Here is a 54,917-nt window from a genome sequence, read left to right on the forward strand (position 1 = left end):
CGGCGCCCTCGGCCAGGCCGCCCGGGCCCCCCCCCGCGCTTGCCGCCGCCCCCCCGCCGTCGCCCGCGGGGGCCGGCCCCGCCCCCCCGGTCCGCGAGCCAGGCCGACGCGCTCGCGGCCACGCTCACCGGACGCCCGCGCAGGTCCGGCAGGGCGGCCCACGGCACGGTGTGCAGCGGCCCGGCGGGCACCACCACCAGCGGCCGATCGCCCACGTCCGTCTCGACCGGCCGAAACAGCAGCCGCCCGACCTCCCGCGCCGCCTCCCACACCGGATCACCCGGACCGTGGGCCGGACGGTCCAGGGCGGGCCGGTTCGCGGGCGGGCCGTCGCCGAGGGTGTGGCGGCGCAGGGCGTAGCGCAGGTGGATGACCGCCTCCGCGACCTCCTCCAGGCCGCCCAGCCGTCGCACCACCGCCTGCTCCTCCGTCACCACCACGGCCACCAGCGACCCCCCGACCGCCACGAACTCCACCAGCGCCATGCCGCGCCGCCCCACCCCACAGGGCGCCGTCCCACCCTCCCCGGCCGCGTCCTGCGCCGCCCCACCAGTCCTGCCTCCACCCGGCGCCGTTCCACACCGCCGGCCGCCGTCCGGCGACGTCCCGCTCAGCGCGGCCCGCACCTCGTCCAGGTCCGCCACGTGCGGCGGGGGCGCGGCCACGGCCCGCCAGCGCTCGGCCCAGGCGAACACCTCGGCCGCGTCCCGGTCGCGGACCGCCAGCCGCAGCCCCAGCCCGGCCAGCCGCTCACCGGCCCGTGCCATGTGCGCCCGCAGCGCCGGGTCGTCGAACGCGCCGGCCTGACTCCCGACCTCGGCCAGCCCGTCACGGGCGGCACGGAGCGCGGCGGCGGTGTCGCCCCGCAGCTCCGCCTCCAGCGCCATGGCATGCCCCAGCACCGGCCCCGGCACCCGCCGCACCACGGGCGCCTCGGGCGCACGGACCAGCTCCTGCAGGGCGGGCGGCAGGGACGCCACCTTGGCAGGCGTCACACCCGGTCCCCGTGCCTGGCCGGGCCCGTGATCGGCAGCCCCCGCCTCCGAGCCCGCGCACGCCGCCGAGTCGCCGGCCGCGCTGCCCCGCACGGCCTGCGATGCGTCGCCGGGCACGGTCGTCAGGTGGGTGAGCTGGGTGAGGGCCGTCGGGCGGTCGTCCAGGGCGAGGGCGACCTCGGCCGCCTCCAGGCGGAGGGCGGCGGCGCCCGCCTGGTGGGCGGGGTCGCGTTCCAGCTCGCCGGCGCAGGCCACCAGGGCGGCCAGCAGCTCGGGCGCCGGACCGTCCAGGGCCAGGCGGGCACGCAGGACCACCTCACGGGCGAGCGGCAGCCAGGAGCGCCTGCCCTGCGCCTCCAGGTCGCGGGCCGCCCGCTCGGCGACCGCCAGGGCCCGCCGTGCGTCACCCGTCAGCAGCTCCGCCCTGGCCAGCTTCAGCCGGGCGTCCGCCAGCGCGACGTGTGCCCCGGACGCCTCCAGGTCGGGTACGGCCCGGCTGAGCAGCTCTCTGGCCTCGCCGGGCTGCTGCGCGGCCAGCAGGGCGCCCGCGAAGTCGGCCCGCATCGTGGCCAGCCGCTCGGGGAAGCCGAACAGGGCGTCCTCGGCCGCCCGGTAGTGGCCGAACGCGCCGGCCACGTCGCCCCGTCGTACGGCCACGAAGGGCAGGTTGGCGGCGGCCAGGCGCGCGAGGTGGTCGAGCCCGGCGTGCCGGGCGAGCTCCAGGCAGGCGGTGACGTCGTCCATGGCGGCGTCCCAGTCGCCGCGGAAGGCGTGGACCAGCCCGCGGTTGAGCAGCCCTCCGGCCAGGAACCTGTGGTCGTCGACGGTGCCCGGCGCCGCCGCCAGGACCTGTACGGCGCGGTCGCAGGCGGCCACGGCCTCCTGGTAGCGGCCGAGATGGGCCAGGGCCACGGCGCGCTGGGTGTCGAGCTTGGCCCGGTCGAGAGGCGACAGGGCCGGCCAGGCCAGGGCCGCGATGCGCAGGGCCTGGAGGGGGTGGCCGCGCTCGGTGCGTACCGTGACCAGCGACAGCCGGGCCTGGGCCGGCCGCTCGGGCGGCGCGCCGGGTGTGGCGACGGCGCGCCGCAGGTGGCGCTCGGCGGCCTCGAGGTCGCCGAGCTCCCGCGCGGCCAGGCCCATCGCCCTGAGCGCCACGGCGGCCGCCTCGGCCACGCCCCGCGCCTCGGCGGCCGACAGGACGGCCCGGGCGGCGAGCATGGCCTGCCGGGGATCGACGACCGAGCGCAGCACCGCCGCCTCGGCCGCCGCCACCAGCCCGCCCGTCACCAGCCCGGCCGCCATCAGGCGGGAGACGCGGGGGATGCCGGGGCGTGCGGACGTCACGGTCGGATGCGCACCCACCTCGTCTGGACGGGGGAATGCCCGGGCCGGTGGCAGACCACGCTGAGCCAGCCCGGAGGCAGGCCCGTGGCCGCGAAGTGGCCGGTGCCGGCCAGGCGTCTGGTCAGCGTCAGATGAGGGGTGCGGACGTCGACATGGCTGCCCTCTCCGGGATGCGGGACGATCTGTCCCGCCACGTCGATGAGTCCGTCGCCCACGGTCACCTCCAAGTCGAAGGTCAGGCCCGCCGCGACGAAGCGGACCAGCTGGCAGCCGTCCGAGCTGCGCACCTCGCGTGAGGCGGAGCACTCGGCCGGGACGGCGGTCACCGCTTGGGGGACCCGGAGCCCGTAGGCGTCGCGGGCGGCAGCGGAGACATGTTCTGGGAGCGGATCGTGCCCGGCGGCCAAACGGAGCGCCGCCAGGAAGTACTCTTCGTTGATCATTGCACCGTCTCCTGTAGGTGGATCAGAGTGCGCAGTCTTTCCAGGCACCGCGTTCTGGTAGGACCCACGCTGCCTATGGGCACGCCCAGTCGCACCGCCACCTGCTGGCTCTTGTGGTTCGTCGCTACCAGCTGGAGGAGGGTGCGGCATGGCTCGTGCAGGCTGGAGACCGCCTTCCAGAGCCGGCGGCTGCTGTCGGCCTCCAGGACGGCCGCCGCCGGATCAGGCTCGCCGGGCACGACCTCGGGGAGGGGAACGCCGGGGCGCTCCTTCCTGAGGATCAGCATCGCCTCACGACGGGTGGTCGTGGCCAGCCATGCGCCTATGCCCGATGGTTCCCTGATGGTGTGCAGATGCTCCAGCAGCCGCAGCCACGCTCCCTGGACCGCGTCCGCCGCATCCGCTTCGCTCAAGCCGCAGGCTCGGGCCACCGCCCACATTCGTGGCCCATACCTGCATTCGAGCGTGTCCCAGGCCGTCTGGTCGTCGTCGGCCGCTGCTTCGAGCAACTCGCCTGCGTGCCGTGGCTCGTGCATGCGGCCTCCTTCGCCCGCCCTACGAGGAGGCCACGCTGCCTCCCCGTAACTGGCCGAGGACTGAGCGTAAACTCTACAGACTCGACGGGACGAGAGACCCTAGATCAGGGATTTGCCTGGCCGTCGCGGGATCGAGCACCCGCTCGGCCGCCCGGCCCACCGGCAGCTCCCGCGCGGCGTCGGCGATGGCGCCCGCCACCAGGGCGGCGGCGAAGGACGTGCCACTCCACGCCGCGTACCCGTCGAACTCCCCGACCTCCAGATAGCTGCTGGTCAGCCACTCGCCGCGGGCGCACGCGTCGACCCAGGTGCCGTGCGCGGAGAACGGCGCCCGCCGCTGCTCGGACGCGTCCACCGCGCCGACCGCCACGACCCCCTGCAGCGCCGCCGGCCAGAACGGCCGGTCGCCGGCCGTGTTGCCCGCGCAGGCCACCTTGACCGTGTCGGGCAGCCCTCTGAGCGCGTCGGCCAGCAGCGGAGGCGGGCGGTCGTCGAAGGTGTGGCAGCCGAAGGACAGGTTGATCACCTGGGGCGCCCGCTCGCGCATCCGGTTCAGCGCCCGGATCACGGTCGCCTCGTCACCGAGGCCGTCGCCGTCGAGGACCCGCCGCACGCACAGCGACACGCCCGGGGCGCGGCGCAGGAGGAGGCCGGCGAGGAACGTGCCATGACCCGCCTGCGGACCGTCGGCGGCGTCCCCGTCGTCGCGGCCGAGGTCGCCGTACCAGCCGCTGGACTCCCACCACGGGTGCTTGGTGACGCCCGTGTCGAGCAGGCCCACCAGCACGGACGAGCGGCCTCTGGCGGGCCGGTGCGGGGCCGGGCGCACCGGGAACGGCCGGGACGCCGGGCCGCCGAAGAACAGCGGCTGGCCGGTGACCACGTGGTTGGGCGAGGCCCGGAAGCCGCGATCTCGCAGGTCCCGGGTGATCTCGCAGGCGTCGACGCCGCGCGACAGGTGGATCACACAGACGCCGTCGCCTTCGGAGACTGCCTGCGTCCAGCGGGCCACGGTGGACAGGGCGGTGCGGTCGGTCATCACCTGACCTGGCCGGATGAGCGCCTCGCCGACATATTCGATGTCCATGAGCGGGTATCTATCCGCGTCGGACCCCGCTGTCACGTGCCACAGCCGCAACAACTTGGTATGGGCCCCCTCTGGTGCCTGATCGCGACCGACGGTAGTCTCTCCCTAGTCACTTGTGATCATCCCAGGACGAGGCCGTTGGGGAAGGCGCACCTCGTACCGAAACGGGAGGTCCGGTGTCTGCTCGTGGCGTGCTCTACGTCCACTCGGCTCAGCCCGCGCTGTGCCCTCATATCGAATGGGCGGTCGCGGGTGTCCTTGGCGTGCCCGTGGACCTGACGTGGACGCCGCAACCAGCCGCGCCCAATGTCGTACGGGCGCAGGCGGAGTGGGAGGGCCGCCCCGGCATCGCGGCCGCCATCACGTCCTCGCTGATGGGCTGGCAGCGCATCAGATTCGAGATCACGGAGGACGCCTCGCAGGGCGTCGACGGGTCCCGCCACGCCTACACGCCCACACTCGGCGCCTTCAGCGCGGTCATCGGGGCGGCCGGCGACATCATGGTGCCCGAGGACCGGCTGCGCGCCGTCATGATGATGGCGGCCCAGGGGAGGTGCGTGCTGGAGGAGGAACTGGACAAGATGCTCGGCAAGCCGTGGGACGAGGAGCTGGAGCCGTTCCGCTACGCGGGTGACGGCGCCCCCGTCCGCTGGCTGCACGCCGCCGTCTGACCCCCCACGGGCCCCTACGGGCCCGCCACGGGCCTCCCGCCACGGTCTCCCACCTTCGGGTCTCCCCACCACGGGCCTCCCGCCCGGCGTCTCCGGACGCGTCTCTGAACGCCGTTGGGCCCCGCACCTTCGACAGGTGCGGGCCCATCCGGGTAGGACCGGGCTTACAACGGGATGTTGCCGTGCGCGCCCCGGGCCGGGGTGGCCTGGGCGAGCACCCTGGCGATCGCGCCGCGCGTCTCCGCGGGCCGGAGGACCTCGTCGATCACGCCGAGGTCCTGTGCGCGGGCCAGGCCGCCGGCGAGCCTCTCGTGCTCCTGCGCCAGGCGCTGCTCCAGCTCCGGCCGCTCCTCGTCGGAGGCCGCGGCCAGCTCGCGCCGCTTGAGGACGCGGACCGCCGCCACCGCGCCCATGACCGCGATCTCGGCCGTCGGCCAGGCGAACACCTTGGTGGCGCCGAGCGCGCGGGAGTTCATCGCGACGTACGCGCCCCCGTACGCCTTGCGGGTGACCAGCGTGACCCGCGGCACCGACGCCTCGGCGAAGGCGTGCAGCAGCTTGGCCCCGCGGCGGACGACGCCGTCGTGCTCCTGGCCGACGCCCGGCAGGTAGCCCGGCACGTCCACGAGGACCACCAGCGGCACCCCGAAGGCGTCGCACATGCGCACGAAGCGGGCGGCCTTCTCCGCGGAGGTGGCGTCGAGGCAGCCGGCGAGCCGCAGCGGGTTGTTGGCGACCACGCCGACGGTCCGCCCGCCGAGCCGGCCGAGGGTGGTGACGATGTTGGGCGCCCACTTCGGGTGCAGCTCCACGCCCGGCTCGTCGAGCAGGCCGTTGACCAGCGGCTTGACGTCGTAGGCGCGGCGGGCCGACTCGGGCAGCAGGCTGGAGAAGTCGACTTCCTCCACCTCGGAGGCGCGTACGCGGCCCTGGTGGCCGAGCAGCACGGCGAGCCGGCGCGCCGTGAGCAGCGCGTCGGTCTCGGTCCTGGTGACGACGTGGACGACGCCGCTGCGCTTGCTGTGGGGCTCGGGGCCGCCGAGCGCCGCGCTGTCGACGTCCTCACCGGTGACGCTGCGCACCACGTCGGGCCCGGTGACGAAGATCCGGCCGGAGTCGGCCAGGATGACCAGGTCGGTGAGCGCCGGGCCGTAGGCGGCGCCGCCGGCGGCGGCCCCGACGACCACGGAGATCTGCGGGACGACGCCGGACGCCTTCGTCATGGCGGCGAAGACCCGGCCGACGGCGTGCAGCGACTCGACGCCTTCGGCGAGTCGCGCACCGCCGGAGTGCCAGATCCCGAGGACCGGCACCCGCTCTCGGACGGCCACGTCGTAGGCGTGCACGATGTGCTCGCAGCCCTCGCTGCCCATCGCGCCGCCCTGGAAACGGGCGTCACTGCAGAAGGCGACGACGGGGACACCCTCGACGCGGCCCATCGCGGCGAGCACGCCGCTCTTGTCCTCAGGAGTGATCAGCCGCAGCGAGCCCTCGTCGAGCAGCGCGGCGAGGCGGACGGCGGGGTCGCGGGGATCAGCGGGCTCCTGGTCGGAGCCCGCGGCCGTCACCCTGTCGTCCGCAACGGTCATCAGGCGCTCTTGAAGACGACGGTCGCGTTGTGGCCGCCGAACCCGAACGAGTTGTTGACCGCGGCGATGTCGCCTTCCGGCAGGGCGCGGTTGGCGCCGTGGACGATGTCCACCTCGATCCCGTCGTCGGGATCGGCCAGGTTGATGGTCGCGGGAACGATCCGCTCCTGCAGCGCCTTGATCGTGAACACGGACTCGATGCCGCCCGCGCCGCCCAGCAGGTGGCCGGTCATGGACTTGGTCGAGGTGACCAGCGGGTGGACGCCGATGGCCTTGGCGACCGCCTGCACCTCGATGACGTCCCCGGCGGGAGTGGAGGTGGCGTGGGCGTTGACGTGCTTGACGTCCAGGCCGGTGATGTCGGCGTCGTTGAGCGCCTGGGTCATCGCCATGATGATGCCCCGGCCCTCCGGCTCCGGCTGGGTGATGTGGTGGGAGTCGGCGGAGTAGCCGACGCCCGCGGCGTAGGCGTACACGCGGGCGCCGCGTGCCCGGGCGTGCTCCTCGGACTCCAGCACCAGGATGCCGGCGCCCTCGCCGAGCACGAACCCGTCCCGCTCGCGGTCCCAGGGCCGCGACGCGCCGGCCGGGTCGTCGTTGCGGGTGGACATGGCACGCGCGGCGCAGAAGGCCGCGATGTTGAGGCCGTGGATCGCGGCCTCGGTGCCGCCCGCGACGACCACGTCGGCGCGGCCGGACCGGATCATGTCCATCGCGTAGCCGATGGCCTCGGCGCCGGAGGCGCAGGCGGACACGGTGGCGTGCACGCCGGCCTGGGCTCCGAGGTCGAGGCCGATCCACGCGGCCGGGCCGTTCGGCATGAGCATCGGCACGGTGAACGGCGAGAGCCGGTTCCAGCCGCGCTCCTTGTAGGTGTCGTAGGCCGACAGCGTGGTGTTGATGCCGCCGATGCCGCTGGACACCACGACGCCGAGCCGCTCGGGAGCGACCGGCGGCGCGCCGGCGTCCTGCCAGGCCTCGCGGGCCGCCACCAGGGCGAACTGCTCGCTCCGGTCGAGACGGCGGGCCTCGGGCCTGGGCAGCACCTCGGTGGGGTCGACCGCCGCCGTCCCCGCGAACTTCACGGGGACGGTGTCGATCCACTCCTCGGTGATGGCCTTGACGCCCGACTGACCGGCGAGGAGCGCCGACCAGGTCGAGGTGACGTCTCCACCGACGGGCGTCGTCGCGCCTAGCCCGGTGACGACGACACGTACCCGGTTCGCACTCACGTTTCTCGCTCCTTGTCGATCAGTAAGGTGACAATCGCTCAACCGGCAGCCCGCGAGCTGCCGATCGTCAGTTCTGGATGAAGGTGAGGACGTCCTTGACCGTCTTCAGGTTCTTGAGCTGGTCGTCGGGAATCTCGACGCCGAACTCGTCCTGGGCGGCCACGGCGATCTCGACCATGGACAGGGAGTCGATGTCGAGGTCGTCCACGAAGCTCTTCTCGGGGGTCACCTCGGAGGCCGGGATACCGGTGATCTCGTTGATGATCTTGCCGAGGCCCTCGAGAATCTCCTGCTCGGTGGCAGCCATGTCGTAGTTCTCCTTTGGTTCTATCTGGTTCTGTACGGCTCACGCCGTACAAGTCGTGTCCGGTGCGGCGGGAGCCGTACCGGATCCTACGGAACCTCGATGACTTGGCCCGCGTAGGTGAGGCCGGCGCCGAAGCCCAGGACGAGCGCGAGGTCGCCGGAGCGCACCTCGCCGCGCTCGATCATGCGCGAGAGCGCCAGCGGGATGGAGGCCGCCGAGGTGTTGCCGGCGGTGACGATGTCACGCGCCACGACGGCCTTGTCGGCGCCGAGCTTGCGCGCGATCGCCTCGATGATGCGCAGGTTGGCCTGGTGCGGGACGAACGCGGCCAGCTCCGAGGGGTCGACCCCGGCGCGGTCGCACGCCTCCTTGGCCACCGGGTGCAGCGCGGTGGTGGCCCAGCGGAACACCGTCTGGCCCTCCTGGTGGAGGTGGTCGTTGCGGTCGGTGATGGAGATCGCGTCGGCCTTGTCGCCCGAGCTGCCCCAGACGACCGGTCCGATCCCGGGCGTGTCGGCCGGGGCCACCACCGCGGCCCCCGCTCCGTCGGCGAAGATCACCGCGGTGGACCTGTCGGTCGGGTCCACCCACTGCGACAGCTTCTCCGAGCCGATGACGAGCACGTTGCGCGCCGAGCCGCCGCGGACGGCGGCGCTGGCGGTGGCCAGCGCGTAGCAGAAGCCGGCGCAGGCGGCGTTGACGTCGAACGCGCCCGGCGCCTGGATGCCCAGCCGGTGCGCCACCACGGCGGCGGCGTTGGGGATCTGCGTCTCCAGCGTGCAGGTGGCCACGATCACCAGGTCGACGTCGGCGGCGGACAGGCCGCTGGCGGCCAGGGCCTTGCCTCCGGCCTGCACGGCCATGTCCTCGACCGACTCGCCCTCGGAGGCGATGCGGCGCTCGCGGATGCCGACGCGCGACTGGATCCACTCGTCGTTGGTGTCCATGATCTTGGCCAGGTCGTCGTTGGTGACGACGGTGGCCGGCTGGTAGTGGCCGAAGGCCAGCACCTTCGCGCCTGGCGCGACGTCGGGGATCCTCACTTGATCAGCTCCTTGGCCGCGTCGAGGTCGTCGGGGGTCTTCAGCGCGACGGTGGGGACGCCCCGCAGCGCGCGCTTGGCCAGGCCGGTCAGGGTGCCGCCGGGGAGCAGCTCGATGATCGCGGTGACGCCCAGCTCGGCCATGGAGGCCATGCAGGAGTCCCACCGGACCGGGCTGCTGACCTGCTTGACCAGCCGGTCCAGGAAGTCGGGGCCGCTCGTCACGACCTGGCCGTCGGCGTTGGACAGCAGCCGGACCGCCGGGTCGGCGGGCGTCACGCCGGCCGCGGCCTCGCGCAGGGCGGCGACGGCCGGGGCCATGTGCACGGTGTGGAAGGCGCCCGCCACGGCGAGCGGGCGGAGCCTGGCGCGCTCGGGCGCGTCGTCCTGGAAGGCGGCGAGCTGCTCCAGCGTGCCGCCGGCGACGATCTGGCCGGCGCCGTTGATGTTGGCGGGGGTCAGGCCGTGCCTGTCGATGGCGGCGAGGACCTCGGCCTCGTCGCCGCCGAGGACCGCGGTCATGCCGGTCTCGGTGACGGCGGCGGCCTTGGCCATGGCCTGGGCGCGCTCGCGGACCAGCTCCAGCGCCTGCTCGGCGGTGAGGGTCCCGGCCAGCGCGGCGGCGGCGAACTCGCCGACGCTGTGCCCGGCCACCAGGTCGGGAGTCACACCGAGTGCCTCGGCGGAGGCGAGCGCGGCGGCCACGAGAAGAGGCTGCGCGACGGCGGTGTCGCGGATCTCGTCGGCGCCCGCGGTGGTGCCGTGGGCGATCAGATCCAGCCCTGCCACCTCGGACCACCCGGCGAGCCGGTCGGCCAGACCGGGCAGCTCAAGCCAGGGTGTCAGGAAACCCGGAGTCTGGGCGCCTTGGCCCGGAGCGACGATTGCAAGCACGAACTCCACCATGCCCTGTAGAACTCCGACACGCGGCTAAGGATCCGTACGAACTTTGTCCAACAGGTTTTGTACGGTTCCTACAATGGGGGTTTCCGGACAATTACGTTAGGGCCCGCCATGTCGCGGCGCTCTCCGTGAGGCGGCCCAGGATGAGGCCCACCTGCAGGGTGAAGGCGGAGCGTCCCTCGGTCGGCTGGTAGCCGGTCAGCTCGGTGATCTTCCGCAGACGGTAGCGGACCGTGTTGGGGTGGACGAACAGCAGCCGCGCCGTCGCCTCCAGCGAGGTGCCCTGCTCCAGGTACGTCGCCAGCGTGTCGAGCAGCGGCGTGCCCGCCAGCGGCAGGTACACGTTCTCCACGAGCTGCTCGCGCGCGTCCTCGTCGCCGTCCAGGGCCCGTTCGGCGAGCAGGTCGTCGGCGTGCACGGGGCGGGGGGCGTCGGGCCAGCCGGACGACGCCTTCAGCCCGGCCAGCGCGGCCCGCGCGGACCTCGCCGCGGCGTGCAGGTCGGGCACCTCCGGGCCGATGACGATCGGCCCCGGCCCGAACCGGGCCACCACCTGCCGGGCCGCCTCGTCCACGCTGCCGGCGCCGCCCACGATCACGATCAGCCGGTCGGCCTGCACCCCGGCCAGCAGGTCCATGCCGATGCGGCGGCCCTTCTCGCGCAGCCCGTCGATCACCGCCCGCGGGTCGTCCTCGGGGGCGTGACCGGCGATCACCACCACGGGGGAGGAGGTCCAGCCGAGCGCGGCGGCCCACGAGTGCAGCCCGTCGTCCACCTCGCCCCGGACCAGCGCGTCGACGATCAGGGCCTCCAGCCGGGCGTCCCAGGCGCCGCGGGCCTCGGCCTCGCGGGCGTAGACCTGGGCGGCGGCGAACGCCACGTCACGGGTGTAGCGCAGCATGGCCTGCTGGAGCTGGTCCTCGCCGCCGGGCGCGGCCAGCTCGTCACCCTGCGCCTCGACGACCTCCACCACCACGCGGACGATGTCGACCGTCTGCTGCAGCGAGATGGAGCGCTTCAGCTCGCGCGGGGCCGTGCCGAAGAACTCGATGCTGGGCTTCGGCCGGTTCTCGCCGGCGTGCTGGAACCACTCCACGAACGCGGCGATGCCGGCCTGCGCCACCAGGCCCACCCAGGAGCGGTCCTCGGCGCTGAGCGCGCGGAACCATGGCAGTTGCTCGTCCATGCGCGCCATGGCGGCCGTGCCGAGCGCGCCCATGGCGCGCTCCAGCCTGCGCGTGGTGTCCTCCCGGGTCCGGTCTGTCACGCCTCCTAGAGTGCCAGGTCCGCACGACCGGCCGCGACGCACGGCGACGGCCGGGCCGGAACGGGGCCGCGGTCAGATCACGGCCACGGCCGTGATGAGCCCGATGGCCACGTGCGTGGCGGCGAGCAGCCGCGCGCCCGGCTGGATCTCCGGCTCCTTGACGAGGTCGCGCACCGAGATGCCGACGACCTTGTCGAAGATCATCATCGCCACGGTCTGCACCACGATGCCGACCAGGCCGAAGACCGCGGTGCCCGCCAGCCCCTCGGCGAGCCGGCCGCCGGAGGACCAGATCGAGGCGGCCACGATGAGCCCAACGGCGATCATGGCGGAGGTGGCGAGCAGGGTGGCGTTGGGGTTGCGCTCGGTGCGGATGATCGCGCTGAGCTTGCCGGGGGTGGCGAGGTCGATCACGTAGAAGCCGACGATCAGCAGCACCACGCCGACGGCGGCGTAGGCGGCGATGGCGCCGGCGCCGCGGGCGAGGGTTTCCAGCAGGGTCATGGTCGCTCGATTCGGTGGGGGACGAAGGAGGAGGTGTCGTCGGTGATCAAACCCGCGGTCTCGCGGATGCCGAGGCCGGCCGCCTCGTCGGCGACCACCCAGGCGCCGAGCACCGGCCGCTGGCCGTCGAACTCGGGCAGGGCCTCGAAGCCCTGGTAAACGAAGCCCTCACGCCCGTACTCGCCCGGGGTCTCGTGCCCGCCCTCCGGGGTGACGACGCGCATCGACGCGCCCTCCCTGCCCAGCAGCGGTTTGACGATGTACGAGGTCAGGTCGCGGGGCCCGTCGAGGTAGGCGGGAAGCAGGTTGGGGTGGCCGGGGTACAGCTCCCACAGGACGGCGAGCAGGGCCTTGTTCGACAGCAGGACCTTCCACAGGGGCTCGATCCAGGTGGCGTGCCGGACGGCGTGCCGCCCGAACGGGTCGGCCAGCATCCACTCCCACGGGTACAGCTTGAAGACCGAGCGCATCCACCGCTCCTCGACGTCGACGAAGCGCCGGTTCAGCTCGTCCCAGCCGAGGTCCTCCATGGCGACCGCCACCGTGGAGCGCCCGGCCTGCTCGGCCGTCTCCTGGAGGTAGGCGAGGGTCATCGCCTCCTCGCCGGTCTCGTCCATGGACGTCCACGAGAAGTGGGTGGGGCCGGGCGGCAGCGCCATGGCGGCCCAGCGGTCGACGAGCCGCTCGTGGACGGAGTTCCACTGGTCGTCGTCCGGATGCGTGTCCTTCAGCCAGAACCACTGCACGACCGCCGACTCCACCAGCGAGGTCGGCGTGTCGGCGTTGTACTCCAGCAGCCTGGCCGGGCCCGTGCCGTCGTAGCGCAGGTCGAAGCGGCCGTACAGGTGGGGGTCGCGGCGCTCCCACGACCGCCTGACGTCCTCCACGGCCCACTCGGGGATGGCGAAGTCCGCGAAGCGGCCGGTCTCCACGACGTGGGCCGCTGCGCGCAGGCACATCTCGTGCAGCTCTTCGACCTGCGCCTCCAGCGCCTCTACCTCGTCCATGGAGAAGACATAGTGGACGGACTCGTCCCAGTACGGGCGGCTGAGCCCCTCGGGGTGGGCCGCGCGGTGGTAGGCCAGCCCCTGGCTCTCTATGATCTTGTCCCAGCCGTTCCTCGGCGTCCCGCGTTCGCGCCGCACGCGTCAGCTCCCGCTGCTGGAGCGGCCGCCGAAGCCGCCCCGCTGGATCGACTTGCCCGTGCGGGAGGAGATGGTCACGTCGGAGGGGCGCAGAGTGGTGCCGCCGCGCACGTGGGTGCCGACCCGCCTGCCGCCGTAGTACCAGTGGTAGGCGGCGCGGGGGCCGCTGCTGTAGTAGTAGCCGCCGCCACCACTGTCGTCGTCGTCGCAGTAGTCGTCGTCGACGACGGGGTACGAGCCGTCGGGGAGCTGCTGGCTCGTGTCGACGCAGTCGGCGGTGACGTCGTCGTCGTCGGACTGGGCGGCGCAGTAGCCGACGACCATCACGGAGACGATGCCGATGACGGACAGCGTGACCACTTTGGATGCCTTGGACCGCCGGGGCGGTTGCTGCGGTTGTTGTGGTCTCGGCTGTCCCATGAGCTCCTGCTTTCGTTGGCCGATCAGCCTAGCGGGGGCCATCCCGCGGCATCAATGTCCCTTAGGGGACGAACTACCTGCGGGTAGGAGTTCCCCATGAAACCGGTCGAGGCTCTGCGTGAGATCGCCTTCCTCCTGGAACGGGCCGGAGAGCCCACCTACCGCGTGCGCGCGTTCCGCCGGGCGGCGGCCGTGGCCGAGTCGCTGCCGGACGACGAGCTCGTACGCCTGGCCGGCGCGGGCGGCCTCGCCGACCTGCCGGGCATCGGCAAGGTCACCGCCCTGACCATCACCGAGGCGCTGGACGGCCAGGTGCCCGCTTACCTGCGCAGGCTGCGCGCGACCGAGGGCGCCGATCTGGACGAGGAGACCGCGGCGCTGCGCTCGGCGCTCAAGGGCGACCTGCACAGCCACTCCGACTGGTCGGACGGCGGCTCGCCGATCGAGGAGATGGCCGGGACCGCCCGGGCGCTCGGCCACGACTACTGGGCCCTGACGGACCACTCGCCCCGCCTGACCGTCGCCAACGGCCTGTCGCCTGCTCGCCTGCGCCGCCAGCTCGACCTCGTGGAGCGGCTCAACGAGCGCCTCGCGCCGTTCCGGGTGCTCACCGGCGCCGAGGTGGACGTCAACCTCGACGGCACCCTCGACCAGGAGCCCGAGCTGCTCGAACGGCTCGACGTGGTCGTGGCCAGCGTCCATTCCAAGCTGCGCATGAACCGCCACGAGATGACCCGCCGGATGGTCGCCGCCGTCGCGAACCCGCATGTCGACGTGCTCGGGCACTGCACCGGGCGGATCGTGCGCGGCGGCGGCCGGCGGGGCGGGGTGCGGCCGGAGTCGGAGTTCGACGCCGAGATCGTCTTCGAGGCGTGCCGCCGCTTCGGGGTGGCCGTGGAGATCAACTCCAGGCCGGACCGGCTGGACCCGCCGAAGCGGCTGATGCTGCTCGCGTACGAGATGGGGTGCGACTTCGCGATCGACTCCGACGCGCACGCGCCGGGGCAGCTCGACTGGCAGAGGTTCGGCTGCGAGCGGGCGGCGCGGTGCGGGATCGAGGCCGGGCGGATCGTGAACACGCGGCCGGTGGAGGACCTGCTGGCGTGGACCCGCCGCCGGTCGTAGACGGGCGTGGGGCCGGTGGCGGGCCGTCGTGCGGGCCGCCGTGGGGGCGTTCGCGGGCGTGGGGGTGAGAGCCCTGTGGCCTGGCGGTGACGGCGAGGTGCCGGGGACGTCGCGGGACGCGCGATTGTCGGTGGCGGCGCGTAGCGTCCTGGCTGTGAACCGTACCGATCGGCTGTACGCGCTCGTCGAGGACCTGCGCGCGATCTCCCCGCGTTGCCGCTCGGCGCGCGAGCTGGCCGGCAGGTTCGAGGTGAGCGTCCGCACGATCGAGCGCGACATCGCCGCCCTCCAGGAGTCCGGGGTGCCGATCTACGCCGAGCCGGGGCGCAGGGGCGGGTACGCGCTCGACAAGAAGATGTCCCTTCCCCCGCTCAACTTCTCGCCGGCCGAGGCCGTGGCCATCGCGCTGGCGCTCAGCAGGGCCGGCGACCAGCCGTTCGGCCGGGAGGCGCGCAGCGCGCTGCGCAAGGTGGTGGCCGCCATGCCCGGCCGGGAGGGCGAGCTGGCGCGCGAGCTGGCCCGCCGGGTGCAGGTCGTCGCCGAGCCCGGTGACCGAGGCGCGGGCGGCCGGCCGCTCGGCGCCGAGGGCGTCTCGCGGGCGATCGAGGAGGCGCTGCTGCGCCGCCGCGTGCTGCGGCTGGAGTACGCCGACGCCAAGGGCGCGCTGACCTCGCGCGACGTGGAGCCCGGGGTGTTCCTGGGCGGCCGGGGCGGGTTCTGGTACCTGGTGGCGTGGTGCCGGTTACGCGACGACGTCCGGGTGTTCCGGCTGGACCGGATCGCCTCCGCCGGCGTCACCGGCGAGCGCTGCCCTGACCGCCCGCTCGAAGGCTTCGCACCCGACCTGCCGGAGATGGTGGTCCACGGCACGATTCTCGATCAGTAGCTCGAAAAGTCATGAGGAAACACCGACATAGGGCTGTCGTCTCACCAGTGGATCGTCATCGTGTTCGACAAATGAGAGGGCGGGGATGGACGACACGGTGACCTGGTTCGAGGTGGCGACGGCCGACCCCGAAGGCACCCCGGGCCACCTTTTCAGGATCTTCCACCCGAGGCCATGAGCCGCGGCGAGCCGCCGCCGGCGCCTTCCCCGCCGGCCGGCGGCCCGCCGCAAGGGCTCGTGGCGGGCCGCCCCGCCTCCCGCCGGGCGGCCCCCTCCCTGGACACGCCGCCGACCGCCGAGCGGCGGCGCGTCCAGGGCTTTTCGCCGTCGCGGCGCCTGCCGTTGTGCGCGCCGTCGGAACGTGGGATCAGGCCGCCGGAACGTGGGATCAGAAGGCGGCCTTGGCGAGCCAGCGGTCCAGGACGGAGCGGTCGCCGACGACGGTCAGCGTGGGGGCGAAGCGCCGGCCGTACAACATGAGCAGCAGGTCGCGGGCGGGGCCGCGGACGGCCGTGTCCGCCTTGGTGTGGCCGCGCGTCCAGGCGACCGTGCCCGCCGCGCCCTGGACGACGGTCCACTCGCCCGCGCCCTCGGGAAGGTCCTTCGCCGCGGGCGGTGTGTCGGTGGCGTGCAGGTGGATCGTGGCGCCTTCCGCGTCCAGCTCGGCCAGGCGGCGGGCGACCCAGACGGCGTGCGGCAGGTTGCCGAGCAACTCCTCGATGCCGTCCAGCGCCGTCGCCGCGGGGATCGCCGGGTCCGCGCCCAGGGCCAGCTCGGCGTCGGCCCGGTGGACGAGCAGCTCGAACGCCATCCGCCGCGCCCAGTACGCCGCCGACTGGTCGCCGCCCCACGACCACACCCGCGTCGCCGGGTCGGTGGCGCGCAGCGTGGCCACCAGCTCGGCGGCCCCCCGCGCCAGCCAGGCCGGGTCGCCGCTCGCCCCCTCGGGCAGGCCGTTGGGCACCTGGCGCGACCAGATGCGCTCCTGCACGCGGTCGCGCAGGATGTGGATCACCCAGCGATGCGTGGTGCCGACGTGGGTGATCAGCTCGGCGAGCGTCCAGCCGGGGCAGGTGGGCACCGGCGTGCCGGGGTCGGCCCCGGACACCAGCTCGACGAGCCTGGCGGCCTCGGCCTCGACGTGCGCGGGATAGTCGGTCACGTGCCCGAGCCTAGACCGGCCCGGGCACGCGTGGCGGACGAGCGGCGGTCCGGCGGTCAGGTGGCCGAGCAGACGGCGCCGCGGGCCGGCAGCTTGCCGGAGAGGAGGTAGGAGTCGACCTTGCGCTGGATGCAGCGGTTGCCCGACGTGTACGCGCCGTGGCCCTCGCCCTCGTACGTCATCAGCCGGGCGGTCTTCAGCTCCGCGGTCAGGCGCGGCGCCCACTGGTACGGCGTGGCCGGGTCGCCCTTGCCGCCCACCACGACGATCGGCGCCGACCCCGTGGCGTTCACGTGCCGGGCCTGGTCGTTGCCCGGGACCGGCCAGAAGCGGCACAGCCCGCCCGAGCCCTCACCGCCGAACAGCGGCGAGATCCTGGTCGACTCCGCCCACGTGCCGCGCAGCTGCTGGTCGTCGGGACGCTCCGCCGAGTCCACGCAGGTGATCGCCGGGAAGCTGGACATCTGCGTCGAGAAGTGGCCGCGCTCGTCACGCCCGGTGTAGGAGTCGGCCAGGAACATCAGCGCCTCGCCCCGGCCCTTGATCCCCGCGGCGATCGCCTTCTCCAGGAACGGCCACGACAGCTCCGAGTACAGGGCCGCGGCGACCCCGGTCGAGGCCAGGCCCTGGGTGAGCTGCCGGCCGTTCACGGTGAGCGGCTTGGTCACGAGGCGGTTCATGAGCCGGTCGACATTGGCGCTCGCCGCCTTGACGGTCTTGCCGAATTCGCAGCCGCTCTTCACGCAGTCCTTCAGGAACGTCTCGTACTCCCGCTGGAAGCCGCTGGTCTGCGCGATCGTGCGCTCGCCGAAGGTGATCGCCGGGTCGAGGGGGGCGTCGAGCACCATCCGGCCGACGTTCTCCGGGTACAGGGTGGCGTAGACGGCGCCGAGTTGCGTGCCGTACGACATGCCGAAGTAGTTGAGCTTGGGCTCCCTGAGAGCGGTGCGCAGCCGGTCCATGTCGCGGGCGGCGTTCACCGTGCCCACGTACGGCAGGACCGAGCCCGAGTCGCGCTGGCAGAGCCGGGCGAACTCCCGGTTGGCGGCCTGGCCGGCCAGGCGGGTCCGCTCGTCGATCGGGAGCGTGTTGACCGCCACCCACCGGTCCAGGTCGGCGTCGCTGCCGCAGCGCACGCCCGCGCTGCGCTCGACGCCGCGCGGGTCGAAGCTGATCAGGTCGTAGCGCGCGCGCAGCGTGTCGAACGACTTGGCGGCCTGGTCCAGCGTGTCGACGCCGGAGCCGCCGGGGCCGCCGAAGTTGAAGACCAGCGAGCCGAGGCGGCGCTTCTGGCCGGTGGCCGCGACCTTGATCAGGGCGAGCTGGATCGTGTCGCCGCCCGGATTCTCGTAGTCGAGGGGGACGGCCAGCTTGGCGCACCTGACGGCGGGGTCCTGCTGAGCGGGGGTCTGCCCGCCGGGCCGTTTGATGTCCGTGCACGGGCCCCAGGAGATGGGCGGGACCACTCCCTTGGGGTCGGTGTCGGGCTTCGCCGTGCCCGCGCAGGCACTGGTGGACAGGGCCAGCGCGGCGGCGACGGCCAGGACATGACGCATGAATCTTCCCCCTCGGCTCTCCGGGGGAAGTAGTGCCCACAATACGTGAGACTCCACCAGGAACGGAGTGAGGCGACGCGCCCCTCGGGACGCGTCGCCTCACTCTCACCTGTGGCCGCCGGGCATGGGACGTGCCGGTCAGACGCCCATCGACTGCGTGTCGTTGCTCTCGGCGCCGCCGGCCTCGGTCACGCCGTTCTTGAGGTGGTAGCGGGCGATCGCCTCGCTCAGCACCTCGTCGTCGAGCTCGCCGCGCTTGACCAGGCTCGTGAGCACGGCCAGCGTGATCGACGCCGCGTCGACGTGGAAGTGGCGGCGCAGCGCCGAGCGGGTGTCGGACAGGCCGAACCCGTCGGTGCCGAGCGACGACCAGTCACCCGGGACCCACTGGGCGATCTGGTCCTGGACCGCCTTCATGTAATCGCTGACGCCCACGAACGGCCCCTGGGCCTGCGACAGCGCCTGCGTCACGTACGGCACGCGCGGCTCGGCCTCCGGGTTGAGCAGGTTGTGCTCCTCGCAGGCGAGCGCGTCGCGGCGCAGCTCGGTCCACGACGTGGCCGACCAGACGGCGGCCGACACACCCCAGTCCTCGGCCAGCAGCCGCTGCGCCTCCACGGCCCACGGGCCCGCCACGCCGGAGACGAGGATGTTGGCCTTCGGGCCCTGCACCTGCGGGCCGTCGGAGAACTTGTACAGGCCCTTGAGCAGGCCGTCCACGTCGAGCCCGGCGGGCTCGGCCGGCTGGAGGTAGGGCTCGTTGTAGACGGTCAGGTAGTAGAAGACGTCCTCGGGCTGGTCGCCGTACATGCGGCGCAGGCCGTCCTTGACGATGTGCGCCACCTCGAACGCCCACGACGGGTCGTAGGAGATCGCGGCCGGGTTGGTCGAGGCGATGAGCGGCGTGTGGCCGTCCTCGTGCTGGAGGCCCTCGCCGTTCAGCGTGGTGCGGCCCGCGGTGGCGCCGAGCAGGAAGCCGCGGCCCATCTGGTCGCCCATCTGCCACATCTGGTCGCCGGTGCGCTGCCACCCGAACATCGAGTAGAAGATGTAGATCGGGATCATGTGCTCGCCGTGCGTGGCGTACGCGGTGCCGGCGGCGATCGCCGAGGCCATCGAGCCCGACTCGCTGATGCCCTCGTGCAGGATCTGGCCCTGCACGGCCTCCTTGTACGACAGCAGCAGCTCCCTGTCGACGGCCTCGTACGTCTGGCCGTGCGGCGAGTAGATCTTCGCCGTGGGGAACATCGCGTCGAGGCCGAACGTGCGCGCCTCGTCCGGGATGATCGGCACGAACCGGTGGCCGATCTCCTTGTCGCGCATGAGGTCCTTCAGCAGGCGCACGAACGCCATGGTGGTGGCCACCTGCTGCTTGCCGGAGCCCTTGCCGAACGTCTTGTAGACGTCGTCGCCGGGCAGCTTGACCGGCTTGGCCCGCAGCACGCGCTTGGGCAGCACGCCGCCCAGCGCCGCGCGGCGCTCCTTCATGTACTCGATCTCGGGGTCGTTCTCGCCCGGGTGGAAGTACGGGGGCAGCTCGCCCTCCAGGGCCGAGTCCGGGATCGGCAGGTAGAGCCGGTCGCGGAACTCCTTCAGCTCGGCCTTGGTGAGCTTCTTCATCTGGTGGGTGGCGTTGCGCGCCTCGAAGTCCTTGCCCAGGGTCCAGCCCTTGATGGTCTGGGCGAGGATGACGGTCGGCTGGCCGACGTGCTCGCGCGCCGCCTTGAACGCCGCGTAGACCTTGCGGTAGTCGTGGCCGCCGCGCGACAGCTTGCGGATGTCGTCGTCGGTCAGGTGCTCGACCATCTTGCGCAGGCGCGGGTCGCCGCCGAAGAAGTTGTCGCGGATGTAGCCGCCCGACTCGACCGAGTAGGTCTGGAACTGGCCGTCGGGGGTGGTGTTCATCTGGTTGACCAGCACGCCGTCGACGTCGGCCGCCAGCAGCGGGTCCCAGTCGCGGCCCCAGACGACCTTGATGACGTTCCAGCCGGCGCCGCGGAAGTAGGACTCCAGCTCCTGGATGATCTTGCCGTTGCCGCGGACGGGGCCGTCGAGGCGCTGCAGGTTGCAGTTGATGACGAACGTGAGGTTGTCGAGCTCCTCGCGGGCCGCCAGGCCGATCGCGCCGAGCGACTCGGGCTCGTCCATCTCGCCGTCGCCGAGGAACGCCCAGACGTGGCTGCGGCTGGTGTCCTTGATCTGGCGGTTCAGCAGGTAGCGGTTGAACCGCGCCTGGTAGATCGCGCCGATCGGGCCCAGACCCATCGACACCGTGGGGAACTCCCAGAAGTCCGGCATCAGGCGCGGGTGCGGGTAGGAGGGCAGGCCGTGGAAGCCGTGCGACAGCTCCTGCCGGAACGCGTCGAGCTGTGCCTCGTTGAGGCGGCCCTCCAGGAAGGCGCGGGCGTAGATGCCGGGGGCGGCGTGGCCCTGGAAGAAGACCTGGTCGCCGGACTCGCCGTGGTCCTTGCCGCGGAAGAAGTGGTTGAAGCCCACCTCGTAGAGGGACGCCGCGGAGGCGTAGGTCGCGATGTGGCCGCCGACGTTGGTGCGGGCGTTGGCCCGGGAGACCATGATCGCGGCGTTCCAGCGGATGTAGGCGCGGATGCGGCGCTCGACGTGCTCGTCACCCGGGAACCAGGGCTCGCGCTCCGGCGGGATCGTGTTGATGTAGTCGGTGCTGCGCAGGCCCGGCACGCCGACCTGGTGCTCGCGGGCCCGCTCCAGCATGCGGAGCATCAGATAACGGGCCCTGGTACGGCCCTCGGTCTTGACGACGTTGTCGAGGGACTCGAGCCACTCGTTGGTCTCGCTGGGGTCGACATCAGGCAACTGGCTGGGTAGGCCGTCGCTGATGATCGAGAAACGCTGGCGTCCGGAAGCCACTGGGTCTCGCCTTCCGAGGATGACGGATGTCTGGTCTGGGTCGCCTTCCATCCTGGTCGCTCGCCGTAGAAAGTGCATCTCTACTGGTCGGTAACCGGGACGTCCCTGCTGGCAGGGCGGCTAGTGGTGGCCTAGACCACCGATGGTAGGACGAATCAAGGGCCAAGGTTACATTGGGCGGCCAATTTAACAAGTCGGGAAAAGCTGTGAAATTTCGCCCTCATGTGTGGAGTATCCCCCGAAGGGTGGACACCGTCACCCGCGGGGGCGCGCACGCCGCGCGAGTCTAGCCGGGGGACCTGTGGACGGCGGCCGGTGGGGGCGGCCCGGGCGCAGGTCGGGGCGTGCCCTCCGGGCTGTCAGGTGAGCCGTTCGGCGGGCCGGGAGCGGGGGCCGGTGGTGTCTCACGGCCGGGGTACGGGCGGGATTCCGGGCGTGTCGCCGTACGTCTCAGGAGCGCGGGGTGGCGGTCGTACGCGGACCACGGCTGGGGTCCGGGCGGGCGGTCGTACGCCGCGGTCCGGAAGGGTCTCGGTGCGGGAAATATCACGTGGACGGTGAGGGCCGGGAGGGGACTCGGGGCGGGGTTCGTACGCGGACGGTTGGCGTCGGACGGCGCCGTCCCGGCGTCGGTGCAGCGTAACGGTTCGGTCATGATTTTTCCTGACCCGGTGGCATGAGACGGACATCCCCCTTCCCGTTTGGACCGCACCGTACGAACCTGGAGATATGAACGCGACGACAGGCGACCGGCTCCTTGTGCACGGGAACACCGTCGGTGAAAGGGATCGCGCCGGAATCATCATCGAGGTTCAGGGGCCGAACGGCGGGCCCCCGTACATCGTGCGGTTCGACGACGGACACACCGGCCTGGTTTTTCCGGGCCCGGATGCGGTCGTCGTGCCTCAGTAGAATTCTCGTGTGAGATCCCAGATCATCTCCGTGGCCACGGGTTCGCGAGAGACGGTGCACGACATCACCTCCGTCTGCGCGGGCTTCGTACGGGAGCAGGGCCAGGACGGTCTGCTGCACGTCTTCGTCCCGCACGCGACCGCGGGCGTGGTCCTGATGGAGCTGGGTTCGGGCAGCGACGACGACCTGATCGCCGCGCTGCGCGACCTGCTGCCGGCCGACGACCGGTGGCGCCACGCCCACGGCTCACGCGGGCACGGCAGGTCTCACGTGATGCCGGCGCTCATCCCGCCGTACGCGACCGTTCCGGTGGTCGGCGGACGGCTGGCGCTCGGCACCTGGCAGTCGATCGCACTCGTCGACCTCAATGTCGACAACCCGCAACGCCAGGTTCGGCTGTCATTTTTGTCCGATTAATTCTGGCCGCCTACGGCCGTACCCGTGGCGACCGTTGACGACTGAGGGTCACAGCGTGTGGACTGTCCCGAAGCGATAACCGCACAAGCGGGGCCACTCAAGCAGGAGGGATAAACGTGAGCGCGACCGCGGGTCAGGCGCAGGGCGAACGCGGCCTGGCCGAACGGCTCGGTCTCAAGCCGGGTCAGGTGGTGCAGGAGATCGGTTGGGACGAGGACGTCGACGAGCAGCTTCGCGAGTCCATCGAGAACCTGACCGGCAACGAGCTGCTGGACGAGGACACCGACGACGTCGTCGACGTGGTGCTGCTGTGGTGGCGTGACGGCGACGGAGACCTCTTCGACGTCCTGAGCGACGCCATGCGAGGCCTCGCCGAAGGCGGCCAGATCTGGCTGCTGACTCCCAAGGCCGGACGCGACGGCCACGTGGAGCCGAGCGACATCGGTGAGGATGCCACGACCGCGGGTCTCTCGCAGACCAGCAGCATCTCCGCGGCCTCCGACTGGTCGGGGACCAGGCTCGTCTCACCCAAGGGCCGACGCTAGGGAGCTCCAGCGCCGGCCGGGTACGGCAGGATGAGTCCTGTGATGCAACATCCTGCCGCGGTGGGCGCCGTGGCTCCGGACTTCGAGCTTCAGGACCAGCACGGCACGCCCGTGAGGCTGTCCGATTTCCGGGGCAGGAAGGTCGTGCTGGTCTTCTACCCGCTTGCCTTCAGCGGGATCTGCCAGAGCGAGCTGGCCGCGCTGCGTGACCTCACCGCCGACGCACAGATCCTCACCGTCTCGGTCGACTCCCTGTTCACCCACCGTGCCTGGGCGGACCAGGAGGGTTACGGTTTTCCCCTGCTCTCCGACTTCTGGCCACATGGACAGGTCGCCCGGGCGTACGGTGTGTTCGACGACGCGAAGGGCATCGCGCGGCGCGGCACCTTCGTGATCGACGGCGAGGGCGTGATCCGGTGGTCGGTGGTCAACCCGGCCGGCACCGCGCGCGATGTCGCCGCCTACGTCAAGGCACTCGCCGACATCTCGTAACGCTGGTAACGCCCGTAAAGCTGGAACGCTCGTAACACTCGTAACGGAGGACACGATGCCCTGCTATCGCTGCGGGGCCCGGCAGACGGACCCCGTCCGGGGCGCGAGCCCATGGAAGCGCGGGGTACGCCGGGAGTCCCAGGTGCTCATCTGCCCTGACTGTCAACGGCTGCACGACCTCGACCTCGACTCCTGCCGTACGTGCGGGTCCACGGCGCTGATCTGCCGATTGGGAGAGGTGGAGTGCCGGGCCTGCGGGGCGGTACGGATGGCACGGGCCAGGGCTTTCGCGGGATCGGGAGCGCCGCCGGGGCTGTCGGCTGAGGTGGAGGCGGCCCTGAATCGGGTCCTGGGACGGGCCTGAACCGCCTGAGACGGGACCCCGTGCCAGACCTGGGCCTTGCTCGGTGGGCTTGCATGCCAGGCCTGGGCTTGCGCTGGGTCGGGCCTGACGCGGTCGTGTACCGGCGCCGGGGCGCGTCCGAGCGCACCGCATCGCCCCGCACGGGAGGCACGCGCGGGCCGCCCCGGGATGGAATCGGCGACTCAGCGAGACCACATTCCAGACATTTACTGAGCTGCGCTATCGTCTCCTACCGTGTCCGCATCTAGTAGTTCGTTCGTCGTCGCACTGGACGTCGGCGGCACGTCCATGAAGGGCGGCCTCGTCAGCGAGTCCGGTGCGGTGCTGCTGAGCGAGCGACGCCCGACCCCGGTCGCGGACGGCCCGGAGGCGGTCGTGGGCGCCATCCGTGACTTCATCGGCCACCTGGCGGCCTCGGGCGACGGGAACCCCGCGGGCGTCGGCCTGGCCGTTCCGGGACTGGTGTCGGCGGACACCGCCCTCTACGCCGCGAACCTCGGCTGGAGCGACGTCCCGGCCATCGACTTCACGCCGCTGGACGTACCGATCATGCTCGGTCACGACGTCCGCACGGGCGGCCTCGCGGAGAGCGTCCTGGGTGCGGGGCGTGGCGTCTCGGACTTCCTGTTCCTGCCGATCGGCACCGGTATCGCCGGCGCCATGATCCTGCACGGCGAGCCGTACGGGGGAGCGTCGGGCTGGGGCGGCGAGATCGGGCACATCCCGGTGTTCCCGGACGGGGAGCAGTGCGCGTGCGGCCAGTTCGGCTGCCTGGAGACGTACGCCTCGGCGGCCTCGGTGGGCAGGCGTTACAGCCTGCGCTCGGGCCTGGAGGGGATACGCGCGGAGCAGGTGGTCTCCTCGGACGACCCGGTGGCCATCGAGGTGTGGGACGAGGCGGTCGAGGCGCTGTCGCTCGCCCTGGCCACGTACACGCTGCTGCTGGACCCCTCCATGATCGTCCTCGGGGGCGGCCTCGCCGAGGCGGGACCCGCCCTCTTCGACCCGGTCCGCACCCGCCTCGTCAAGCGCCTGGCCTTCCGCGCCGCACCGCCGCTCCACCCGGCCGCCCTGGGAGTGGACGCCGGCATGCTCGGAGCCGCCCTCCTGGGCTGGCGCGCCGCCGGCCGCCCCGAACTGGGACCGGGCTGGGTTCTGGATGTGCGATCGCAGCCGTTGGTGTCGTAAGGTGTAGTGCCGATCAGGGGCGGTTAGCTCAGCGGTAGAGCACTCGCCTTACAAGCGAGGGGTCACTGGTTCGAACCCAGTACCGCCCACCTGCGAGAAGAGCCCCGTTTCCGATCACGGAAACGGGGCTTCGTGCCATTAGCGTGCCATTAGCTTTGTCGGATCTTCGCGTTCATGGCGTCGGCGATCCTGCGGTCGGCCTCTGCGGTGCTGTGCTGGTAGATCAAGGCGGCGCGGACGGAGTCGTGTCCCATCCGCTGCATGAGGTCCTTGAGGCTCGCGCCGGAGCCGGCGGCGATCGTGTTGCCGGTGTGCCGGAGGTCGTGGAAGTGCAGGCCCAGGAAGCCGATCTTTCTCGTGTTCTCGTCCCACTTGGCTGCGCGACGGAAGTTGCTGCGGCGGAGGGTGCCACCTCGTGAGCCGGTGAAGATCAGTGCTTCGGGTTCTGGGGCTGTGAACTGGTCGAGGTGGTCGCGGAGTGCCGGTGTGATCGCTTCCGGGATGGCGACCGTACGGACTCCGGCGCGGGACTTGGGCGGGCCGACGAGGAGTTCGCCTGTGTCGAGTTCGACGTGCTGTTGCCGAACGCTGACGGTCCGGGCCGTGAGGTCCAGGTCCATGCGGCGTAGGGCCGCCACTTCGCCCCAGCGGAGGCTGGCGAAGGTGGCGAGGAGGACCAGGGCGCGGAGGCGCGCTGGCATCAGGTCGGCCAGCTCGAACACCTTCGCCACGGTGAGGACCGGCCGTTCCTCCGGCTTCTCCTCGCCGGCGCCCCGGATGCGGCACGGGTTGCGCGGGATGATTTGATCGTCGGCCGCCGTCATGAGGACTGCGCGGAGGAAGCGGTAGGCCTTGGCGACCTCTGATGGGCCGATGCCGTTGCCGAGCAGCAGGACGCGCCACTCGCGGACCGTGGCTGTGTCGAGCTTGCCGATGGGAACGGCGCCCAGGTGCGGGCGGATGTAACGCTTGAGCAGGCCCTTGTAGATCTCGACCGTGCGCGGGCGGAGGTTCGTGCGTTCGGCGATCCACTTGTCGGCGTAGTCGCCGAGCTTGACCTTGGAGCGCTGGGGGTCGGTCCAGTCGCCCGTGATCAGCTTGGCCTCGATCAGGGAGAGCGCCTTTTCGGCGTCGCGTTCGCGTGCGTAGGTGTTCTCGCCGAGACGGATCTTGCCGTCCGGACCGGGGTAGCGGATCTGGAATCTGCCGGACGGGAGCTGGCGGATGCTGCCGAAGCGCCGCTTGCCTAACTTGTTGGGCATCAGGCAGCCCTCCCGAGCTCGGTTGCCGAAAGATCTTGCCCGTCTGCTTGGGCTTGGAGCTGAGCCATGTGGGTTCGCCAGCGTTGACGTTCGGCCACTGAGCGGAGGAGGCGCATGGCGAGTGGTGGCACGTTGGCATCGCCGGCCGGGACGGGCTTCCAGATGTAGCGGTGCGGGTCTGGTGCCTCGTCGGGCTGGCCGAGGGCTTCCAGGACCCAGGTACGGCGGTCCTGCTTGTGCTCGGCGAGGGTCTTGTTGGACCACTTGCGCGAGACCAGGACGCGGCGGCCCGCGTAGCCGAGGTGGTCGGGCTTGTGAGCCTTGCTGCGGCAGCGGCCCGGGGTCATGCCCGGCTTGGCGTTCTTGGGTTGGATACCGTAGTGGAGCCAGTTCGGGCAGGCGGGGGAGCAGGGCTCGAAGCGCAGGGCCTCGACCATGCGGGCCGCGTGCTGGCGCTGGGCGGGGTTGTCGGTGTCGAGGGTGTCGCCGAGGCTCTTGGTCAGGTACTTGGACAGGTAGCGGATGCACTGGTCGGCGTCCAGGGTGCCAGCCAAGACGCCCTTGACGTCGACCTGGTCGCCGAAGCGGATCACGTGCAGGGGCGTGGCGTTCTCGTCGGTGTCGAGCTGGTCGAGTGCTTCGTCCCAGGTGGGCAGGACCTCGCCGGTTGCCGGGTCGAGGTAGCCGGCGCCGTCTTCCCAGACCGGCAGGTGCGCGCCGTCGAAGAACACCGTGTCCGCCTTGGGCCACCACACTTGGTGGTAGGTCGCGGCAGCTATCTGCTTGACCTCCGCCCGGGGGAGTGTTCCGCGGATGGCCATGTGCAGGTGCGGGGCCAGTCGCTTCTGAGACTCGACGGTGGCGAAGTACTGCACGTCGTAGCCGGCCACCCGGCGAAGGTTCTGCACGAAGCGATCGACCAGCTTGGAGAAGTGCAGAGCGTCACGGGCTGCCCTGGCGTAGTCGTAGGTCTCAGGATCGACCGGGACGCCGTCGCGCACCTTGCCGTAGGACGGGAGCGTCAGAGTGACGAACAGCGACGGCCGGTAGACCTTGCCATCCGAGGACTCGAACGTCCGCCCGAGCGTCGTTGCCGTCATCCTGCGCTTGGGCAGGTTCGGCGCGTCCTGCCGCCGCCTGGTCGAACGGGTGCGCTTGGGCAAGGTACGGCCGAGAACACTGCCACGCATACCCGCCTGGTTGATCTCGGCGTCCACGCCCTCGATGGCGGCGTCCCAGTCGGTGGTGTCCTCACCGAGGGCGTCGGCCTGGTCACGGCGGGCTTGAAGGTCGGCGCGGAACTCGACCAGCCACCGCTGTTCGTCGGTCGGCTCGTCCGGCGTGATCGACGGCTCCTGGTCGAGGTGCCAGCCTTCGCGGCACTGTGCGATCCGGAGTTGCCGGTTGCGCTTGGCGCACGATGGGCACTTGGCGTCCAAGTGGCTCCGCACGGGACGTCCACGATCTCCCAGCGTCCGGTGTGGACGTCGAGCCGCTTGAGCGGGATGGGCCGGATGCAGACGCCATATTGCTTGGCGACCTCCACGGCCACCTCACGGGCCACCGGCATGGTTTGGCGGACGGCGCGGGGTAGGGAGCGGTCGGTCATGCAGTCCTCCCGTCGTCGGTGGTCACGTGTGCGAACTGGCCGCATTCGCGGCACTCGACCAGGGCGCGGGTTGTGTCGAGCCAGAGAGTGTTGATGGTGCGGCAGACCGAGCAGCGCAGGCCGTCGAGGAAGTGGCCGAGTCCCGTCATGGCCTCCCTCCTCGTGCGCTTATGTAGACCGCGACGCGTTGTGATCTCATTGCCGTACTCCGCGGCGAGAAGGGGTGCTGCCGATGCTTTGGGTGGAGTCCTCGGGTGGGCCGCTTGCACTCATAGCGGCGGAGGCGTTGCCCATGTGGGCCGGAGCAAGTGGACACGATTACGAGCAGGCATGTGAGGTCGATGGCTTTGATGTGATCGCCTTCGGAGCGGATAAGCGCGCGCTGATCCTGTGGGAGGAGCCGGCACGCACAACCTTCTTGGCCGGGCCGATGATGTTCGCGCAGTGGCTGTACGCCGATCCGGGAACGAACGTAGACCGGGTTCTGGCCGATACGAGCCGTGTCGAATGGGAGGCGGGACCATTGCTGGACATCAACGGCCCGATGATCCTCCTTGACGCTGCCGCGCCTGGTGCGGACCTCCAGATCGACCAGTCGCGAGGGACGATGAGTGCCGAGGCGATCAGCCTCGACATTCCGCCAGGGCATTACCGGGTCGAAGCAGGAGAGACGAACCCGAGCGATCGAACATGCTTCCGGCTCTATCGCCTGGTTCTTGTGAGGTAGCGCCAAGAGTCTCGTCATGCAGCCTCACCTCGTGCGCTGAAGATGGCGACCATCTGGCGGATGTCGTCGTCGGAGACGTAGGCGGCGCGGACGGGTTCGGGTGAGGTCTCCAGCCGCATGTAGGCGACACCAGCGCCTAGAGCCTGTACGGAGTTCGGATCTCTAGGCTGGCCGGAGGCTTCGTATCCATATGACGGCCCCGCGTAGGTGCAAGCCCGCCAGATTACTGTCGGGCGTCTTGTCGAACCGGAAGGCCAGCCCACGCCACTGTTTGATTCGGTTGATGCAGCGTTCGGCTGTGTTGCGCTGCTTGTAGAGCTCGGGATCATGGGTGACCGGCCTCCCGCCGGCAGATCCGCGCTTCTTGCGGTTGGCCGCCTGGTCGGCCTTCTCCGGGATGACCGCCTTGATCCCGCGCCCGCGCAGATGGGCGCGGTTGCCGCGCGAGGATTACGCCTTGTCCGCGGCCACCGCGCCCGGCCGGGTGCGCGGACGGCCCACCGCCAGGCGGATCTTGATGCGCTCCAGCACCGGGCGGAACTGCGGGCTGTCCCCGGCCTGGCCGGCAGTCAGGACGAAGGACAGCGGACGGCATCGGCCATCAGCCGCCAGATGCACCTTGCTGGTCAACCCGCCCCGCGAGCGGCCCAGCTTGGCCGCCTTCAGCCGGAACCGGTGCCGGCGTCGTAGCCGTCGCCGTTCGTCCCCTTCGTCATCAGCCTCGCCGTCAGTCCTGTCAGCCCCGTCGTCCGCGTCGTGGTTGTCCCTGCGCTCTTCATCGCTGGGATCGCTGGGGTCGTCGTCGGGGGCGTTTTGCCCCTTTGGCGTAGCCCCCTTTCCTGCCGGGCGGCATCTTCCAGCGCCGCGCTCAGCTCGCCGTCCAACACCATCCCGGCGGCATGATGGTGGGCGCGGACAGTGGTGGAGTCAACGCTGACCAGGCCGAGGTTGGCCTGTCCCCGGGCTGCGGCCTCAGCGATCATGGCCTGTAGCAGCTGCTCGAACACGCCGTCCCGCGCCCAGGTGCGGAACCGGTCGTAGGCGGTGGACCATGGCCCGTACTCCTCCGGCAGGTCACGCCACGGGCTGCCGGTACGAAACCGCCACATCACCGCATTGAACAGCCGCCGCAGATCCGGGATCGGCCCCCGCTCGCCCAGCGGTAAATGGGGCTCGATCAAGGACCATTCTTCGTCGGTGAGGTCTCCACGCGCCATGTTCGATGGCCTACCAGGGCCACCGGCCATACCGCAGGCGATCCCTCTGATCTCAACTCCGTACAGGCCCTAGCGCAGTTCCCACCGTGCCGGATCGTTGGGGCGGGGTGTCATGACGCCGGGTTACCTGCCGCACGGGGTGCCGCAGGTAACGACCGCAGGGCGGTGTGATCACGAGTCCACTTGATGGATCCCCACAGAATCCATCACGGCGTACGGTCGGTGCATGCGCAACTGGAGCTGCGTAGTACTTATGGGCACACTTCTGACCTGTCTCACCGGCTGCACAGTCGCCGCCAATGGCTATGTCGGTATCAGTGTGGACGAGTCAGGTCATCTCGTCGCCGTACTGGCCTGGTGTGGACCTGCGCCGGACGGAGTGCGGCTCTACCACGAGCGTGCCGTCCCCCAAAGGAGCCCGACCGGGAACCCGGACGGTGCGTACATCGATGACGCGATGTATCACGCATCCGCCATGCGTGGGCAGAGCGCCTCGTTTCGGCTCGACACCCCCGTTGGCGACTGGATGGTCACGCCCAAGTCTCCCTCTCTGGATCCAGCGATCACCTACAACGCCTACGGCTTCACCAACGACAACACCAGTTCGCTACGACACGTGACGTTCGAAATTGACGATGCCACCAAGGTCGACCCAGGCCAGGTGCTGATACAGAGATGGGACGAAAAGAGACAACAAGACATCGACGTCGTGATCTCTCTAGCTGCTTTCGAGCAGATGGGCCAGGATCCCGAGAACTGCCCCTGAGCGCACCTGCCCGGCGCGGCGGCCGACGCCGCGGTGGGCCACGGTATGGCTGCCTTCGACATCGACCGCCGATTCATAACGGCCCGTCGGGCGCTCAGCAACGGGCCAGACCTCCTTGACTGACAGACTGCTTTCTAGTTCTGGCATGTGCTTTGATGTACCCCCGAGAATGCTTGTCGCAGATCTTGCTGGAGCAGTGATAGATGGATGAGGTGGTAAGCGCACTACGGTCTGGTCTTCATTGGCTTGAGCGTCGTCAGAAGAGGAACGGCCGATGGGGCGCTTCTGGTGGGTTGGCTGAGGTCACGGCGACTACACAAGCGCTCCGAGCCTTCACCGCATGCGGATTCGAAGCCGATTATTCGGTTGCAAGGCGTGCGGTTGCTTGGCTCTCGTCGCCCGACTTGAGCGCGTCGATCAACCACTATTTCTGGCGGCTTGGCGCACTCTCGGAAGTGCATCCGCGCAAAGTCTCTGACGATCTGATCCGTTATGACCTGGAAGTTGTGCGTCAGAAGATCGAAGAGGGTGTAAGCATTGACTCGCGCCTGAATTATCGCGCTTTCTGGCTGGACTGCGCGCTCAATGCCCATGTGGATCACCCCTGGACAGGAGAGTGCGCGGGAGGCCTGCGAGATCTGCTCAAGGCGGACATCGACGTGACTGCGGCGGTATGGGCTCAGGCGGCCTTGGAGCGCTATGACCCTGGTGCGTCGGGCCTTCTGGGTGCGAAAACCATAGTGAACGCACTCCAGGAGGCGAGTGGCGCTTTCCATCTGAATGGGTCAGTGGCTGGCACGGCATATCTGGTCTACAATTGCTCCCGCTCCGGCTCGTTGAGTGGCGATCCTGCTGTGCAGCACGTTCTCCGAGGAGCGGTAAGGTGGATGATATCCCGTCAGGAGAGCGCGGGGAACTGGCCGACTGAACAGCCTTTGTATGGAGGAGATCCGCAGTCGGAGGCGTACTATACAGGCATCGCATTACGTGCCTTGGCGGAATATGTGTTGCGATTCCAGCCCAGGAGCATGTCGCAAATCGGCATGCCTGAATGGCGTATGAGAAGAGCAATTTTTCGGATCAGTCGCTGGGTGGCTCTCGGAGGTCTCCTTCTTGCGGTTGTCGGGGCCGTGGTCGTATCGGGGTCTGTCGGTGTCGCCTCGACGGTTCTCGGAGTTCTGTCAGCGATAGCGGGGTTCACGACCTTTTATTGGGACGCTCGACGGGAGTTGCGGAAGTAGGATTGCACTCTTGTCGTCTGCGCGGGGCATTGCTGCAGACTGCTTACGGCATTCCGCCGACCAGGCCGCTCCCGCCCGCCGAGGTTCTAGAACGACCCGTGACCCTTGGCCTGCTGGGCTCCGCCTGAGTCGCCCCCCGCTGAGACCCCGTCTCTTTGCGCCGCCTTCGCTCACAGACGGAGAAGAGTTCGGCGTCGCGCGGCAGACGGTCATCCAAGCCCTCGAGCTGTCGCGTGCCCGTGGGCTCATCTCCACGGTGAAGAGCCGGGGCTCGTTCGTGAAGGGCGGCGCCGACTTCGTCGCCCAGGTCGTGGCCGACGGAGCTACCCGCATCATCAACCGACACCGAGCGGCGCGAGCTGAACCGGCCGACGACGGCTGGGTGACCGTGGTTGAGCTCGGCGGCGAGGGCGAGGCGCTGCCGGCCGACAAGGTTGACATCCGCGGAACATGCCGTGACCTGCGGCAACCGACCCGCTTCGTGAGGAGTGACCGGAAATTCCGCTGAGTTCGGCCGACTGGTGGGTTACGCTGCCGGTGGCTCAGGTGCGAGAGCTCCGGTTCCTTCATCTGCTGGATGAAACCGACCCGGCGCTGTCGCTGATCTCTGAGCTCTCACAACTGGATATGCACCTTCCCGGTGCGAAGGCAACGGTTACTTCCTCTTCCAAAGGAGCAACGCGGGTTCGAATCCCGCCGCCCATCTCGATGGGTGTCGTCCAGTGGCCCAGGACGCTTACGTCTCCGTCGCCGACCTTGATCTCGGGAGGGACACAACTTCAGAGCGTGCCCGGTGCGCAGATGAGGGTTACTCCTTTGGGAGGGTGATGTTGCAGGTTCGAGTCCTGCCGCCCCGAGCTCTCGGGGTGTAGCTCAACGGGTAGAGCGCACAAACAGTCACCTTCGTCGACTCTGATCTCGGGCACGAACTCTTGAACGAGGCCCCTCTCGCAAGACCACGAGAGGGGCCTCGTCGCGTCATGGCGAAGTTCAACAGCACGACCACCAGGGCCGCCGTGTCCAGCCCGGTCAAGTCCGAGGCAACGCCGTCCGGTCGCACCTTCGAGGGCGCTCCCGGGTACGCGCGAGACGCCAAGAGTGAGCTGTTCCTGCTCGCCGTCGCCAACATGGTGGGAGAGAAGACCTTCTACGAGAAGGCCGGCGACCGCGACAGCCGGTTCAGGGCGTTGGTCCACCAGGTCGCGGTCGAGGACGGCGAGTGGCTGGCCCGATTCCTGCCGTGGCTGCGTTCCGAGGCGAACATGCGCACCGCGCCGGTCGTCGCCGCGTTGGAGGCTGTCAAGGCCCGGCTCGCCGCCGGCGAGCACGGACTGAACCGGCAGCTCGTCGACAGCGTCCTCCAGCGGGCCGACGAGCCCGGAGAGGCGCTCGCCTACTGGACGTCCGCCTACGGCCGGGCCATCCCGAAGCCGATCAAGCGGGGCGTCGCCGACGCCGTGCAGCGGCTGTACACCGAGCGGAGCCTGCTCAAGTACGACACCGACTCCAAGGGTTACCGGTTCGGCGATGTGATCGACGTTGTCCACCCGAGCCCCGATCCGGCTCGGCGTTGGCAGGGTGACCTGTTCCGGCACGCCCTCGACCGCCGCCACCAGCGGGACAACGACATCCCGGCGTCGTTGAGCACGCTCATCGAGCGGGAGAAGCTGATGGAGCTCCCGGTCGAGCAGCGGAAGGAGGTCCTGTCGCGTCCGGACGTGCGGGAGCGGCTCACCGTGGCGGGGATGACGTGGGAGGCGCTCGCCGGCTGGCTCCAGGGCCCGATGGACGCCGCGGCGTGGGAGGCGGTCATCCCCTCGATGGGGTTGATGGCGCTCACACGCAACCTGCGGAACTTCGACCAGGTCGGCGTCTCCGACAAGGTCGCCGCAACCGTGGCTGCGCGGCTGGCTGATGCCGATGAGGTGCGCCGGTCCAAGCAGTTCCCGTTTCGGTTCCTCGCCGCGTACAAGCACGCCCCGTCGTTGCGGTGGGCTTACCCGCTGGAGCAGGCTCTCGGCCACTCGCTGGCCAACGTGCCCGCTCTGGAAGGACGCACACTGATCCTGGTGGACCGGTCGGGGTCGATGTTCGGCGCGATCTCGGAGAGGTCCGGGCTCAACCGCGCAGACTCGGCGGCCGTGTTCGGCTCCGCGCTGGCGATGCGTGCCGAGTCGGCGGACCTGGTCGAGTTCGGCACCACCTCCGGGCCCGTGCCCTACAGCCCGGGCGAGTCGGTGCTGCGGGTGGTGGAGCGGTTCGGAAGCCTGGGCGGCACCAACACCGCCAAGGCGGTACGCGCCCACTACCGCGGCCACGACCGGATCGTCATCGTCACCGACGAGCAGGCGTGGGGCGGCAACAACGGCGAGAATCCGACCGGTCAGGTGCCGGCCAACGTCCCGGTCTACACGTGGAACCTCGCCGGCTACCAGTACGGCCACGGCCCGTCGGGTGAGCGGACCCGTCACACCTTCGGTGGACTCTCCGACGCCGCGTTCCGGATGATCCCTCTGCTTGAGGCCGGCAAGAACGCCGACTGGCCGTTCTGACGCCCGGCACGAGGCGACCCCGTCTCCCTGGGGCGGGGCCGCTGCCGAGCCGGAGGCTCCGGGCCGCGGGTCACCGAGGCCGGTGGCCCTTCTTTCTGCGGCTGGCCGGTACGGCGCGGCGGCCCGAGGCGGCCTGTGCGGGTTTCTGCGCCTGCCGCTGTGCCGGTTTCTTGGCAGGGGGAGCAGGGGCACGGCCCCGCGAGCTGTTCACGGTCCGGCCGCGGACGATGCCGATAAAATCTTCCACCAGGTCAGTGGTCGCGTCCGTGGGCCAGGCCAGCGCGACCTGGGACTGCGGCGCGTCCGTCACCGGCCGGTAGGTGAGATCCCTGCGGTGGTGGAGGCGTGCCAGCGACTGCGGAACCAGGAGAAGCCCCGTGCCGGCCGCGACCATCTCGACTGCGTCCGCCGTTGTGGCCGGGCGGGTGAACGCGGGCAGCCCGGGCCGGTCCGTCCACTCGATGCTGTCGTCCAGAGGATGGAACACCTCGTCGTCGGCGAGGTCGGCGACGGCTACCTCGTCGGCGGCGGCCACCGCGTGATCCTTGGGCGCCACGACCACCGTGGTCTCCACGTAGAGAGGAATCACGCTGAGCCCGTCCCGATCGACCGGCAGCCTGACGAATCCGGCGTCGGCCCCGCCATCCCGCAGAAGTCCCACCACCTCGGCGGCGGGAACCGCGACCAGGGCAACCGGCACGCCGGGCATCCTCTCGGTCCAGACGTTGACCCATTTCGCGGGTGTCACCCCAGGCGCGTACGCCAGCCGGAACACCTTGCCGGTCTCCCCATCAGTCACTTCCTCAGGGTACCGATGTCCGGGGAACCCGTTCCGACTGACTACGCTTGGCGTCATGACCTCGTCCAAACCGAAGACCATCCAGACGATGAAGCCCGAGACCGCGGCGAAGAAGCTGGGTGTCCTCCTCTCGGCCACTCCCGCCGAGTTCCAGGCGGGTGTCGTCTCCAGGGACGAGTTGAACGAGTTGCAGTCGAAGCCCCCCGCGTGGCTCGCTGACCTGCGTCGTAACGGCCCGCACCCCAAGCAGGTCGTCGCCGCGAAGCTCGGGGTCTCCATCTCCGGCCTGACCAGAGGCGGGATCACCGGACCGCTCACCACCGCCGAGATTGACGAGCTGAAGGCGGAGAACCCGGCGTGGCTGGAGCGCGAGCGGTCCGTCCAGGCCGAGGCCCGCAAAGAAGCGCTCCGCCTCAAGCAACGCTAGACCGCACGTCTCCGACCCGGGACGAGCCCGCCGAACGAACGGCCTCTCGTCGCTCCAACCGTCCGCCATGCTTGCGGCGGTCAGACCTCTGGGGGCCCGGGCCGTCCTCGCGTGCGACCGTGCCCCGTCCACACTGGCATGGGGCTTCCGGCTGATTCTCGCAGCGGCTAGCTTCACAGGGTGGACGATGATCTCTCATTCAGGCCGTTGACCGACGTGGAGGTCGCTCTCGGAGTCGGCCTCATGGTGCTGCTGCTTCTCCTGCCCACCATCATCTGGCTTGCCATGGTGTTGTCGCGCCACCGCAGATAGCGCCGCCGCCGACGACTCGCTGGTGATGTCCTTGTCCGCTTCTGTCGTGCGGTACCGGTGGATCGCGGCGCGCGCTCTCGTGCCTCATCCGGATCATCGCGTTGCGAAGGAAAACGCCGGCGCTGGCCGCGATAACCCCGTCAGGAATGGTCGAGGTCTTGACGCGCATTCACCAATTGAGCCTGTGCAGGCACGAGCCGATGCCCGGGGAGGCACAATAGAGCACCACGGAAAACTCCTGAGACCCAAACCCTCGCGGATGTGTATCAATCAGGACATGACCGTGGCTGGATGGTCAGGTATACACGCTCGAGGAGTCCCCCGTGTCCTTCGCTGAGCAGCTCGCACCGATTCTTCGCGCCACCTTGGAGATCCTTCGGGATGCTGGTCGTCCGCTCCAGCCTGATGACGTGCGGAGGGCGGTCAGCGAAAAGGTCTCCATCGCCCCGGAGTACCAAGGCCCGAACGCACACGGCCAAACGCGCTGGTGGGCACAGTTGGAATCCCGGACGGGCGAAGCGGCGTCGCTCGGCTGGATGATTAAGAGGAACGGCTGGTCGATCACAGTTTCGGGAATCCAAGCGCTGGAGGACTATCCCGAGGATCAGCTCTACCAAGAGCTGGGACGCCAGTATCAAGCTCGGCGGATACCCGTCCGGGGTCGCACATACGCCGATCCCCGCTGGAACGTGGTCTTGGAAGCCCTGGCCCATGTGAAGCCCGGCATGTGGACGACCTACGGCGACCTCGCCGAGCTGGTCGGCATGTCGGCGCAGTCGGTCGGCGGGTTCATGGCGGAGGTGTCGGAAGCGGGCAATCCTCATCGGGTCCTGCAGGCGGGCGGCCGGATCTCACCAGGGTTTCGTTGGCCGAATCCCCGACGGGCTGACGAGCCGCGCGCTGTCCTGGAAGCGGAAGGCTTGACCTTCGATCAGGCCGGACGGGCGAACCCGGCGCGCCGCGTCACGGCGGCCGACTTTCGTGACGCGCTGGCCGAGACCGAACTGCTTCCACAGGTTTCCCAGGCGACCGGCGAGATGTCCAGGCTCGACTCCGGTGACGTCCCGCTCGCTTTCGAGCAGTTCCAGCAGAACCTCGGATACGCGCGGCAACTCGTGCACGGGGGTCGCAGCCTGGAAAGACTCGGGGTGGGCGCCTTCGACGTCAGTGATCTCTACCGGGCCGCCTGGACCCAGGCTGTGGCGGCGCTGGACCACTGGGTCACTCGGGAGATCGTTGACCGGGCGATGGCGCTCGCGCTGCAGCCGGGAGTGCCGCGGCCGCCCAAGTTCAGCAAGCTGTCCATCCCCGTCGAACTGTTCGAGAAGGTTCACCACCACGATGAGCCCCTCGGAGAGGCTTTCCGCGTTCATCTGGAGCAGGTCTTCGGGTTCATGACCTTTCAGAACCCGGACAAGATCAAGGAAGGATTCGCCCACGTCAGTACGGTCAACCTCTGGGTGAAGGTCGCGGAGATCCTCACCGATCAGGACCCGGCGGCACCGATCACCTCCGATGGTGTGCGAAGCAGGCTGAGGGAGATCGCTTGGCGTCGGAACAACATCGCACATACGGCCGATCACGATCCGGATCAGCCTGGGAAGAAGGTGGACATCAGCGCCCGCGAAGCGGAGGAAACCATCTCCTGGCTCGAGTCGATGGCGATAGCCATCCAATTGGCGCTCGGAGATCCGCTGCCAGCCGTGGACTACGACGCCGCGCCGCTCGACGCGGGCCCTCTCGGAGCAGTCCCTGCGATTACCAAGGAGCGGCGGGCAGCGTTGTCGAGAGGACAGAGCAAGTGGGACGAGGACAGCCTCCTTCAGGCGCTTGAACAGTACTGTCCCGAGGATGTGGCCAGCACACTGTTGGCGGTATACCGGCATGCTGAACGCCACCCGGCGTTTCGCGGATACTACTTCGGTGAAGCCGTGTATCCATCGGTCACGGCATGGTTCAGTCTGGGGTCAGACGAGGCGGCCGTCTGGAGCATCTACACAGGCGTGAGCAAGTCAGTCCTATCGATCAATTTTGAATGGATGCGTAACCGGGGAGTTTCCACGGATCGTCTGGCGCGATTGGCGGACGCCCTCAGCGTCCTTTCCGGGTGGAGGCATGTTCAGGGTCAACTTCTCTCCGCGAATTACGCAAAACGTCCGTCTCTGGCACCGATGGCGCTCAAGCAGGCTGACGCCTCAGAAGTCGTCATATCTGCGCTTAATCAGCTCCTGACTACAACAGAAGGGGCATGACTGCGCCAGGACCTGACTGGCCCTGGACAGAATGCTCATCCCGGCCGACCGCATCAAGATGACCGGTCCCTGTCGAGCGCCGTTCGCGATCATCACCCGCGTGTCCGCGAATACCTCGGGCAGTCGCTTGAGTGCGTCTCGGAACAGTCCTATCGGACGCGTTTTCGCAAGTGAACGGCGCGGTGCGGGCGTTCTGTCGCTGGGTCTGTGGGCGTTCTGCCGGGACATGGGTGGGCGTTATGCCGGACACGCGCCACATCCGAGCCATCCACGAATCTGTTCGGACGTCAACTCGGTTTGCGCGTGCCTGTGTCCTAGGATTTCCACCACTGCATGGTCGGCGCGTCAAGGCGCGCGGGACGACGCCTGTAGCCGTGGTCCCCGCCGAGCACCGGCTCGCTCTCCACGACGGCGACGGACGGCGCGGCCACGGCCGCCGCGACCAGCCGCTCCAGCTCGGCCTCACGCCCCACCAGGACGGGGGAGACCACCCGGCCAGCCGCGTGCTTCATCCACCGCTCCCGCTCCTCGCCTGATCATCGGACATTTAACTGGAAGGAGGGGTAAATGTCACTGGATGCGCCGTGCGTCCTGAGGATCGCCCCGGACGCCTATACCCGAGCCGCCGGCCACACCTCGCGGATGCGGCCGGCGGCTTCGGCGCCCTGCCGTACCCCTGCCTCGTAGGCGGGGAGCCAGGAGGTGACCTCGCCGAGGTCGGAGCCGAAGACCTGGATGGTCTCGGCGTCGGGCGCGATCCGGACGACCGCGTCACCGGGCGGGTCGGCAGCGGGGAACAGGTGGGCGAGCGGCTCGACGAGGACCAGCACGCCGGCGCCGGCCGCCAGGGAAGCGTGGCTTCCGCCGCCGAAGGCGCCGTCCAGGTAGTGATGTCCGTTGACGGCGACCGGCGGGGTGGTGCCCGGCGCGGCCGAGCTGGCCGCGATGGCCGCGATCAGCGGCACCTCGCTGGTGCGATCCCATACCTGCGGCTCGCCGGTTTCGATGTTCACCGTGGTGATGAGCAGCGGCCGCTCGGGCCAGGCGCGGGCGGTGACCAGCCGGCCCATCCGCGTGAGGTGCTCCTCCTCGGTGATGGTCGCCGCCTCGAACGCCAGCCGCCCCACCCGCCGCAACGCCTCGGCGGGGGTCAGCGCGGGGTCGCCCAGCACGGCGAACACCTCCTCCTGCCGTACGGCGGGCGCCGGACGCGGCACGGCGGCGGAAGTGGGGACGGAGGCGCCGGGACGGGGAGCGGCGAAGCGGGTCAGGTCCTCGCCGGTGGCCAGCATGGCCCCCACGATCGCGCCCGCCGACGTACCGACGATCAGATCGGCCAGCGCCAGGTCCACGTCCCGGCGACCGAGTTCGGCCGCCAGGCCGGCCATCCACGCCGTGCCGACGAGGCCGCCCGGACCGAGCACGACAGCGGTTCCAACAGCAGGATCAAGGTGTGATGTCATGGCTGACAGCTTGCTACCTCAAGACCACTTGAGGTCAAGTCGGCCTGCTGCCGACCCCGGCCGGGCTCGTGTCGACGGCCCCGCCGGTCCCGGGTGAGTCGTCGTTGGTCATTTCCTGACCAGAGGCTCAGCGGGATGAGGTCGTCCTGACGTACAGCTCATCTGCTACTCTATGCTGTCAATTGATTACTTTCGGTAGCGATGGGAGCTCGGTGTGAAGGTCGCCTGTGTCGGCGGGGGACCCGCCAGCCTGTACTTCTCGATCCTGATGAAGCGGATGGACCCGTCCCACGACATCACCGTCTACGAGCGCAACGCGGCCGGGTCGACGTACGGCTGGGGCGTGACCTACTGGGACGAACTGCTCAAGAATCTCCACGGCGCCGACCACGAGTCCGCGCTCGCCATCCGAGAGAGCTCCGTCCGGTGGGACAGCTTCGTCGCGCACGTCCGCGACCGGTGGACGGTCACGGTGGAGAACGGGGACGAGGGCTTCGGCGTCGGCCGGCACCGGCTGCTCGACATCCTCACCGAGCGGGCCCGCTCTCTCGGCGTGCACGTCGAGTTCAATCACGAGGTCACCGGTGAGGAGGAGCTGGCCGACGCGGACCTCGTCGTCGCCGGCGACGGCGTCAACAGCGCGCTGCGCGAGCGCCACGCCGACCACTTCGGCCCCGAGATCGCGGTCGGGCGGAACATCTACACCTGGCTCGGCACCACCAAGGTCTTCGACGCCTTCACCTTCGCCTTCACGCAGACCGAGCACGGCTGGATCTGGTGCTACGGCTACGGGTTCAGCGAGACCCACAGCACCTGCGTCGTCGAGTGCTCGCCCGAGACCTGGAAGGGACTCGGGTTGCACCAGGCGAACGAGGCCGACAGCCTGGCCCTCCTGGAGAAGCTGTTCGCCGACATCCTGGACGGGCATCCGCTGATCGGCCGGGCGCACACCGACGGCAGCGCGCGCTGGCTGAACTTCCGCACCCTGACCAACCGGACGTGGTACCGCGGCAACCTGGTCCTGCTCGGCGACGCCGCGCACACCACGCACTACTCCATCGGCGCGGGCACCGCCCTCGCGCTGGCCGACGCCGCGTTCCTGGCCAGGGCGATCTACGAGGAACCGGAGCTCCAGCCCGCCCTCGCGCGTTACGAGCGGGAGCGCAAGGCCGCGCTCGTGTCCGCCCAGCGGGCGGCCGGCAACAGCGCCCGGTGGTACGAGAACCTCCCGCGCTACGTCGGCCTCCCACCGGAGCGGATGATCGCGCTGCTCGGCCAGCGGCACTCACGGGTCCTCCCGCACGTCCCGCCTGGGCTGTACTACCGGATGGACCAGCTGGCCGTGTGGCTGAAGTCAGTGCGCGGGTCCGGGCGCTGACGCGCGCCCTGACGCCCGTTCAGGACCGCCTCAGCCCCCCACCGGGAAGTTGGAGCGGAAGACGTTGTCCGGGTCGTGCTGGCGCTTGACGGCGCGCAGCCGGGCGAGGGCGGCGGGGGTGAAGGCGTCGGCCGCCGTCTCGCCAGGGTTGAGGAAGGTGTACGGCTTGCGACCGCTGACGGGGAGGGACCCGGCGAGGCCGCGTTGCCTGGCGGTGACGGCCGCGGCCGTGGCGGGGTCGGCGGGGATGCCGAACAGGTAGAGCGCGTAGGGCTCGGCCAGCGGGCCGTGCGGGCTGTCGGAGGGGCCGGCCAGCGCGCCGCCCAGGTGCCGGATCTGCACGCTGAGCAGCGGTGCGATGGGTTCCGCCAGGAGTGTCTTGACCGCGGTGTCGTCCAGGTCGGTCAGCAGCTCGCCGCGCGAGGAGCCCGCGCCCGGGTCGGTGGGCTCGGCGGTGATGGACCCCAGCTCCGCGACCGACATGACGCGCCTCGAATCCGACAGTGGCTGGGGGAGGCCGTCCAGCGGGGCCAGCAGGTCGCGGGCCTCGCTCTCGTCACCGATGTAGGTGGCGTCCACGGCGACCATGGGCGCGGAGCCGGGGAAATGGAGCAGGTCCAGCCAGGCGGTGAGCGTGTCGGGGGCGGCGGCGGTGATCCGCCGGTAGGCGTCGATGACGGCTTCGGCGTGCTCGCCGTCCCACAGCGTCCGCCCGCCGTACAGGTGCGGCGCGGGGTGCAGGGACAGCTCCAGGGCGGTGACGACGGCGAAGTCGCCGCCCCCGCCGCGCAGCGCCCAGAACAGGTCCGGGTCGGACTCGGCGGTGAGATGCCGCTGCCGGCCTTCGGCGTCGACGACGTCGAAGGCGGTGACGCTGTCGGCGACCCAGCCGTGGGCGCGGCCGAACCAGCTCAGTCCGCCGCCGAGGGCCACGCCGGTGACGCTGACGACGGGGGAGCTGCCGGGCAGGCCGGTCAGGCCGTACGGCGCGGCGGCGGCCTGCAGGCGGCCCGAGGGCACGCCCGCGCCGATGCGGGCCCGGCGGGTCGCCGGGTCGACGTGCAGGGCGTCCAGCCGGCGGGTGCGCAGCAGGATGGCGCCGTCGGTACGGCCGGTGGCGCCGTGCCCGTTCGGCTGGGTGGCGATGGCCAGCCCGGCGACGCGGGCGTGCCGGACGAGCGCGGCGATGTCGTCGGCGTCCGCGGCCTCGACCACGGCCGCCGCCGATTGCTCGACGGCCAGGTTCCAGGGACTGCGAGCGGCGTCGAAGCCGGGCTCGCCGGGCAGCCAGACCTGGCCGCGGACGACGGAGCGCAGAGTGCTCAGGGTGTTCATCGTTCTCTTTCTCGTGGTGGGGCGGGAGTCAGCCGGCGAAGATGGCCGGGGGGTCGCCGACGTATGAGGCGTTGTCGATGCGCATGCGGCGGATGACCCAGCGCTCGCCGTCCCCGATCAGCCCCACATCGTAGGGGTTCTTCGGCAGGGCGAACGTGTCGCGGTCGGCGGCCGGCAGATGCTGGGCCTCCACCAGCGCGGTCAGGCGCGATGGTTCCACTCTCGGCCGGGGCGAGTGGCGGATCAACGCGGCGCTGTGCAACGATCGTGAAGCCTGTGTTAACGATGAAGGGGTCGCATGCTGGAGCGGCACGAGCTGGAGGCGTTCCTCACCGTCGCCGAGGAGCTGCACTTCGGCCGCTCCGCCGAACGACTGCGTGTGTCCACCTCCCGCATCAGCCAGACCATCGCCAAGCTGGAGCGCCGCATCGGCGTCCCGCTGTTCAACCGGACCAGCCGCCGCGTCCGGCTGACCGCGGTGGGGCAGCAGCTGTACGAGGAGACGCGCCCCGCCTGGGACCAGATCGGCGCCGCGCTGCTGCGTGCCATCGACACCGGCCGCGGCCTCACCGGCACGCTCCGGGTCGCCTTCGTCGGCGCGGCCGGCGGCCAGCTGCTCGTCGGGGCCACCGAGCTGTTCCGGCAACGCCGGCCTGACTGCGAGGTCCGGCTCCGCGAGGCGCAGATGGTCGACCTCATGCCGTGGCTGCGGAGCGGCGAGGTGGACCTCGCCCTGGGCACGTTCCCGATCCACGAGTCCGACATCGTCACCGGGCCCGTACTGGTGTCCGAAGCGCGGATGCTGGCTGTGCCCGCCCAGCACCCCTTCGCCCGCCGCGCATCGGTGTCCCTGGACGACCTGGCCAGAGTGAAGCTGCTGCAACTGCCGGACACGCTGCCCGACTCCCTGCGCGACGATCGGACCCCGCGGACCACCCCCGCCGGGCGGCCGATCGAGCCAGGTCCCTCCGCCTCCACCTTCAACGAGATGCTCACCCTCATCGGCGCCGGGCACGGCGTCTTTCCCGTCGGCGCGCAGGCCAGGCGCTACTACGCCCGCCCCGACGTCGCCTACGTCCCCTTCAGCGACGCCCAGCCACTGCGATGGGGACTGCTCTGGCGCGCCGAAGGCGCGACCGCCCGCGTCCACGCCTTCGCCGAGGCCGCCCACGATCTGGTCCGCGCCCGTACCTGACGACGCACCCGCCCGCCGTCCCCTCCCCGCTCCCCGTCCTAGTCCCCGTCAGCATCCGGGACCGGGAGGGGGCGGAGCGGGACCGGGGTGGAGACGACGATCGACGTCGTCGTCTGACCGTGGATGACGAAACGGTCGATGATCTCCTCCAGCCCGGGCATCGACGGCGCGTGGACTTTCAGGATGAAGCAGTCGTCTCCGGTGATCCGGTGGCACTCGACCACGCTCGGCGTTCGGCGGGCGGCCTCGGCGACCTTGTGGAGCTGGCCGGGGCCGGGCCGGATGCGGACGAGCGCGGTCACGGTCATGCCGAGGGCCTCGGGCGCGACGTCCATGTGGAAGCCGGTGATGACGCCGGAGCGTTGGAGGCGCTGCACGCGTTCGGTGACCGCGGGAGCGGACATGCCGACCCGACGCGCGAGCTCGGACATCGACAGGCGAGGGTCGGCGTGCAGCTCGGCGAGCAACCGTGCGTTGACGGTGTCGATCGCCCTGGGGTCATAGGAGGTATGGCCTGAAGGCCTTGAATTCAACGGCAATTACGGCCCCTCACCTTAAGTAAGGCATTCAGTTGGGATGTCGCAGTTTGCAACGCTACTCCGGTGAAGTTGCCCGCCAATCCGGCGCACGCCACGTCGCGCCTGCGTGACCGGGTGCCGCCGCAGGCGTTCTTCGGCGTGAGCGCCGTCTTCCACTACCTCGGACCGGCGTTCGCCGTCATGCTGTTGGAGCACGTCGGCGTGCTCGGGGTCGCCTGGCTCCGGATCTTCGGTGCCGCGGTGGTGTTCGCCGTCTGGCGCCGGCCGTGGCGGCTGGCCGGGCGGCTGCGGCCCGCGCAGCTCGGCCTGCTCCTCGCGCTGGGCGTGGTGCTGGCGGCCATGAACACCGTGTTCTACCTGGCCTGCGCCCGTATCCCACTGTCCACCGTCGGAGCGATCGAGTTCCTCGGCACGCTCGTGCTGGCCACGATCGGCATGCGCAACGGCCGCAACCTGCTCGCGCTCGTGCTCGCCGTCGGCGGGGTTGTCGCTCTCGCCGACATCAGGCTCGTGGACGAGCCTCTGGGGTTCGTCTTCGCGTTCGCCAACTGCGCGCTGTTCCTCGTGTACGTCATCCTCAGCCACCGCATCGCCAACACCGGCTCGGGCCTGAGCGGGATCGACCAGCTGGGCGCCGCCATGCTGATCGCCGCCGTCGCTGTGACGCCGTACGGTCTGGGCGACGCCACGGCAGCCTTCGCGCACCCGTCCTGGCTGCTCGCCGGGCTTGGCGTCGCCGTGTGCTCCTCGGTCATCCCCTACGTCACCGACCAGCTGGCGATGGCTCGCCTGCGCCGGGCGACCTTCGCGCTCATGCTCAGCATCCTTCCGGCGACCGCCACCGTCATCGGCCTGGCCGTGCTGGCCCAGGCCCCGACGGTCCAGGATCTCGCGGGCATCGCGCTGATCACGGCAGGCGTCGCGATCCACCAGGAACCCTCTGAGGAGAAGACAGCATGAAGTACGCGAGGCTCGGCACGTCCGGGCTGAAGGTGTCACGCATCTGCCTGGGCATGATGACCTTCGGCGACACCGTCACGAGGCGGTGGCACCTGGAGGAGGAGGCCGCGGAGCCCATCGTCAAGCAGGCGGCCGAGTCGGGCGTGACGTTCTTCGACACCGCTGACATATATTCCGGCGGGGTCAGCGAGGAGATCACCGGGCGGCTGCTCGCCCGCCTGTTCCCCCATCGCGATGACTACGTGCTCGCCACGAAGGTCTACTATCCGACCGGGTCCGGCCCCAACGACCGCGGACTGTCCCGCAGGCACATCATGGCCGCGATCGACGCCTCGCTACGCCGGTTGGGCACCGACTACGTCGACCTGTACCAGATCCACCGGCTGGATCGAGAAACGCCGATCGAGGAGACCATGGAGGCCCTGCACGATGTCGTCAAAGCCGGGAAGGCGCGTTATCTCGGGGCGTCCAGCATGAGCGCGTGGGAGTTCGCCAAGGCCCAGTACACCGCCCGGGCCGCAGGGTGGACGCGGTTCGTGTCGATGCAGAACCACTACAACCTGGTGTACCGGGAAGAGGAGCGGGAGATGATCCCGCTCTGCCGGGACCAGGGCGTCGCCGTGATCCCCTACAGCCCACTCGCACGCGGCATGCTCGCCGGCAACCGCACCCGCGACGGACGGCCCACCACCATGCGGGCCGGCACCGACCCCCTCGCCGAGTCGCGGCACGACGAGGCCGACTTCGACGTCGTCGACGCGGTGAGGGCGCTCGCCGCCGAGCGTGACCGGTCACCGGCCCAGATCTCACTCGCCTGGCTGCTCGGCAGGCCCGGCGTGACGGCACCCGTCATCGGCGCCACCAAGGTCCACCACATCGACGAGGCGGTCGCGGCCCTGGACGTGACACTGACCGGGGGAGAGACCGCCCGGCTCGAGGCACCGTACCGGCCACATCCCGTCAGCGGACATGAGTGATCACCGGTCGTGCGGTCCGGCGCACGCGAAGGCGCGGGGGGAGCGCGCACCCATCCGGTCAGGTCGGCCGGCCTGCCGGGCTGATCACCGGGTGAGCCGGATCTGGCGGGTGATGGTGGGGTCGGTGATGGCGGTGTCGGCGGCCAGCAGGAACGCCTTGGACAGGATGACCGACAGCATGCCGCCGTCCTCCTCGAAGGGCAGGAAGACCCGGTCGCCGGTGCCGCGGGGGACGATGCAGAGGTAGGCGCCGTCGGGCTCCATGAGGATGTTGCCGGAGCCAAGGTGGATCTTGTAGGTGCGCAGGTCGCCCCGGACCACCAGGAACCGGTCGGTCAGCGTGCACCGGTCGGCGATGCTCGTACGGGAGATCAGCCGGGACAGCGCGTCCCGGCGGACCTCGGCGGAGGGGGGCAGCTGCCCGAACGAGCTCGTCCGCCAGTAGTCCCGCAGCCCGTCCACGCCCTGGTCGGTCCACTCCGGGTCGGCCGCGATCGAGGTGACCGCGACGAACAGGTCCACGTCGCGCATCGCCTCGCTGAACACCAGCGGCGGCACCTCCGCCAGCGGCGCCAGGCGCCAGCCGCCGTCGGCGAGCCGGTGGAAGCGGACCTGGTCGGTGGCGGCGTAACCGTGGTCGTGCCAGGCGTACTCGTGGCAGAACGACGCCCGCCACCGGCCCCCGGCCAGCATCCGCCGGGCCTCGCCGGAGCCGCCGCCGTCCCACGGGCCGAGGCGGTCCGCGGCCCAGCCGCGCTGTTTGAACAGCGCGTACAGCTTGTGGTAGCTCACGACGTGGCCGGCGAACCGGTTGGAGTAGACCTCCGTCGCCTCCTCGGCGGGCGTCAGCAGGTAGACCTCGCGGAACGCCTGCTTGAACGGCTGCCGCAGCTCCTTGCCCTGCACCACCTCCCGCCAGGCGGTCACCTCCTCCACCGAGGCGCGCGCCGGATGCCACAGCCGCACCGGCACATCGGGGACGCTCAGCCCCAGCTCGGCGCGCCACTCGCCGGGGGAGACCTCGAACTCCCAGATCAGCCGGTCCGCGACCGGCTGCCCCTCCAGCCGCCGGTACGGCGGCGTGACCTCGCTCGGGTATCCGGCCTCCAGCGCCCTGACCAGGGTCACCTGCTGCTGCTTCACCCGCTTGGCCAGCTCGCGCAGCCGTCTGACCTCGTCACCGTGCTCGCGTCTGGCCGCCGCCGGGACCGACCTGAGCTTCCTGTCCCCGTGCCACCACGACAGCTCGACCGCTCCCTCGGTCGAGATCACCGCCGTGTGCTCGCCGACCGCCTGCCGCACCCGCCCGTCGGGCAGCCGGAACGCCACCTCCACCCGCTCGGCCAGGGCCGGCTCGATCCGCTTGAGCATGCGGTCGAGCTGCTTGGGAACCCCGGCGTGCCTGGTCGCCCCCCGGGCGGCGCGCAGTGCCGAGATCGCCTCGGGGGTCGGATGGTCCTCCACGGCGCGGGCGATCTCGAACAGCACTCCCTGTGAGGGCAGCGTCCTGGCCTGCGTGGGCGCCACCGCCACGCCCGGCAGCAGCCGCTCCAGCACCCCGGGCAGCCACGGCTCGTCGCGGAACAGCGCCATCCGCGCGGCCCGCCCGATGGCGTCCCTCTCCCCGGCCTCGAACGCCTTGTCCGCCTTGTACGGGATGTCCCCGGCGTGGATGGCGGCGACCCGAGCCTCGGCGGTCTCCAGGGTCGCCCGGACCAGATCGAGGTAGCCGGGCACGCCGGCCAGCCGTTCCCTGACGTCGGGCAGCGGCGGCCAGGAGTTGTACGAGCGCTCCTGGACGGACTCGGCGAACAGCGCCCGCCGCTCCGCGTCCCAGCCGAGCACCAGCTCCACCTCGGCGACGGCGATCGGCCCGCGCCCCGCGGTGAGCCGCTCCGCCACCTCGGCGTCCATCCCGGCGAGCCCGGCGACCGCCAACAGCGCGAACGGGTTGTCCAGGCGGTTCTCGGCCAGCAGGAAGCCGACCAGCGCGCGGGCGGGCCCGGCCAGCCGCTCCAGCGGCGGCCCGTCCGGGCAGCGCACCAGCGCGCCGGCGGCGAAGCACATGTCGGCCCACTTGCGGCCGGGCAGTCCCTCCACCAGAGCGTCGAACAGATCCGCGCACGCCTCGGTCGTGAACAGCGGCTGCCGCTCCTTGGCCGCCTCCTCCACCGCGAAGCGGGCCGGCATGGCGCTCGCCGACCGGCGCACGACCCGGTAGGCCGCGGGCAGGAGCGCACCGAGCTCGAACGCGCCGAGCCGGGTGGCGTCGGGCCACGGCGAGGTGTCCTCCGTGACTCCGGTCATCAGGTCCAGCAGGTGGCGCGCCGGGGGAGATAGCCGCATGCGGAAGATCCTGCCGGACGCGGCCGACAGATTCCCCAAGGGGTCGGGTCAGCCCCCGACCAGGGGCACCAGTTTCACGAAGGAGATCACCGGGTCGACGGTCAGGTCGATCACCTCGGCCAGGTCCTCGATCTGCCGGTCGCCGACGAGCAGCAGGAAGCCGTTGCGCGCGAACGCGGCCTCGGCGGCGTCGGCCTGCCGCTCCCAGTCGAGCCGCCGGGGGGCGCGCATCCGGTGGCCGTTCAGCTCGGTCTCGGCGTCCGTCGGCTTCACCAGGCCGCGGAAACGGGAGGAGGGGGCGGCGTTGTGGCGGGCCACCTCCTCGCGGACGCGGAGGCGTACCAGCTCCCGGGCCGAGATCCGCTCGGGCAGGTCCGGGAGGGAGAACTCCTCCAGGGCCCGGCCCGTCGCCGTCTCATCGCGAAATGTCACCGATGCCATCGAGCATTTCCGTTCCTATGAGATGTCGTGCAGGGATGGCTGAGCGGGAGCGGTGGCCGGCGCCTGTCCGAGGCGTGCCCGTACCAGCAGGTCGTGCAGGGCGTCGTGTGCCGTCGGCGCGTCGGGCAGCGACGAGGACTGCCGCGCCTCGGCCAGCTCGGCGGTCAGGCGGTCCACGTCCTCGGCCGCGCCCGGCACGGGAGGCGCCGCGCCGTGCTCGGCCTCGCGCTTGGCGGCGACCAGGTCGGGGAGGTACGGCGGGCCGTACCCGTACAGGCGCGTCAGGTCGGCCTCGACCTGGCCCGCCCGCATGAGGTGCAGGCCGGTCAGGAGCACCCGGAACGTGTACAGCAGCGGCTTGAGCCGGTCCGTCTTCTCGAACAGCCGCCACTGCGTCCGGGCGAACCCGAGGTAGTGGTGGGCGTGGTGCCGGGTCAGGCAGGCCGGCGCGAGCGCGACGAGCTCCTTGTGCAGCGGCGACGCGGCCACGACCAGCGGCGACAGGAGCTGCTCCAGCACGTAGCCGTTGCGGTTCAGCAGCAGCCGGCAGAACTTGGCCAGGTCGTGCGTGACGAGGTCGACCTCCACGCCCTCCCGGGTCCACGTCCGGTCCAGCGTGTCCGGGCCGGTGCGCAGGCCCACGACCTGCTCGGCGGGCAGCACGTGCACGCCGCGCAGGTCCACGTCCGAGTCGGCCGACGGGAAGCCGTACAGGTGCGCGCCGCTGATCGTGGCGAACGCCAGGGGGTACGGCTGCTCGCCGGGGATCTCCGGCAGCCAGGCGGGCAGTCTCACAGATGCCCCCTGCGCACGTCCATCAGGAACTCCTCCACCCGTTCCCGGTCCGGTACGGCCGGCAGGACGCCGCGCCCGGCGTCCAGTTCGGCGGTGAGCTCGGCGTTCAGCGCGGCCCGCCAGGCGTCGACCTCCGCCCACGGCGCCTCGCCCCGCCGGACGCTCAGCAGCCGGTCCCGGAAGGCGTCCATCCGCACCAGCGGCTCGCCGTGCCGGATCAGGTGCAGCCCGCTCAGCAGCAGCCTGATCATGTGCATGGCCTGCTTCCAGTTCGGCGCCGCCGGGTCGAGCCGGCGGAACTGGGCGTCGGCGTACCCGGCGAACGTCTCGTGCGCCCGCTGCGACAGGAACGCACCGCGCAGCTCCAGCAGCCGCTCCCCGTACGGGGTGACGACCTCCACGAGCGGCGACCACAGGCACTCCAGCACCGTCGGGTTGGCGGCGAGGCAGAGCGCGCAGAACCGCTCCACCTCCCAGGAGAACTGCTCCGGCAGCGGCCCGTCGCGGTGCGTGGGCGGCTTGTCCAGCCGCCAGAAGTCCTCGGTGGGCGCCGCGAACACCCCGCGCCGGTCGGTGTCGGAGCCGCTGGAATCGAGGCCGTACGCGCGCGAGCCCGTCACCACGGACAGGAGGAGGTCGTCGCCCAGACGGGCGTCGGACAGGGGAGGCGGCGTCGTCGGGTCGCCCAGCAGCTCACCGGGACCGTTCACGGGTCACCCTTCCGTGGGGGCGGTACGAGGAGGAGGCCGCAGAGCGGCCGTGATCGACCACCGTATCGGGATATATCGGTGAATGTCCTCTGGGATTTCCGGGCGTCACGACGGCGAGGCTGCACGGGATCTCGACGCTCTCCCCGCGGGAACGCCACACCGGTGTGCTTGGCTCGGACCATGATCCAGAACCGAGGGACGATGCCGCCCGATCCGATCTCCTACCTCGACCAGGTGGCCGCGAGCGTCCCGGGCCGCGCCTACAAGCGGCGGGTGCTCCGCCTGCTCGACCTCCGGCCGGGCCAGACGGTGGTGGACATGGGCTGCGGGCCCGGGACCGATCTGGGGACGATGGCGGCGGCGGTCGCGCCGGGCGGCCGGGTCGTCGGCGTCGACCGCGATCCCGCCATGGTGGCCGAGGCCGCCGCCCGGGTGGGGGGACGGCCCGGCGTCGAGATCCGCTCCGGCGACGTGCACGCCCTTCCGCTGAGTGACGGCAGCGTCGATCGGGCCCGCACCGACCGGGTGCTCCAGCACGTCGAGGACCCCGCCGGGGCGCTGGCCGAGTTCCGGCGGGTGGCCCGCCCCGGGGGACGGATCGTCATGGCCGAACCCGACTGGGAGGGCCTGCTGATCGACTCGCGGGATCCGGACATGGGCCGCGGCCTGACCCGGTTCATCACCACGAAGATCGTCCGCAACGCGACCGTCGGCCGCGGCCTCGCGCGGCTGTGCGCCGAGGCGGGGCTGACCGTCCGCTCCGTGGTCGCCGTGGCGCCGGTGCTCCGCGACTTCGACACCGCCGACCGGCTGCTGGGACTGCGCCGCAACGTGCTCAGGGCCGTGGAGGCGGGCCGTCTGGGCACGGCCGCGGAGGAATGGGTGGAGGAGCTGCGGGGACGGCCGTTCCTGGCGTCGTTCCTGATGTTCCTGGTGACGGCCGAGGCCGGAGTCTGAGGGAGGGGCCGCGAGCGAGGAGGCGGGTGGTGACCGGCTGGCCGAGGAGGATTCCGGCGAAGACCAGGGCCAGGCCGAGGAGCTGCTGCGCCGTGAGCGTCTCGCCGGCCACCACCGTGCCGAGCAGGACGCCGGTCAGCGGGTTGAGCAGCCCGATGAGCCCGACCGTCCCGGCGCTCAGGTGCCGCAGCCCCGTGAACCAGGCCGCGAAGGCCAGCGCGGTCGCCACGATCGTCACGTACCCGAACCCGAGCACCGCGGGCCCGTCCAGCGACGGCGGCGCGCCCTCCACCGCGACGGCGACGGGGACCAGCACGACGCCCCCGGCGATGAGCTGCCACGACGTCAGCGAGAACACGTCGACCGTCGGGCTCCACTTCTTGGCCAGCACGTAACCGTACGACGACATCGTCATCGCCACGACGGAGGCCAGCACCCCGGTCGCGTTCACGGTGGCCGTGCCCCTCAGCAGCAGGAGGCAGACGCCGGCGATCCCGATGGCCGCGCCGGCCATGTGCGCCGCCCGTGGGCGCTCTGACAGCGCGGCCCAGGCGAACAGCATCATCACCACGGGCGAGGTCGCCATGATCGTCGAGGCGATGCTCGACGGCAGCGTCTGGGCCGCGAGGTAGACCAGGGCGAAGAACGCGCCCATGTTCAGGGTGCCGAGCACCAGCGACCTCCACCACCACGACCCTCGCGGAAGCCGTCTGCGGATGAGGAGGAGGAGCAGCCCGGCGGGCAGCGCCCGGATGGCGCCGCCGTACAGGGGGCTGTCGGCCGGCAGGAACCGGTGGGTGACGAGGTACGCGGCGCCCCATGCCAGCGGGGCGATCGCGGTGACCGGAGCCCACCGCAGACTGGCTTCCATGGAAGACAATGTAGCTTCCTTGGAAGCTATTGTGGAGCCATGAGCGACTCTCCCGACGGCCCGGAGCATCTGGATCACGTGGCGCGCATCCTGCGGGCGTGGGCCCGCGAGCGGCCCGACCTGGACGTGCGGCCGCTGGGCGTGATCGGGCGGCTGCACCGCCTGGCGGGCCACCTCACCGACCGGCTCCTGGTCGTCTACCGGCGGTACGGGCTGGGCGAGGGGGACTTCGACGTGCTCGCCGCCCTCCGGCGGGCCGGGGAGCCGTTCGAGCGGGCTCCCGGCGAGCTGGCCGCGTACACGATGGTGACCACGGGCGCCATGACCAAGCGGATCGACCGGCTCGAACGCGGCGGCCTGGTCACCCGCCGTCCCAGCGCGGACGACGGCCGCGCCCGCGTCGTCGCGCTCACCGACGCCGGCCGGGAGCTGTTCGACGAGGCGTTCACCGAGCACATGCGCAACGAGCGCGGCCTCCTCGACTTCCTGACGCCCGAGGAGGCCGACCAGCTGGAGAGGCTGCTGATCAGGTGGCTGGCCGGTTTCGAGGGCCCCCGCCCGCCACGAGGGGAGCCGTGACCGCCGGCGAGCCGCCTCAGGCGCCGCCGAGCCGCAGCTCGAACACCATCCGGTCGTTGGACGGCCCGTCGTGGTCCGGTACGGGACCCTTCACCGCGAACCCCATCGCCGTGTGGAACGCGATGGAGCCGTGGTTGCGCGGCGAGGTGATCGCCCGCACCCGCGTGCGCCCGTCCGCCGCCGCCAGGTCGAAGAAGCCCCGGTACAGCCGCCGCGCCAGCCCGTCTCCCCGCCGGCTCGGGTGGACGCCCACGAAATGGATGTACGCGGCGTCGGGCACCGAGGGCGACAGGAAGCCGACGAGGAACCCCGCCAGGGCGTCGCCGTCCTCCGCCACGAGGCTGGTGCGGTGGAAATGGTCGAGGAACAGCCGCGGCAGGCTGCCCTGGACGGGACGTCCCCACCAGTCGTCCACCACCGGGGCGATGCGGTCGTAGTCGCCCGGCTCGGCCGCCCGCAGCCGCACGCCGTCATCCGTCATGGTCGTCACATCCCGTCCTGAACACCGGAGGACATCATCCCCGAAGCGCTCACGCGTCCCGCGACGGCGGGGCCTATGCTCGGCACATGATCGACCTTTGGGATCCCGCGGCCGCCGGCGTCCTGCGGCTGCCGTCGGGGCGGCTCGTGCGCGGCCGGGGGCTGAGGCACCCCCTGCCCGAGGGGCCGGTGCCGGCCTTCGGGGTGTACCTGCTCAGCAAGCGGCCCCCGGCCGTCGGGTGGGAGGCCCGGTGGGTGCGCTGGCCGGACTTCTGGCTGCCGTCGGACCGGCCGGACGCGAGCGCGGCGCTGCGCGAGGCGTGGGAGCGCGCCGCGACGGAGCGGGTGGAGGTCGCCTGCGGCGGCGGCGTCGGCCGCACCGGCACCGCCCTGGCCTGCCTGGCCGTCCTGGACGGGGTGCCGGGCGGTGAGGCGGTCGCGTACGTGCGGGCGCACTACCGGCCGGGAGCCGTGGAGACACCCTGGCAGCGCCGCTTCGTCACCCGTTTCCCGGGGGAGACGCCGGCGGACGCCTAGGGCCTTGTTCCGGGCGGCGCGGTGCGGCGTGTCGGCGCGGACGCCGTCCGCAGGGGAGAGTGTCGTCTACGCTCGGCCCATAGGTACCGAGGTGAGAGGGGACCCTCGTGGCTGACGACATGACGGGACTGACGGGCCTGCTCTACGAGATGGGGCTGCTCAAGCGTTACAAGCGCACCGGCTGGCTGGTGGCCGGCGTGCGGGATCCGGAGAGCATCGCCGACCACTCGTTCCGTACGGCGGTCATCGCGGGGGTGGTCGCGGTGCTGGAGGGGGGAGACCCGCAGCGGGCGTCGTTCATGAGCCTGTTCCACGACAGTCAGGAGACCCGCATCACCGACATCCCGTATGTCGCCAAGCGCTACCTCAGGGCGCCCGCCAACGAGGACGTCACCGCCGACCAGACGAGCGACGTGCCCGAGGCCGTGGCCTCCATGCTGCGGGGTGCGATCGCCGAGTACGAGGAGAAGGTCAGCCTGGAGGCGGTGTGCGCCCGCGACGCCGACAAGCTCGAATGCCTGCTCCAGGCCGTCGAGTACCGCGAGCAGGGCCACCAGAACGTGCAGCCGTGGATCGACAGCTCGCTGGCCGCGCTCAAGACGGCCACGGCGAAGCGGCTCGCGGACGAGGCGCTGCGCACGGGCACCCTCGACTGGCTGACCCGCGTCCTCGACGGCGCCTGAGACCGGTCCCGGCGGCAGGTCCCCTACGCTGGGGGGATGATTCGCCGCGCCACCCCTGACGACGTGCCCGCCATCCTCGGGCTGATCCACGACCTCGCCACGTACGAGAAGGCCGCGCACGAGGTGCGCGCCACCGAGGAGCAGCTGCGCGCCGCGCTCTTCGGCGACGCTCCGGCGGTGTTCGCGCACGTCGCCACGGAGGACACGGAGGACGGGGAGGACGAGGGGGGCCACAGGACCGGCGAGGTCGTCGGGTTCGCGATGTGGTTCCTCAACTTCTCCACCTGGCGCGGCGCGCACGGCGTCTACCTGGAGGACCTGTACGTGCGGCCGGACCGCAGGGGCGGCGGCCACGGCCGGGCGCTGCTGGCGGAGCTGGCGCGCATCTGCGCCGAGCGGGGCTACCAGCGGCTCGAATGGTCGGTGCTCGACTGGAACGAGCCGGCGATCGGGTTCTACCGCTCGCTGGGCGCGGCGCCGCAGGACGAG

56 protein-coding genes, 3 tRNA genes and 2 pseudogenes (1 of these 61 running past the window's edge) are annotated in these 54,917 nt (G+C 70.9%); 28 read left to right on the forward strand and 33 right to left on the reverse strand.

The features are described 5' to 3' along the window. The 4 genes from MTP10_RS18880 to MTP10_RS18895 all read right to left on the reverse strand — a co-directional run. Positions 1–2,339 (reverse strand): hypothetical protein (locus MTP10_RS18880; RefSeq protein ID WP_310710791.1); only part of this gene is annotated, 2,339 nt, incomplete at its 3' end. Further along, positions 2,336–2,782: a hypothetical protein gene (locus MTP10_RS18885; protein ID WP_310710792.1), complete on the reverse strand. Its 447-nt coding sequence runs from the start codon at positions 2,780–2,782 to the stop codon at positions 2,336–2,338. The genes MTP10_RS18880 and MTP10_RS18885, both read right to left, overlap by 4 nt. Next, positions 2,779–3,318 (reverse strand): sigma-70 family RNA polymerase sigma factor, encoded by a 540-nt coding sequence (locus tag MTP10_RS18890; protein ID WP_310710793.1) that lies wholly within the window; start codon positions 3,316–3,318, stop codon positions 2,779–2,781. Before MTP10_RS18890 ends, MTP10_RS18885 begins: the two co-directional genes overlap by 4 nt. A 73-nt stretch (positions 3,319–3,391) precedes the next feature. Further along, complete coding sequence (locus MTP10_RS18895; protein WP_310710794.1) at positions 3,392–4,405, reverse strand: S8/S53 family peptidase; 1,014 nt, start codon at positions 4,403–4,405, stop codon at positions 3,392–3,394. A gap of 176 nt (positions 4,406–4,581) precedes the next feature. Here MTP10_RS18895 and MTP10_RS18900 point away from each other — a divergent pair, with 176 nt between their 5' ends. Then, positions 4,582–5,076, forward strand: coding sequence for a DUF3145 domain-containing protein (locus MTP10_RS18900; protein WP_310710795.1), 495 nt, complete (start codon positions 4,582–4,584; stop codon positions 5,074–5,076). A 164-nt stretch (positions 5,077–5,240) separates the two neighbouring features. Here MTP10_RS18900 and MTP10_RS18905 read toward each other — a convergent pair whose 3' ends face one another. From MTP10_RS18905 to MTP10_RS18945, 9 genes are all read right to left on the reverse strand, one after another. Continuing rightward, positions 5,241–6,665: a carboxyl transferase domain-containing protein gene (locus tag MTP10_RS18905; protein ID WP_310710796.1), complete on the reverse strand. Its 1,425-nt coding sequence runs from the start codon at positions 6,663–6,665 to the stop codon at positions 5,241–5,243. After that, positions 6,665–7,897: a beta-ketoacyl-ACP synthase II gene (gene fabF, locus MTP10_RS18910; protein WP_310710797.1), complete on the reverse strand. Its 1,233-nt coding sequence runs from the start codon at positions 7,895–7,897 to the stop codon at positions 6,665–6,667. Before fabF ends, MTP10_RS18905 begins: the two co-directional genes overlap by 1 nt. 67 nt (positions 7,898–7,964) lie before the next feature. Continuing rightward, positions 7,965–8,204: an acyl carrier protein gene (locus MTP10_RS18915; protein ID WP_148030187.1), complete on the reverse strand. Its 240-nt coding sequence runs from the start codon at positions 8,202–8,204 to the stop codon at positions 7,965–7,967. An 86-nt stretch (positions 8,205–8,290) separates the two neighbouring features. Continuing rightward, complete coding sequence (locus tag MTP10_RS18920) at positions 8,291–9,247, reverse strand: beta-ketoacyl-ACP synthase III (protein ID WP_310710798.1); 957 nt, start codon at positions 9,245–9,247, stop codon at positions 8,291–8,293. After that, positions 9,244–10,140, reverse strand: a complete 897-nt coding sequence (locus MTP10_RS18925) for an ACP S-malonyltransferase (protein WP_310710799.1) — start codon at positions 10,138–10,140, stop codon at positions 9,244–9,246. The genes MTP10_RS18920 and MTP10_RS18925 overlap by 4 nt, the downstream gene beginning before the upstream one ends. 103 nt (positions 10,141–10,243) lie before the next feature. Further along, complete coding sequence (locus tag MTP10_RS18930) at positions 10,244–11,368, reverse strand: helix-turn-helix domain-containing protein (RefSeq protein WP_310711004.1); 1,125 nt, start codon at positions 11,366–11,368, stop codon at positions 10,244–10,246. Between the two features lie 120 nt (positions 11,369–11,488). After that, the gene (locus MTP10_RS18935; protein ID WP_310710800.1) at positions 11,489–11,920 is read right to left on the reverse strand and encodes a DUF350 domain-containing protein; all 432 of its coding nucleotides are present in this window, start codon (positions 11,918–11,920) and stop codon (positions 11,489–11,491) included. Continuing rightward, positions 11,917–13,065: a glutathionylspermidine synthase family protein gene (locus tag MTP10_RS18940; protein ID WP_310710801.1), complete on the reverse strand. Its 1,149-nt coding sequence runs from the start codon at positions 13,063–13,065 to the stop codon at positions 11,917–11,919. The genes MTP10_RS18935 and MTP10_RS18940 overlap by 4 nt, the downstream gene beginning before the upstream one ends. A gap of 3 nt (positions 13,066–13,068) precedes the next feature. Then, on the reverse strand, positions 13,069–13,425 hold the full coding sequence (locus MTP10_RS18945; protein WP_310710802.1) for a hypothetical protein: 357 nt from the start codon (positions 13,423–13,425) through the stop codon (positions 13,069–13,071). A 156-nt stretch (positions 13,426–13,581) separates the two neighbouring features. On the opposite strand from MTP10_RS18945, the gene MTP10_RS18950 reads away from it, so the two are divergent. Further along, a complete protein-coding gene (locus MTP10_RS18950; protein WP_310710803.1) occupies positions 13,582–14,610 on the forward strand; it encodes a PHP domain-containing protein in 1,029 nt (342 codons plus the stop codon). A gap of 154 nt (positions 14,611–14,764) precedes the next feature. Next, on the forward strand, positions 14,765–15,496 hold the full coding sequence (locus MTP10_RS18955) for a YafY family protein (RefSeq protein WP_310710804.1): 732 nt from the start codon (positions 14,765–14,767) through the stop codon (positions 15,494–15,496). A 388-nt stretch (positions 15,497–15,884) separates the two neighbouring features. Here the strand turns inward: MTP10_RS18955 and MTP10_RS18960 are convergent, their stop codons facing one another. The 3 genes from MTP10_RS18960 to aceE form a co-directional block, all read right to left on the reverse strand. Continuing rightward, positions 15,885–16,658, reverse strand: a complete 774-nt coding sequence (locus MTP10_RS18960; RefSeq protein WP_310710805.1) for a maleylpyruvate isomerase family mycothiol-dependent enzyme — start codon at positions 16,656–16,658, stop codon at positions 15,885–15,887. Positions 16,659–16,714: 56 nt separating this feature from the next. After that, positions 16,715–18,214 carry an alpha/beta hydrolase gene (locus MTP10_RS18965; RefSeq protein WP_310710806.1) on the reverse strand — a complete coding sequence of 500 codons (1,500 nt, stop codon included), beginning with the start codon at positions 18,212–18,214 and terminating at the stop codon, positions 16,715–16,717. Positions 18,215–18,352: 138 nt separating this feature from the next. Next, positions 18,353–21,100 (reverse strand): pyruvate dehydrogenase (acetyl-transferring), homodimeric type, encoded by a 2,748-nt coding sequence (gene aceE, locus MTP10_RS18970; protein ID WP_397334478.1) that lies wholly within the window; start codon positions 21,098–21,100, stop codon positions 18,353–18,355. Positions 21,101–21,829: 729 nt separating this feature from the next. On the opposite strand from aceE, the gene MTP10_RS18975 reads away from it, so the two are divergent. From MTP10_RS18975 to MTP10_RS19000, 6 genes are all read left to right on the forward strand, one after another. Beyond that, positions 21,830–22,012, forward strand: a complete 183-nt coding sequence (locus tag MTP10_RS18975) for a DUF1918 domain-containing protein (protein WP_310710807.1) — start codon at positions 21,830–21,832, stop codon at positions 22,010–22,012. 9 nt (positions 22,013–22,021) lie between these two features. After that, complete coding sequence (locus tag MTP10_RS18980) at positions 22,022–22,429, forward strand: secondary thiamine-phosphate synthase enzyme YjbQ (protein WP_310710808.1); 408 nt, start codon at positions 22,022–22,024, stop codon at positions 22,427–22,429. Between the two features lie 116 nt (positions 22,430–22,545). Continuing rightward, positions 22,546–22,974 carry a DUF3052 domain-containing protein gene (locus MTP10_RS18985; RefSeq protein ID WP_310710809.1) on the forward strand — a complete coding sequence of 143 codons (429 nt, stop codon included), beginning with the start codon at positions 22,546–22,548 and terminating at the stop codon, positions 22,972–22,974. Between the two features lie 42 nt (positions 22,975–23,016). Further along, on the forward strand, positions 23,017–23,466 hold the full coding sequence (locus MTP10_RS18990; protein WP_310711006.1) for a peroxiredoxin: 450 nt from the start codon (positions 23,017–23,019) through the stop codon (positions 23,464–23,466). A 598-nt stretch (positions 23,467–24,064) separates the two neighbouring features. Next, entirely contained in the window at positions 24,065–25,018 is a 954-nt protein-coding gene (locus MTP10_RS18995) for an ROK family protein (protein WP_310710810.1), read from the forward strand. A gap of 17 nt (positions 25,019–25,035) precedes the next feature. Continuing rightward, positions 25,036–25,107: transfer RNA gene (locus MTP10_RS19000), tRNA-Val, on the forward strand. 60 nt (positions 25,108–25,167) lie between these two features. Here the strand turns inward: MTP10_RS19000 and MTP10_RS19005 are convergent. From MTP10_RS19005 to MTP10_RS19015, 3 genes are all read right to left on the reverse strand, one after another. Continuing rightward, entirely contained in the window at positions 25,168–26,280 is a 1,113-nt protein-coding gene (locus MTP10_RS19005) for a site-specific integrase (RefSeq protein ID WP_310710811.1), read from the reverse strand. Further along, a complete protein-coding gene (locus tag MTP10_RS19010; protein WP_310710812.1) occupies positions 26,280–27,731 on the reverse strand; it encodes a replication initiator in 1,452 nt (483 codons plus the stop codon). The genes MTP10_RS19005 and MTP10_RS19010 overlap by 1 nt, the downstream gene beginning before the upstream one ends. A gap of 154 nt (positions 27,732–27,885) precedes the next feature. Then, on the reverse strand, positions 27,886–28,038 hold the full coding sequence (locus tag MTP10_RS19015) for a hypothetical protein (RefSeq protein ID WP_310710813.1): 153 nt from the start codon (positions 28,036–28,038) through the stop codon (positions 27,886–27,888). 83 nt (positions 28,039–28,121) lie between these two features. Here MTP10_RS19015 and MTP10_RS19020 point away from each other — a divergent pair, with 83 nt between their 5' ends. Further along, complete coding sequence (locus tag MTP10_RS19020; protein WP_310710814.1) at positions 28,122–28,616, forward strand: Imm21 family immunity protein; 495 nt, start codon at positions 28,122–28,124, stop codon at positions 28,614–28,616. Between the two features lie 162 nt (positions 28,617–28,778). Here the strand turns inward: MTP10_RS19020 and MTP10_RS19025 are convergent. Both MTP10_RS19025 and MTP10_RS19030 read right to left on the reverse strand, forming a co-directional pair. Then, positions 28,779–29,318, reverse strand: a pseudogene (locus tag MTP10_RS19025) (IS5 family transposase); the annotation flags it as partial. After that, positions 29,279–29,863 carry an IS5 family transposase gene (locus tag MTP10_RS19030; RefSeq protein WP_310710815.1) on the reverse strand — a complete coding sequence of 195 codons (585 nt, stop codon included), beginning with the start codon at positions 29,861–29,863 and terminating at the stop codon, positions 29,279–29,281. The pseudogene MTP10_RS19025 and the gene MTP10_RS19030, both read right to left, overlap by 40 nt. A 196-nt stretch (positions 29,864–30,059) precedes the next feature. On the opposite strand from MTP10_RS19030, the gene MTP10_RS19035 reads away from it, so the two are divergent. The 6 genes from MTP10_RS19035 to MTP10_RS19060 all read left to right on the forward strand — a co-directional run bounded on the left by MTP10_RS19035 (position 30,060) and on the right by MTP10_RS19060 (position 34,392). Beyond that, entirely contained in the window at positions 30,060–30,599 is a 540-nt protein-coding gene (locus MTP10_RS19035) for a hypothetical protein (RefSeq protein ID WP_310710816.1), read from the forward strand. A 404-nt stretch (positions 30,600–31,003) separates the two neighbouring features. Next, positions 31,004–31,840 carry a hypothetical protein gene (locus MTP10_RS19040; RefSeq protein ID WP_310710817.1) on the forward strand — a complete coding sequence of 279 codons (837 nt, stop codon included), beginning with the start codon at positions 31,004–31,006 and terminating at the stop codon, positions 31,838–31,840. 256 nt (positions 31,841–32,096) lie between these two features. Continuing rightward, entirely contained in the window at positions 32,097–32,348 is a 252-nt protein-coding gene (locus tag MTP10_RS19045; protein WP_310710818.1) for a hypothetical protein, read from the forward strand. A gap of 132 nt (positions 32,349–32,480) precedes the next feature. After that, positions 32,481–32,543 (forward strand) — tRNA-Ser (locus MTP10_RS19050). Positions 32,544–32,548: 5 nt separating this feature from the next. After that, a tRNA-OTHER gene (locus MTP10_RS19055) sits at positions 32,549–32,694 on the forward strand. A gap of 126 nt (positions 32,695–32,820) precedes the next feature. Further along, on the forward strand, positions 32,821–34,392 hold the full coding sequence (locus tag MTP10_RS19060) for a TROVE domain-containing protein (RefSeq protein ID WP_310710819.1): 1,572 nt from the start codon (positions 32,821–32,823) through the stop codon (positions 34,390–34,392). 70 nt (positions 34,393–34,462) lie between these two features. Here the strand turns inward: MTP10_RS19060 and MTP10_RS19065 are convergent, their stop codons facing one another. After that, positions 34,463–35,191 carry a LysR substrate-binding domain-containing protein gene (locus MTP10_RS19065; protein ID WP_310710820.1) on the reverse strand — a complete coding sequence of 243 codons (729 nt, stop codon included), beginning with the start codon at positions 35,189–35,191 and terminating at the stop codon, positions 34,463–34,465. 55 nt (positions 35,192–35,246) lie between these two features. On the opposite strand from MTP10_RS19065, the gene MTP10_RS19070 reads away from it, so the two are divergent. The 3 genes from MTP10_RS19070 to MTP10_RS19080 all read left to right on the forward strand — a co-directional run bounded on the left by MTP10_RS19070 (position 35,247) and on the right by MTP10_RS19080 (position 38,182). Further along, the gene (locus MTP10_RS19070; protein WP_310710821.1) at positions 35,247–35,618 is read left to right on the forward strand and encodes a DUF5997 family protein; all 372 of its coding nucleotides are present in this window, start codon (positions 35,247–35,249) and stop codon (positions 35,616–35,618) included. A gap of 180 nt (positions 35,619–35,798) precedes the next feature. After that, the gene (locus MTP10_RS19075) at positions 35,799–35,930 is read left to right on the forward strand and encodes a hypothetical protein (protein WP_310710822.1); all 132 of its coding nucleotides are present in this window, start codon (positions 35,799–35,801) and stop codon (positions 35,928–35,930) included. A gap of 323 nt (positions 35,931–36,253) precedes the next feature. Next, a complete protein-coding gene (locus MTP10_RS19080) occupies positions 36,254–38,182 on the forward strand; it encodes an MGMT family protein (protein ID WP_310710823.1) in 1,929 nt (642 codons plus the stop codon). Positions 38,183–38,496: 314 nt separating this feature from the next. On the opposite strand, the gene MTP10_RS19085 is transcribed toward MTP10_RS19080, so the two are convergent. Together MTP10_RS19085 and MTP10_RS19090 are read right to left on the reverse strand one after the other, a co-directional pair. Continuing rightward, positions 38,497–38,694: a hypothetical protein gene (locus MTP10_RS19085; protein ID WP_310710824.1), complete on the reverse strand. Its 198-nt coding sequence runs from the start codon at positions 38,692–38,694 to the stop codon at positions 38,497–38,499. 99 nt (positions 38,695–38,793) lie between these two features. Beyond that, complete coding sequence (locus MTP10_RS19090) at positions 38,794–39,645, reverse strand: patatin-like phospholipase family protein (protein ID WP_310710825.1); 852 nt, start codon at positions 39,643–39,645, stop codon at positions 38,794–38,796. Between the two features lie 214 nt (positions 39,646–39,859). Here MTP10_RS19090 and MTP10_RS19095 point away from each other — a divergent pair, with 214 nt between their 5' ends. Then, on the forward strand, positions 39,860–41,023 hold the full coding sequence (locus MTP10_RS19095) for an FAD-dependent monooxygenase (RefSeq protein ID WP_310710826.1): 1,164 nt from the start codon (positions 39,860–39,862) through the stop codon (positions 41,021–41,023). A gap of 30 nt (positions 41,024–41,053) precedes the next feature. On the opposite strand, the gene MTP10_RS19100 is transcribed toward MTP10_RS19095, so the two are convergent. Further along, a complete protein-coding gene (locus MTP10_RS19100; RefSeq protein ID WP_310710827.1) occupies positions 41,054–42,358 on the reverse strand; it encodes an FAD-binding oxidoreductase in 1,305 nt (434 codons plus the stop codon). A 28-nt stretch (positions 42,359–42,386) separates the two neighbouring features. Next, entirely contained in the window at positions 42,387–42,578 is a 192-nt protein-coding gene (locus MTP10_RS19105; protein WP_310710828.1) for a hypothetical protein, read from the reverse strand. A gap of 78 nt (positions 42,579–42,656) precedes the next feature. Between MTP10_RS19105 and MTP10_RS19110 the strand changes: the two genes are divergently transcribed. After that, positions 42,657–43,553, forward strand: a complete 897-nt coding sequence (locus MTP10_RS19110; RefSeq protein WP_310710829.1) for a LysR family transcriptional regulator — start codon at positions 42,657–42,659, stop codon at positions 43,551–43,553. 38 nt (positions 43,554–43,591) lie between these two features. Here the strand turns inward: MTP10_RS19110 and MTP10_RS19115 are convergent, their stop codons facing one another. Then, entirely contained in the window at positions 43,592–44,092 is a 501-nt protein-coding gene (locus tag MTP10_RS19115) for an Lrp/AsnC family transcriptional regulator (RefSeq protein WP_310710830.1), read from the reverse strand. A gap of 63 nt (positions 44,093–44,155) precedes the next feature. Here MTP10_RS19115 and MTP10_RS19120 point away from each other — a divergent pair, with 63 nt between their 5' ends. Together MTP10_RS19120 and MTP10_RS19125 are read left to right on the forward strand one after the other, a co-directional pair. Beyond that, positions 44,156–45,052 carry an EamA family transporter gene (locus tag MTP10_RS19120; protein ID WP_310710831.1) on the forward strand — a complete coding sequence of 299 codons (897 nt, stop codon included), beginning with the start codon at positions 44,156–44,158 and terminating at the stop codon, positions 45,050–45,052. Next, complete coding sequence (locus MTP10_RS19125; RefSeq protein ID WP_310710832.1) at positions 45,049–46,029, forward strand: aldo/keto reductase; 981 nt, start codon at positions 45,049–45,051, stop codon at positions 46,027–46,029. Before MTP10_RS19120 ends, MTP10_RS19125 begins: the two co-directional genes overlap by 4 nt. A gap of 84 nt (positions 46,030–46,113) precedes the next feature. Here MTP10_RS19125 and MTP10_RS19130 read toward each other — a convergent pair whose 3' ends face one another. From MTP10_RS19130 to MTP10_RS19145, 4 genes are read right to left on the reverse strand one after another with little or no spacing between them, the layout of a single operon-like run. Then, positions 46,114–48,375, reverse strand: a complete 2,262-nt coding sequence (locus MTP10_RS19130) for a DUF4132 domain-containing protein (protein WP_310710833.1) — start codon at positions 48,373–48,375, stop codon at positions 46,114–46,116. Between the two features lie 48 nt (positions 48,376–48,423). Further along, positions 48,424–48,816 carry a hypothetical protein gene (locus MTP10_RS19135; protein ID WP_310710834.1) on the reverse strand — a complete coding sequence of 131 codons (393 nt, stop codon included), beginning with the start codon at positions 48,814–48,816 and terminating at the stop codon, positions 48,424–48,426. 15 nt (positions 48,817–48,831) lie between these two features. Beyond that, a complete protein-coding gene (locus MTP10_RS19140) occupies positions 48,832–49,611 on the reverse strand; it encodes a DNA polymerase beta superfamily protein (protein ID WP_310710835.1) in 780 nt (259 codons plus the stop codon). Beyond that, positions 49,608–50,321 (reverse strand): DNA polymerase beta superfamily protein, encoded by a 714-nt coding sequence (locus tag MTP10_RS19145; RefSeq protein ID WP_310710836.1) that lies wholly within the window; start codon positions 50,319–50,321, stop codon positions 49,608–49,610. Before MTP10_RS19145 ends, MTP10_RS19140 begins: the two co-directional genes overlap by 4 nt. Before the next feature lie 201 nt (positions 50,322–50,522). On the opposite strand from MTP10_RS19145, the pseudogene MTP10_RS19150 reads away from it, so the two are divergent. Beyond that, a pseudogene (locus MTP10_RS19150) lies at positions 50,523–51,071 on the forward strand (methyltransferase domain-containing protein); the annotation flags it as partial. A gap of 85 nt (positions 51,072–51,156) precedes the next feature. On the opposite strand, the gene MTP10_RS19155 reads toward MTP10_RS19150, so the two are convergent. Beyond that, positions 51,157–52,149, reverse strand: coding sequence for a DMT family transporter (locus tag MTP10_RS19155; RefSeq protein WP_310710837.1), 993 nt, complete (start codon positions 52,147–52,149; stop codon positions 51,157–51,159). A gap of 39 nt (positions 52,150–52,188) precedes the next feature. Between MTP10_RS19155 and MTP10_RS19160 the strand changes: the two genes are divergently transcribed. Then, a complete protein-coding gene (locus MTP10_RS19160; protein WP_310710838.1) occupies positions 52,189–52,728 on the forward strand; it encodes a MarR family transcriptional regulator in 540 nt (179 codons plus the stop codon). A 16-nt stretch (positions 52,729–52,744) separates the two neighbouring features. Here the strand turns inward: MTP10_RS19160 and MTP10_RS19165 are convergent, their stop codons facing one another. Next, on the reverse strand, positions 52,745–53,209 hold the full coding sequence (locus tag MTP10_RS19165; protein WP_310710839.1) for a GNAT family N-acetyltransferase: 465 nt from the start codon (positions 53,207–53,209) through the stop codon (positions 52,745–52,747). A gap of 86 nt (positions 53,210–53,295) precedes the next feature. On the opposite strand from MTP10_RS19165, the gene MTP10_RS19170 reads away from it, so the two are divergent. The 3 genes from MTP10_RS19170 to MTP10_RS19180 form a co-directional block, all read left to right on the forward strand. Further along, positions 53,296–53,745, forward strand: a complete 450-nt coding sequence (locus MTP10_RS19170; protein ID WP_310710840.1) for a protein-tyrosine phosphatase family protein — start codon at positions 53,296–53,298, stop codon at positions 53,743–53,745. 107 nt (positions 53,746–53,852) lie between these two features. Next, a complete protein-coding gene (locus MTP10_RS19175; RefSeq protein ID WP_310710841.1) occupies positions 53,853–54,428 on the forward strand; it encodes an HD domain-containing protein in 576 nt (191 codons plus the stop codon). A gap of 36 nt (positions 54,429–54,464) precedes the next feature. After that, on the forward strand, positions 54,465–54,917 hold the 5' portion of the coding sequence (locus tag MTP10_RS19180) for a GNAT family N-acetyltransferase (protein ID WP_310710842.1). It continues 63 nt past the right edge of the window; 453 of the gene's 516 nt are visible here — the first part of the coding sequence; it begins with the start codon at positions 54,465–54,467; the stop codon falls past the right edge of the window.

The organism is Nonomuraea sp. 3-1Str, assembly GCF_031570565.1.
In the GTDB taxonomy this organism is placed as follows: Bacteria; Actinomycetota; Actinomycetes; order Streptosporangiales; family Streptosporangiaceae; genus Nonomuraea.

Bases quoted from the DNA above. Each gene is read 5' to 3' on its own strand.
- MTP10_RS18885 (WP_310710792.1), bottom strand. From the start codon at position 2,782: ATGATCAACGAAGAGTACTTCCTGGCGGCGCTCCGTTTGGCCGCCGGG.
- MTP10_RS18890 (WP_310710793.1), bottom strand. From the start codon at position 3,318: ATGCACGAGCCACGGCACGCAGGCGAGTTGCTCGAAGCAGCGGCCGAC.
- MTP10_RS18895 (WP_310710794.1), bottom strand. From the start codon at position 4,405: ATGGACATCGAATATGTCGGCGAGGCGCTCATCCGGCCAGGTCAGGTG.
- MTP10_RS18905 (WP_310710796.1), bottom strand. From the start codon at position 6,665: ATGACCGTTGCGGACGACAGGGTGACGGCCGCGGGCTCCGACCAGGAG.
- MTP10_RS18915 (WP_148030187.1), bottom strand. From the start codon at position 8,204: ATGGCTGCCACCGAGCAGGAGATTCTCGAGGGCCTCGGCAAGATCATC.
- MTP10_RS18930 (WP_310711004.1), bottom strand. From the start codon at position 11,368: ATGGGCGCGCTCGGCACGGCCGCCATGGCGCGCATGGACGAGCAACTG.
- MTP10_RS18935 (WP_310710800.1), bottom strand. From the start codon at position 11,920: ATGACCCTGCTGGAAACCCTCGCCCGCGGCGCCGGCGCCATCGCCGCC.
- MTP10_RS18950 (WP_310710803.1), top strand. From the start codon at position 13,582: ATGAAACCGGTCGAGGCTCTGCGTGAGATCGCCTTCCTCCTGGAACGG.
- MTP10_RS18965 (WP_310710806.1), bottom strand. From the start codon at position 18,214: ATGCGTCATGTCCTGGCCGTCGCCGCCGCGCTGGCCCTGTCCACCAGT.
- MTP10_RS18975 (WP_310710807.1), top strand. From the start codon at position 21,830: ATGAACGCGACGACAGGCGACCGGCTCCTTGTGCACGGGAACACCGTC.
- MTP10_RS18990 (WP_310711006.1), top strand. From the start codon at position 23,017: ATGCAACATCCTGCCGCGGTGGGCGCCGTGGCTCCGGACTTCGAGCTT.
- MTP10_RS19005 (WP_310710811.1), bottom strand. From the start codon at position 26,280: ATGCCCAACAAGTTAGGCAAGCGGCGCTTCGGCAGCATCCGCCAGCTC.
- MTP10_RS19015 (WP_310710813.1), bottom strand. From the start codon at position 28,038: ATGACGGGACTCGGCCACTTCCTCGACGGCCTGCGCTGCTCGGTCTGC.
- MTP10_RS19020 (WP_310710814.1), top strand. From the start codon at position 28,122: ATGCTTTGGGTGGAGTCCTCGGGTGGGCCGCTTGCACTCATAGCGGCG.
- MTP10_RS19030 (WP_310710815.1), bottom strand. From the start codon at position 29,863: ATGGCCGGTGGCCCTGGTAGGCCATCGAACATGGCGCGTGGAGACCTC.
- MTP10_RS19035 (WP_310710816.1), top strand. From the start codon at position 30,060: ATGCGCAACTGGAGCTGCGTAGTACTTATGGGCACACTTCTGACCTGT.
- MTP10_RS19060 (WP_310710819.1), top strand. From the start codon at position 32,821: ATGGCGAAGTTCAACAGCACGACCACCAGGGCCGCCGTGTCCAGCCCG.
- MTP10_RS19070 (WP_310710821.1), top strand. From the start codon at position 35,247: ATGACCTCGTCCAAACCGAAGACCATCCAGACGATGAAGCCCGAGACC.
- MTP10_RS19085 (WP_310710824.1), bottom strand. From the start codon at position 38,694: ATGAAGCACGCGGCTGGCCGGGTGGTCTCCCCCGTCCTGGTGGGGCGT.
- MTP10_RS19090 (WP_310710825.1), bottom strand. From the start codon at position 39,645: ATGACATCACACCTTGATCCTGCTGTTGGAACCGCTGTCGTGCTCGGT.
- MTP10_RS19100 (WP_310710827.1), bottom strand. From the start codon at position 42,358: ATGAACACCCTGAGCACTCTGCGCTCCGTCGTCCGCGGCCAGGTCTGG.
- MTP10_RS19110 (WP_310710829.1), top strand. From the start codon at position 42,657: ATGCTGGAGCGGCACGAGCTGGAGGCGTTCCTCACCGTCGCCGAGGAG.
- MTP10_RS19125 (WP_310710832.1), top strand. From the start codon at position 45,049: ATGAAGTACGCGAGGCTCGGCACGTCCGGGCTGAAGGTGTCACGCATC.
- MTP10_RS19130 (WP_310710833.1), bottom strand. From the start codon at position 48,375: ATGCGGCTATCTCCCCCGGCGCGCCACCTGCTGGACCTGATGACCGGA.
- MTP10_RS19135 (WP_310710834.1), bottom strand. From the start codon at position 48,816: ATGGCATCGGTGACATTTCGCGATGAGACGGCGACGGGCCGGGCCCTG.
- MTP10_RS19155 (WP_310710837.1), bottom strand. From the start codon at position 52,149: ATGGAAGCCAGTCTGCGGTGGGCTCCGGTCACCGCGATCGCCCCGCTG.
- MTP10_RS19160 (WP_310710838.1), top strand. From the start codon at position 52,189: ATGAGCGACTCTCCCGACGGCCCGGAGCATCTGGATCACGTGGCGCGC.
- MTP10_RS19165 (WP_310710839.1), bottom strand. From the start codon at position 53,209: ATGACGGATGACGGCGTGCGGCTGCGGGCGGCCGAGCCGGGCGACTAC.
- MTP10_RS19170 (WP_310710840.1), top strand. From the start codon at position 53,296: ATGATCGACCTTTGGGATCCCGCGGCCGCCGGCGTCCTGCGGCTGCCG.